Annotated in this window: 61 protein-coding genes; 44 read left to right on the forward strand and 17 right to left on the reverse strand. The window is 27.2% G+C overall.

The window, feature by feature from the left end; translation table 11 throughout:
* The first annotated feature begins 113 nt into the window (after positions 1–113).
* Positions 114–1,007 (forward strand): protein kinase domain-containing protein, encoded by an 894-nt coding sequence (locus B0174_RS05310; protein WP_108558626.1) that lies wholly within the window; start codon positions 114–116, stop codon positions 1,005–1,007.
* On the opposite strand, the gene B0174_RS05315 is transcribed toward B0174_RS05310, so the two are convergent.
* The gene (locus tag B0174_RS05315; protein ID WP_205663495.1) at positions 996–2,111 is read right to left on the reverse strand and encodes a DUF475 domain-containing protein; all 1,116 of its coding nucleotides are present in this window, start codon (positions 2,109–2,111) and stop codon (positions 996–998) included. The two genes, B0174_RS05310 and B0174_RS05315, sit on opposite strands and share 12 nt — an antisense overlap.
* Positions 2,112–2,263: 152 nt before the next feature.
* Here B0174_RS05315 and B0174_RS05320 point away from each other — a divergent pair, with 152 nt between their 5' ends.
* Positions 2,264–2,539, forward strand: coding sequence for a lipoprotein (locus B0174_RS05320; protein ID WP_205663496.1), 276 nt, complete (start codon positions 2,264–2,266; stop codon positions 2,537–2,539).
* Between the two features lie 42 nt (positions 2,540–2,581).
* Here the strand turns inward: B0174_RS05320 and B0174_RS05325 are convergent, their stop codons facing one another.
* From B0174_RS05325 to B0174_RS05335, 3 genes are read right to left on the reverse strand one after another with little or no spacing between them, the layout of a single operon-like run.
* Positions 2,582–3,550 carry a hypothetical protein gene (locus B0174_RS05325; RefSeq protein ID WP_108558627.1) on the reverse strand — a complete coding sequence of 323 codons (969 nt, stop codon included), beginning with the start codon at positions 3,548–3,550 and terminating at the stop codon, positions 2,582–2,584.
* Complete coding sequence (locus tag B0174_RS05330; RefSeq protein WP_108558628.1) at positions 3,543–4,214, reverse strand: ABC transporter ATP-binding protein; 672 nt, start codon at positions 4,212–4,214, stop codon at positions 3,543–3,545. Before B0174_RS05330 ends, B0174_RS05325 begins: the two co-directional genes overlap by 8 nt.
* Positions 4,211–5,389, reverse strand: coding sequence for an ABC transporter permease (locus tag B0174_RS05335; protein ID WP_108558629.1), 1,179 nt, complete (start codon positions 5,387–5,389; stop codon positions 4,211–4,213). The genes B0174_RS05330 and B0174_RS05335 overlap by 4 nt, the downstream gene beginning before the upstream one ends.
* 449 nt (positions 5,390–5,838) lie before the next feature.
* Here B0174_RS05335 and dksA point away from each other — a divergent pair, with 449 nt between their 5' ends.
* Both dksA and B0174_RS05350 read left to right on the forward strand, forming a co-directional pair.
* Positions 5,839–6,210: an RNA polymerase-binding protein DksA gene (gene dksA / locus B0174_RS05345; protein WP_108558631.1), complete on the forward strand. Its 372-nt coding sequence runs from the start codon at positions 5,839–5,841 to the stop codon at positions 6,208–6,210.
* Entirely contained in the window at positions 6,207–7,205 is a 999-nt protein-coding gene (locus tag B0174_RS05350; protein WP_108558632.1) for a tRNA pseudouridine(13) synthase TruD, read from the forward strand. The genes dksA and B0174_RS05350 overlap by 4 nt, the downstream gene beginning before the upstream one ends.
* Before the next feature lie 73 nt (positions 7,206–7,278).
* Here the strand turns inward: B0174_RS05350 and B0174_RS05355 are convergent, their stop codons facing one another.
* Positions 7,279–8,262 (reverse strand): hypothetical protein, encoded by a 984-nt coding sequence (locus B0174_RS05355; protein ID WP_108558633.1) that lies wholly within the window; start codon positions 8,260–8,262, stop codon positions 7,279–7,281.
* A gap of 8 nt (positions 8,263–8,270) precedes the next feature.
* Positions 8,271–8,852 (reverse strand): hypothetical protein, encoded by a 582-nt coding sequence (locus B0174_RS05360; RefSeq protein WP_108558634.1) that lies wholly within the window; start codon positions 8,850–8,852, stop codon positions 8,271–8,273.
* Between the two features lie 114 nt (positions 8,853–8,966).
* On the opposite strand from B0174_RS05360, the gene B0174_RS05365 reads away from it, so the two are divergent.
* The 9 genes from B0174_RS05365 to argS all read left to right on the forward strand — a co-directional run bounded on the left by B0174_RS05365 (position 8,967) and on the right by argS (position 16,243).
* Positions 8,967–10,259, forward strand: coding sequence for a S41 family peptidase (locus B0174_RS05365; protein WP_108558635.1), 1,293 nt, complete (start codon positions 8,967–8,969; stop codon positions 10,257–10,259).
* An 11-nt stretch (positions 10,260–10,270) separates the two neighbouring features.
* On the forward strand, positions 10,271–11,224 hold the full coding sequence (locus tag B0174_RS05370) for a phosphoribosylaminoimidazolesuccinocarboxamide synthase (RefSeq protein WP_108558636.1): 954 nt from the start codon (positions 10,271–10,273) through the stop codon (positions 11,222–11,224).
* A 60-nt stretch (positions 11,225–11,284) separates the two neighbouring features.
* Positions 11,285–11,530, forward strand: coding sequence for a phosphoribosylformylglycinamidine synthase subunit PurS (gene purS, locus B0174_RS05375; RefSeq protein WP_108558637.1), 246 nt, complete (start codon positions 11,285–11,287; stop codon positions 11,528–11,530).
* Position 11,531: 1 nt separating this feature from the next.
* Positions 11,532–12,203, forward strand: coding sequence for a phosphoribosylformylglycinamidine synthase subunit PurQ (purQ, locus tag B0174_RS05380; protein WP_108558638.1), 672 nt, complete (start codon positions 11,532–11,534; stop codon positions 12,201–12,203).
* Between the two features lie 29 nt (positions 12,204–12,232).
* Positions 12,233–13,303, forward strand: a complete 1,071-nt coding sequence (locus B0174_RS05385) for a hypothetical protein (RefSeq protein ID WP_108558639.1) — start codon at positions 12,233–12,235, stop codon at positions 13,301–13,303.
* On the forward strand, positions 13,290–13,976 hold the full coding sequence (locus B0174_RS05390) for a lysophospholipid acyltransferase family protein (RefSeq protein WP_108558640.1): 687 nt from the start codon (positions 13,290–13,292) through the stop codon (positions 13,974–13,976). Before B0174_RS05385 ends, B0174_RS05390 begins: the two co-directional genes overlap by 14 nt.
* Positions 13,966–14,352, forward strand: a complete 387-nt coding sequence (locus B0174_RS05395) for a fluoride efflux transporter FluC (RefSeq protein ID WP_108558641.1) — start codon at positions 13,966–13,968, stop codon at positions 14,350–14,352. The genes B0174_RS05390 and B0174_RS05395 overlap by 11 nt, the downstream gene beginning before the upstream one ends.
* 64 nt (positions 14,353–14,416) lie before the next feature.
* Positions 14,417–14,644 (forward strand): twin-arginine translocase TatA/TatE family subunit, encoded by a 228-nt coding sequence (gene tatA / locus B0174_RS05400; protein WP_108558642.1) that lies wholly within the window; start codon positions 14,417–14,419, stop codon positions 14,642–14,644.
* A gap of 9 nt (positions 14,645–14,653) precedes the next feature.
* Entirely contained in the window at positions 14,654–16,243 is a 1,590-nt protein-coding gene (gene argS, locus B0174_RS05405; protein WP_108558643.1) for an arginine--tRNA ligase, read from the forward strand.
* A 136-nt stretch (positions 16,244–16,379) separates the two neighbouring features.
* Here argS and rsfS read toward each other — a convergent pair whose 3' ends face one another.
* Together rsfS and nadD are read right to left on the reverse strand one after the other, a co-directional pair.
* Positions 16,380–16,706 carry a ribosome silencing factor gene (gene rsfS / locus B0174_RS05410; protein WP_108558644.1) on the reverse strand — a complete coding sequence of 109 codons (327 nt, stop codon included), beginning with the start codon at positions 16,704–16,706 and terminating at the stop codon, positions 16,380–16,382.
* A 6-nt stretch (positions 16,707–16,712) separates the two neighbouring features.
* Positions 16,713–17,255, reverse strand: coding sequence for a nicotinate (nicotinamide) nucleotide adenylyltransferase (nadD, locus tag B0174_RS05415; protein WP_108558645.1), 543 nt, complete (start codon positions 17,253–17,255; stop codon positions 16,713–16,715).
* A gap of 89 nt (positions 17,256–17,344) precedes the next feature.
* On the opposite strand from nadD, the gene gap reads away from it, so the two are divergent.
* The 10 genes from gap to B0174_RS05465 all read left to right on the forward strand — a co-directional run bounded on the left by gap (position 17,345) and on the right by B0174_RS05465 (position 28,135).
* Entirely contained in the window at positions 17,345–18,343 is a 999-nt protein-coding gene (gene gap, locus B0174_RS05420) for a type I glyceraldehyde-3-phosphate dehydrogenase (RefSeq protein ID WP_108558646.1), read from the forward strand.
* Between the two features lie 10 nt (positions 18,344–18,353).
* Positions 18,354–19,556, forward strand: coding sequence for a phosphoglycerate kinase (locus B0174_RS05425; protein ID WP_108558647.1), 1,203 nt, complete (start codon positions 18,354–18,356; stop codon positions 19,554–19,556).
* A complete protein-coding gene (locus B0174_RS05430; RefSeq protein WP_108558648.1) occupies positions 19,556–20,266 on the forward strand; it encodes a triose-phosphate isomerase in 711 nt (236 codons plus the stop codon). Before B0174_RS05425 ends, B0174_RS05430 begins: the two co-directional genes overlap by 1 nt.
* A complete protein-coding gene (gene fabI / locus B0174_RS05435; protein ID WP_108558649.1) occupies positions 20,267–21,094 on the forward strand; it encodes an enoyl-ACP reductase FabI in 828 nt (275 codons plus the stop codon).
* Positions 21,095–21,197: 103 nt separating this feature from the next.
* On the forward strand, positions 21,198–22,406 hold the full coding sequence (gene lysA, locus B0174_RS05440) for a diaminopimelate decarboxylase (RefSeq protein ID WP_108558650.1): 1,209 nt from the start codon (positions 21,198–21,200) through the stop codon (positions 22,404–22,406).
* Positions 22,407–22,428: 22 nt separating this feature from the next.
* On the forward strand, positions 22,429–23,505 hold the full coding sequence (gene pheA, locus B0174_RS05445) for a chorismate mutase (RefSeq protein ID WP_108558651.1): 1,077 nt from the start codon (positions 22,429–22,431) through the stop codon (positions 23,503–23,505).
* 24 nt (positions 23,506–23,529) lie between these two features.
* Entirely contained in the window at positions 23,530–24,636 is a 1,107-nt protein-coding gene (gene hisC, locus B0174_RS05450) for a histidinol-phosphate transaminase (RefSeq protein ID WP_108558652.1), read from the forward strand.
* Between the two features lie 12 nt (positions 24,637–24,648).
* Entirely contained in the window at positions 24,649–26,454 is a 1,806-nt protein-coding gene (gene dxs, locus B0174_RS05455; protein ID WP_108558653.1) for a 1-deoxy-D-xylulose-5-phosphate synthase, read from the forward strand.
* The gene (locus B0174_RS05460) at positions 26,454–26,924 is read left to right on the forward strand and encodes a hypothetical protein (protein WP_108558654.1); all 471 of its coding nucleotides are present in this window, start codon (positions 26,454–26,456) and stop codon (positions 26,922–26,924) included. Before dxs ends, B0174_RS05460 begins: the two co-directional genes overlap by 1 nt.
* Positions 26,925–27,112: 188 nt before the next feature.
* A complete protein-coding gene (locus B0174_RS05465; RefSeq protein ID WP_108558655.1) occupies positions 27,113–28,135 on the forward strand; it encodes a cytochrome-c peroxidase in 1,023 nt (340 codons plus the stop codon).
* Between the two features lie 27 nt (positions 28,136–28,162).
* Here B0174_RS05465 and maf read toward each other — a convergent pair whose 3' ends face one another.
* Positions 28,163–28,708, reverse strand: a complete 546-nt coding sequence (gene maf / locus B0174_RS05470; RefSeq protein WP_108558656.1) for a septum formation inhibitor Maf — start codon at positions 28,706–28,708, stop codon at positions 28,163–28,165.
* Between the two features lie 92 nt (positions 28,709–28,800).
* Between maf and B0174_RS12410 the strand changes: the two genes are divergently transcribed.
* The 3 genes from B0174_RS12410 to B0174_RS05480 all read left to right on the forward strand — a co-directional run bounded on the left by B0174_RS12410 (position 28,801) and on the right by B0174_RS05480 (position 31,305).
* Positions 28,801–28,929: a hypothetical protein gene (locus B0174_RS12410; protein WP_265734936.1), complete on the forward strand. Its 129-nt coding sequence runs from the start codon at positions 28,801–28,803 to the stop codon at positions 28,927–28,929.
* Complete coding sequence (locus B0174_RS05475; protein ID WP_108558657.1) at positions 28,929–30,215, forward strand: tellurium resistance protein TerC; 1,287 nt, start codon at positions 28,929–28,931, stop codon at positions 30,213–30,215. Before B0174_RS12410 ends, B0174_RS05475 begins: the two co-directional genes overlap by 1 nt.
* Positions 30,216–30,378: 163 nt before the next feature.
* Positions 30,379–31,305, forward strand: coding sequence for an AEC family transporter (locus B0174_RS05480; RefSeq protein WP_108558658.1), 927 nt, complete (start codon positions 30,379–30,381; stop codon positions 31,303–31,305).
* Between the two features lie 5 nt (positions 31,306–31,310).
* Here B0174_RS05480 and B0174_RS12295 read toward each other — a convergent pair whose 3' ends face one another.
* Together B0174_RS12295 and B0174_RS05490 are read right to left on the reverse strand one after the other, a co-directional pair.
* Positions 31,311–31,958, reverse strand: coding sequence for an NlpC/P60 family protein (locus B0174_RS12295; protein WP_205663497.1), 648 nt, complete (start codon positions 31,956–31,958; stop codon positions 31,311–31,313).
* Between the two features lie 23 nt (positions 31,959–31,981).
* Positions 31,982–32,587 (reverse strand): NlpC/P60 family protein, encoded by a 606-nt coding sequence (locus B0174_RS05490; protein ID WP_228156419.1) that lies wholly within the window; start codon positions 32,585–32,587, stop codon positions 31,982–31,984.
* A 115-nt stretch (positions 32,588–32,702) separates the two neighbouring features.
* Here B0174_RS05490 and B0174_RS05495 point away from each other — a divergent pair, with 115 nt between their 5' ends.
* Complete coding sequence (locus tag B0174_RS05495; protein WP_108558659.1) at positions 32,703–33,269, forward strand: hypothetical protein; 567 nt, start codon at positions 32,703–32,705, stop codon at positions 33,267–33,269.
* A gap of 25 nt (positions 33,270–33,294) precedes the next feature.
* On the opposite strand, the gene alaS is transcribed toward B0174_RS05495, so the two are convergent.
* On the reverse strand, positions 33,295–35,850 hold the full coding sequence (gene alaS / locus B0174_RS05500; protein ID WP_108558660.1) for an alanine--tRNA ligase: 2,556 nt from the start codon (positions 35,848–35,850) through the stop codon (positions 33,295–33,297).
* Between the two features lie 185 nt (positions 35,851–36,035).
* Here alaS and trxA point away from each other — a divergent pair, with 185 nt between their 5' ends.
* The 5 genes from trxA (at position 36,036) to B0174_RS05525 (ending at position 40,616) form a co-directional block, all read left to right on the forward strand.
* The gene (trxA, locus tag B0174_RS05505; protein ID WP_108558661.1) at positions 36,036–36,353 is read left to right on the forward strand and encodes a thioredoxin; all 318 of its coding nucleotides are present in this window, start codon (positions 36,036–36,038) and stop codon (positions 36,351–36,353) included.
* 219 nt (positions 36,354–36,572) lie between these two features.
* Positions 36,573–37,502, forward strand: coding sequence for a thioredoxin-disulfide reductase (trxB, locus tag B0174_RS05510; protein ID WP_108558662.1), 930 nt, complete (start codon positions 36,573–36,575; stop codon positions 37,500–37,502).
* Positions 37,503–37,516: 14 nt separating this feature from the next.
* A complete protein-coding gene (dapB, locus tag B0174_RS05515) occupies positions 37,517–38,290 on the forward strand; it encodes a 4-hydroxy-tetrahydrodipicolinate reductase (protein WP_108558663.1) in 774 nt (257 codons plus the stop codon).
* A 12-nt stretch (positions 38,291–38,302) separates the two neighbouring features.
* Positions 38,303–39,652, forward strand: coding sequence for an amidophosphoribosyltransferase (gene purF / locus B0174_RS05520; protein ID WP_108558664.1), 1,350 nt, complete (start codon positions 38,303–38,305; stop codon positions 39,650–39,652).
* 1 nt (position 39,653) lies between these two features.
* Positions 39,654–40,616 carry a TIGR01212 family radical SAM protein gene (locus B0174_RS05525; RefSeq protein WP_108558665.1) on the forward strand — a complete coding sequence of 321 codons (963 nt, stop codon included), beginning with the start codon at positions 39,654–39,656 and terminating at the stop codon, positions 40,614–40,616.
* Positions 40,617–40,642: 26 nt separating this feature from the next.
* Here B0174_RS05525 and B0174_RS05530 read toward each other — a convergent pair whose 3' ends face one another.
* Positions 40,643–41,539 (reverse strand): LysR family transcriptional regulator, encoded by an 897-nt coding sequence (locus tag B0174_RS05530; RefSeq protein ID WP_108558666.1) that lies wholly within the window; start codon positions 41,537–41,539, stop codon positions 40,643–40,645.
* A gap of 116 nt (positions 41,540–41,655) precedes the next feature.
* On the opposite strand from B0174_RS05530, the gene B0174_RS05535 reads away from it, so the two are divergent.
* The 12 genes from B0174_RS05535 (at position 41,656) to B0174_RS05590 (ending at position 53,151) form a co-directional block, all read left to right on the forward strand.
* Positions 41,656–43,710, forward strand: a complete 2,055-nt coding sequence (locus B0174_RS05535; protein WP_108558667.1) for an ATP-dependent helicase — start codon at positions 41,656–41,658, stop codon at positions 43,708–43,710.
* A gap of 41 nt (positions 43,711–43,751) precedes the next feature.
* Complete coding sequence (gene truB, locus B0174_RS05540) at positions 43,752–44,573, forward strand: tRNA pseudouridine(55) synthase TruB (protein ID WP_228156423.1); 822 nt, start codon at positions 43,752–43,754, stop codon at positions 44,571–44,573.
* Positions 44,574–44,578: 5 nt separating this feature from the next.
* Positions 44,579–45,343: a 4-(cytidine 5'-diphospho)-2-C-methyl-D-erythritol kinase gene (locus tag B0174_RS05545; RefSeq protein WP_108558750.1), complete on the forward strand. Its 765-nt coding sequence runs from the start codon at positions 44,579–44,581 to the stop codon at positions 45,341–45,343.
* Positions 45,333–45,809, forward strand: a complete 477-nt coding sequence (gene smpB / locus B0174_RS05550) for an SsrA-binding protein SmpB (RefSeq protein ID WP_108558669.1) — start codon at positions 45,333–45,335, stop codon at positions 45,807–45,809. Before B0174_RS05545 ends, smpB begins: the two co-directional genes overlap by 11 nt.
* A 164-nt stretch (positions 45,810–45,973) precedes the next feature.
* Positions 45,974–47,440 carry a cytochrome-c oxidase, cbb3-type subunit I gene (gene ccoN, locus B0174_RS05555; protein WP_108558670.1) on the forward strand — a complete coding sequence of 489 codons (1,467 nt, stop codon included), beginning with the start codon at positions 45,974–45,976 and terminating at the stop codon, positions 47,438–47,440.
* Positions 47,441–47,453: 13 nt separating this feature from the next.
* Positions 47,454–48,137 (forward strand): cytochrome-c oxidase, cbb3-type subunit II, encoded by a 684-nt coding sequence (gene ccoO, locus B0174_RS05560; protein ID WP_108558671.1) that lies wholly within the window; start codon positions 47,454–47,456, stop codon positions 48,135–48,137.
* 8 nt (positions 48,138–48,145) lie between these two features.
* Entirely contained in the window at positions 48,146–48,370 is a 225-nt protein-coding gene (locus tag B0174_RS05565; RefSeq protein ID WP_108558672.1) for a CcoQ/FixQ family Cbb3-type cytochrome c oxidase assembly chaperone, read from the forward strand.
* Position 48,371: 1 nt separating this feature from the next.
* Entirely contained in the window at positions 48,372–49,262 is an 891-nt protein-coding gene (locus B0174_RS05570; RefSeq protein ID WP_108558673.1) for a c-type cytochrome, read from the forward strand.
* A 1-nt stretch (position 49,263) separates the two neighbouring features.
* Positions 49,264–49,506, forward strand: coding sequence for a DUF4006 family protein (locus tag B0174_RS05575; protein WP_108558674.1), 243 nt, complete (start codon positions 49,264–49,266; stop codon positions 49,504–49,506).
* 103 nt (positions 49,507–49,609) lie between these two features.
* A complete protein-coding gene (locus B0174_RS05580; RefSeq protein ID WP_108558675.1) occupies positions 49,610–50,239 on the forward strand; it encodes a hypothetical protein in 630 nt (209 codons plus the stop codon).
* 4 nt (positions 50,240–50,243) lie between these two features.
* A complete protein-coding gene (locus B0174_RS05585) occupies positions 50,244–50,801 on the forward strand; it encodes a hypothetical protein (RefSeq protein WP_108558676.1) in 558 nt (185 codons plus the stop codon).
* Positions 50,802–50,877: 76 nt separating this feature from the next.
* On the forward strand, positions 50,878–53,151 hold the full coding sequence (locus B0174_RS05590; protein WP_228156420.1) for a PD-(D/E)XK nuclease family protein: 2,274 nt from the start codon (positions 50,878–50,880) through the stop codon (positions 53,149–53,151).
* Positions 53,152–53,161: 10 nt separating this feature from the next.
* On the opposite strand, the gene prfB is transcribed toward B0174_RS05590, so the two are convergent.
* From prfB to B0174_RS05610, 4 genes are all read right to left on the reverse strand, one after another.
* Complete coding sequence (gene prfB / locus B0174_RS05595; RefSeq protein ID WP_108558678.1) at positions 53,162–54,256, reverse strand: peptide chain release factor 2; 1,095 nt, start codon at positions 54,254–54,256, stop codon at positions 53,162–53,164.
* 109 nt (positions 54,257–54,365) lie between these two features.
* Positions 54,366–54,998: a c-type cytochrome gene (locus B0174_RS05600; protein ID WP_228156421.1), complete on the reverse strand. Its 633-nt coding sequence runs from the start codon at positions 54,996–54,998 to the stop codon at positions 54,366–54,368.
* A 246-nt stretch (positions 54,999–55,244) separates the two neighbouring features.
* Positions 55,245–55,496, reverse strand: coding sequence for a type II toxin-antitoxin system RelB/DinJ family antitoxin (locus B0174_RS05605; RefSeq protein ID WP_108558679.1), 252 nt, complete (start codon positions 55,494–55,496; stop codon positions 55,245–55,247).
* 327 nt (positions 55,497–55,823) lie between these two features.
* A complete protein-coding gene (locus B0174_RS05610; RefSeq protein ID WP_108558680.1) occupies positions 55,824–57,170 on the reverse strand; it encodes a major outer membrane protein in 1,347 nt (448 codons plus the stop codon).
* Positions 57,171–57,671: the final 501 nt, after the last annotated feature.

The following is a 57,671-nucleotide window of genomic DNA, read 5'->3' on the forward strand; positions in this document are numbered from 1 at the left end:
ATAATCAACTGTACTGTTGAATCCTTAAACTCTTGACTATATTTACTTTGTCTCATTTGCAACCTTTATTCATTTATTTTATCTCAGAATCTTTTAATTCTGAGTATGAATTTATGTTACCTCTCCAAAGTTCTTTACCAGATACTTTTAATAAATGTATTAATCTCGAACTCTTAAGAATAGCTGCAAATAAACTCATCACTTTTCCTTCTTGTCTTTTATCTTTACCAAAACTTTCATGGTTGGCATTTAGTGGTAATCCTTTTTGTAAAAAACATCCAGATTCTAATATAAAATTAAAAACTATTTTATGGGATGACCTTGAGATTAAAGAACTTTTAGGGCAGGGTGCATCTGGGAATATTTACAAAGCTAAATATCAAAACAAAGAAGTTGCCATTAAAATATTTAAAGGTGAAATGACATCGGATGGGCTACCTCAAGAAGAGATGGATATAAATATTTCTATGGGTGTTCATAAAAATCTTATAGATGTATTAGCACATGTATCAAAACATCCTGAGAACAAAGATGTTTTAATGTTAGAATTAATTCCTTCAACTTACACAAATTTAGGTTTGCCACCTAGTTTGGAAAGCTGTACAAGAGATGTTTATCCAAGTGATTTTAAGCTTTCAATACAAAGCAGTCTAAAAATATTAAAAGGAATGGCAACTGCTGCTGTACATATGCATAAAAGAGGAATTATGCATGGGGATTTTTATGCACATAATATTATGATAGATAAAAATGCCAATAGTATTTTAGGTGATTTTGGTGGAGCTTCATATTATGAACCTGAAGATATAGAAATATGTAATACTTTAGAACAGTTTGAAATAAGAGCTTTTGGATGTTTAATTGAAGAGTTATTATTTTTATCAAAAGAAGATAATAGTAATGAAGATATAAGAGATTTACTTTTCGAGTTACAAATATCATGTTTAAATAAAGTGCCTAAAAAACGACCTTTATTTAAACAAATATTAAAACAATTAGATTTTTAGGTTATCTAATTTATTTTCTCTAACAGAATGAATAAATGCAATAGCAATTGGAATAATTGCAAAAGCAATTATTAGAGCATGTGGTAAATGCATAAAGATTTGAACTATCATACTTATTGCTAAAAATCCAACCGACCACATCGCTCCATGTTCTAAATATCTATATTCAGCAACCATACCTCTATCAACCATTAAGATTGTAAGATTTCTAACGGCAAATGCACCAGCTCCTAAACCTAACATGATAATAACGATATTTTGACTTACTGCAAAAGCTCCTAAAACTCCATCAAAAGAGAAAGACATATCAATAAGTTCTAAATATACAAAAGATGCAAATCCACCTTTTGCAAGTTTTGAGTTAGCAACATGTTCTATTTTTTCTCTTTCAGTTTCCATACTATTTGTTTCATGTTTTGTTCCATCATCTTCTAAAATACCTCTTAAAAATTCAATACAAAGATATAATAAAATACCATAAATCATAGGTAAGATTATTTCACTTTTATCAATTTTTTTTACAACATCCACTATCATTATTTCAGAAGGTGCATAAAATCCAATTACTGCAACAATAAATATTGCAATTAGCATTTTTAAGTTTCCGATATTTGACCATCTTGAAGCATATTTTTCAATGATAGCAATCCAATGAACATCTTTGTTTTCATTAAATAAAAATGATAAAAATATCATTAATAAAAACACTCCACCAAAAGCCATAACTATATGATGTGAAGCTGTGATAATTTTTTCATATTCAGCTGGATTATTTATTGCTAGGGTAAATGATTCTACAAAACTTAATTCTGTTGTTGCAAAAACTATCAAAATTGGGAAAACTAATCTCACTCCAAATACTGCAATTAACATACCCCATGTAAGAAATCTTCTTCTCCAAATAGGAGGCATATTTACTAAAATTAATGCATTTATAACAGCATTATCAAAAGATAAACTTAATTCTAATATTGTAAGAGTTGTACCTTGAACTACACCTAATATTCCCATATAAAATAGTTCAATTACAACTGATATAGCAAAAAATAAAAAGAAAGTATTAAAATAACTTAATGTTGATTTTTGTTTAATTTGTTCGACCATAAATTTATCCTAAATTTGTTAAATAAGCCGAAATCTTAGCAGTTGTAAACTAAATATATGGTTTCAACACAATTTATATACAATTATTTCGGTATTATTCCATATTGTTTTTTGGGAAACAAAAATTAATTATATTTAAAAGGACGCAATCCATGAAAAGAATTTTATTAGGAACAGCAGTAGCATTAGTTTTATTAACAGGGTGTAATGAAGATAAAAAAACGGCTCCAGTACAAAAAACTGAAGTAGCTCCAGTAGCTCAAGCAGTAGCTGAAGTGAAAAAAGAAGCAGAGGCTGCAACTCAAGCAGTTGAAGAAGTAAAAAAAGAAGCAGAAGCAACTGCAACTCAAGTTGTTGAAGATGTTAAAAAAGAAGTAGAAGCTGCAACTACTCCAGTAGCTGAAGAGAAAAAAGAAGAAACTAAATAATTCTATTATTCCGTGTTAATCTATAAAATTGACACGGAACTTTTATAATAAAACTCCATTTACCAAATAATATCTAAGCAAATAAAAAGAACATAAAAATACAAAAATCGAATTAAAAATAATTGAATATATAAAAGCATAATTTAAATCTTTATTTATAAACTTAGGTACAACAAAACTTGCAATTGCAAAAAAAGTTCCAAAAAATAGCGTCAACCAAATAAAATATCCTATAAAATAATATTCTTTTTGAAGCATACAAAATGGACATTGATGAGTTGGAAGCTGATAAATATATGTTGAAAAGAAATAAGTAACCGCATAATATGCAATATATAAAAAGAATAAATTTATTATAAAGTTTAGAGTTTTTTGTTTTTGAATATTTGTAAAAATAGTTAATAAATAAATCAAATAAAATAGACCAATAAGCATTGGAATAGATAAATTAAAAGGTATTTTAGTTCCTGTTGAATTAACTCCAAAAATTACAGAGCAACACATTACAGGCTCTTTTGTTGAGATATTTGATAAATACAATATATCAAGAGTTGTTTCTATTAAAATCAAAGCAAAAATAAAAATATAAAAACCAAATTTCTTTTTTGTATAAGGATAAGTTTTTTCTTTTAAGTCCAAACTATTGATTATCAACCAAACTCCAATGCAAAATAAAATTATAAGTTTTAAAGCTAATAATATTTCACCATAATTATTTGCTTTTATAACTCCAGCTGCACACATGGCTCCTGGAATTATATGCGATAAATTATCTAAACTATAAGCAAAATATGGAAATAAAAATATTTTTACAATTAAAGTAAAAAATATTATAAGTATTACTAAATACGAGGTTTTTTCAAGTTTATATTGTTTTGATGTTGTTTTCTCATAATCCCAATTTTTAATAATGAAAGTAGAAAAATAAAAAGCAATAAAAAGAAGAATAAATAAAATAGTTTGAGTAAATAAATAGATAATTATTTCATTTGATAAAAGTATTTCACTCACAAATTATTCCATTTTTGATATTTATTATATTATCCACAAAATCAAGATTGTCAAATATTGGGTCGTGTGTTGCCACAATTATGGTTTTATTTAGACTCTTTAACATTTTTAAAGTTTCAATAAAAATAATAGAGTTATCATAATCCAAATTTGCAGTTGGTTCATCACAAAGAATGATTTTTGGATTATTAACAATGGCTCTTGCAATGGCACATCTTTGTTTTTCTCCACCTGAAAGATTATAAACTAATTCCTCTTTTTTATGGGAAATATTTGCAAGTTCTAAAGCTTTTAAAACCATTTCATCTATTTGTTTTTGATTAAATCCAAGTGGAATTAAAGCAATTGATACATTGTCTTTTACGCTTAAAGTATCAAATAAATTATAAGATTGGAAAATAAAACCTAACTCTTTTGCTCTAAATTTAGAGCTGTGTAAATCTGGAAGTTTTGCAATATTTTCATTTTCTACTTCTATACTTCCACTTGTTGGTTTTAATAAAGTTCCAATTATAGATAAAAGTGTAGATTTTCCGCTTCCACTTATTCCTTTTAATATAACACAAGATGAGTTTTTGATTTCTAAATTGATATTTTTTAAAGCGTGAAATTCTCTTTTTGTATTTTCATTAAATATTTTATTTAGGTTTGTAATTTTTATCATTTCATACTCTCATTTGCATCAATTACTGAGATTTTCCAAACGGGAATTAAAACAGCACTTAAAAAAGGAATTATAAAAAACAGAAAAAGTGTCACTATTATTGATAAATCGACATTAGGATTTAAAATAAAATCATTTTGAACATTTGAAAAACCAATAAAAATATTTTTTAATATTGGAGCATTAAAAATAAATACAAAAATATATGAAATTACAATTCCAATAATAAAAGCCATAAATCCCACAATAAAATTTTCAATAATTTTTAGTTTTATAATATCTTTTATACTCCAACCAACAGCTTTTAAAATCCCAATTTCTTTTTTATCATTTGAGCTAATCATTGAATATCTTTGATATAAAATCAAAATAAAAGTAAAAATCACAACTATAAATAAAATTAAAAAAATCCCACCTTTATAATTGAACATATTTTCATACTCTTTTTTTAGATTTTCTTTTTGTAAGATCCTAATATTTGAGTGTTTTAAAATAAGTTGTTCTTTTATATTTTGTCTCTCTAAATTATTTGGAACATTTAAAACAATATCTGTTGATTCATTTTCTTTAATATTTAAAATCTTTTTTGCAAGATTTATATCCATAATTATCAAATCATTTGCAACTAAATTTGCTTCTTTTGGTAAATCTTTGAATATTTTTACATTTGATAAGTCATTATTAAAAAGCTTAAAATCATAAGAATCAAAATAGTGATATTTGTCAAATATTTTTTTAATTCCATTTCCCATAATCATTGAATCATTTTGCAAAAAATCAGAGATATTTAGAATTTTTAAAAGCTCTTTTAGATTTTCATTACTATTTTCTTCAAATAAATCAACACCAACAATTGTAAAATAAACATTTTCTGGCATAAAATAATATAAACCATAAACTCTTTGTTGAGTATTTTTTACTCCATTTATAGAAGAAAAATCATCAATCCAAGAAGTTGGTGTATCTAAGATTTTTCCACTATTGATTTTTTGAATTACAAAATCACTTTGATTATCTAAAGTAAGAAAAACTTCTTTTTTTAAACTATTTGAAATAAATAAAACACTTGAAATTAAAAAAACAATTAAAATAGAGATAATAAAAATAGCAATATGTTTTGATTTGTGTTTTGAAAGTAGAAGAAATAAAAAGTTAAAAAAAACGCTATTTTTCATAAATAAAATCCAAGTAGTTTATTTGTAAGTTCATAAAAAGAATTTTTTTTGAGAAATCGTTTTGTTCTTTTATTCTTGATTCATAAATATTATTTGAATAACTAAAATTTGAAAGTTTTGAAATAGTAGTTATTTTTGTAGCATAGTCAATTTTATTACTTAATTTAGAGTGAAAAAAAACCAAAAAAATAAAAGATAAAATAAAAAAAGTTATAAAAAAGATAAATTTTTTTGTTAAAGTAGTGATCGTAAACTCCTCTTAGAACTAAGGTATTTTATCTTTATTTAGTTAATTTATAGTTAAACAATTTATATAAAAAAGTAATTTAATGAGATTATTAATAATAATTTTTATTAATGAAAATACCGTAAAATAGGCATTTAAGTCTTATCTAAGTAATAATATATATAAAAAAGTATATAATTGCGCGAATATTTAAGGAGAAGCTATGCCAAATAAACAGCAAATTGATGAATTAAAAGTAATTTTACTTGAAAGAAAAGAAAATATTTTATCAAATATTAATAATAGTAGAGCGAATATTGATCAATTAAAAGAACAAGAAATTAATGATGAATTAGATTATGCTGAGTTAATTAGTGATTCTTTTACAGAAGGAATGATTGCTAATCATCAAATTGATGAGTTAAGACAAATTGAAGAGTCTCTTAGAAAAATTGAGCTAGGAACTTATGGAATTTGTGATATGTGTGGAGTAGTTATTCCTTTGGGCAGATTAAAAGCAAAACCTTTTGCAAAATTTTGTACAGAATGCCGAACAGTTTATGAAAATGAGTTCACAAAGAGAGCTAAAAATTGATAGAAAGATTTTATCCTAAGAATGATAAAACTTTAAATTTTAAATTTGTTCAAAATGATGAGGATTTTATAGTTGAAGAACAACCTCTAAAATTCTCTGGTGCAGGAAGTTTTTTAGTTTTAAAAATAGTAAAAAACAACTGCGATACATGGGAACTAATAGATAGATTAGCAAAATTCCTAAATGTATTCTCAAATGAGATTGGATATGCTGGATTAAAAGATAAACGAGCGACAACAACTCAATATATTACAATTCCAAAAAAATACTCAAAAGAGATTAAGCTTTTTAGAAATAAAAAGATAGAAATTATTGATACTTTTTTACATAAAGAAAAACTAAATATTGGTGATTTAGAAGGAAATAGATTTAAAATAAACCTTCATAATGTTGAAATTACTGACATAAACCATATTCAAAAAATTATAAAACTTATTGTTAAAGAAGGAATGCCGAACTATTTTGGTTATCAAAGATTTGGAAAAGAAGTTGTTGACAATCTTGCCAAAGCAAAAGATGTAGTTTATGGTGAAGAAATTGTTAAAGATAAAAAGTTATCTAAAATGCTCATTGCTGCTTATCAAAGTAGTTTTTTTAATGCATGGTTAGTTGAACGGTTAAAATTATCAAATGAAGAATTTAAACTTTTAGATGGAGATATTTTTCTAGATTTAGAAAAAGATAAATTATTTACTCCAAAAGTTATAACAGCAAATATAATAAATGATTTTAATAACTTTAAAATTACACCAACTGGATTACTTCCAGGAAGAAAAGTTTTTAAAGCTGTTGGTGAGGCATCATTGATTGAACAGAAGCACGATGATTTATATATTCAAGAAAAAGGTTATAGAAGAGAAGCAATCGTTTTTCCAAGAGATATAACATGCAAATATGATGCTAGTAAAAAAATATGTAGTTTAGACTTTGTTCTTCCAAAAGGTTCTTATGCTACAGTTTTTGTTGAATATTTAGCGAATAGAAATTTTTCTTAAATTTTAAATTTTCAAACATAAAAAAAGGGATATTTGGAAAACCAAATATCCCTTTTTTATTTTTATTTTTTGTTTATGGAAGAGTTATATATTTTGAATCGAAATATATTTTATTCCCAATTGCTATCATTCTTTCTTTATTATCAAAGCTAAATTTGTAAATTCTATCATCAGTAAAATCATGATTTAAATTTATTAAATAACCTTGTGATTCAACTGCATATAATGAATCAGAAAATCCTAAAGCATGGATTTTTGCATATTTATATTTTTTCTTTGTAACTTCTACTAAACTAGGAGTTAATTTAATAATTTGACCATCAATTGTAGCTATATAAACATCTTCTTTGTTTACAATAATATCTCTTACTTCATAGTTTTTAGTAATAATTTCTTTTGAAGAAATAGATACAACTTTATTTGGACTAGCAACTATTAATGTTTGTGAACCATCTATTACATTTAATGAAATAATATTATTAAATTCACTGTCTGGATCAACTGAAATATTTCTAATAGATTCATTTGTTAAAGCTGAAACAATAATAACTTTTCCATTTAATGTTGGGAAAAGTATTAAATTCCCCATAAAATAAGGATTTGTTATTCTTGTATCATTTGCTAAAGATATTGGTAAATACTCTTTATATAATGTTTTATTTGTTTTAATATCAATTAATTCAATTGTATTATTTGAATAAACTAATGCTAATTTGTTATCTTTTAAAGATGCTGCAACAACAACATCTTTTACAATTCTCTCTTCGTTACCAATTAATATTTTATTAATATAATTTGTTGCAATGATTTTTCCATCAGCACTTACATTTAAAAAATCAAACTTTTCTGGGAGTTCAAAAGATGAAATTCCTTGTGCTGTAATAACTTTTTTATTGTCTAATGTTGCACCAATTTTATTCATCGATGTGATAGATGAAGACATAGATTCTTTATTTAATTCTATGTTACTGCTTACATCTTCAGGTTCGAAATACTTTTTCCCTGAACAAGCTGTAAATAAAAATATTGCTGATAATGAAATTAAAAAATATCTCATGTGTTTCCTTATTTTGTAAGTAGATAGTGGTTTAATAATTTAGCTAATTCAAAAGCTTTTGAAGTTTGCGGAATCAATGCTAGAGTTGTTTTTGCTTCATTAAATTTTCCTTCATTTGTTAAAAAAAGCGCTTTGTTAAAAATAGCAAATTCTTTTAATAAAAAATCATTTTGCATAGATAAATTATCTAATTCACTAATATTTTTACCAGATAATGCTGTTTGATATTTTGATAACTCTTTTAAGAAAGGTACACTTATTTGTATAGCTTTATCTTCCTTTTTTGCTTGTAAATAAAGAGCAATATCATAAAGCTGAGGATTTTTATCTTTTAAAATAGCTAATGCTTCTGTATCATTGCTATTTTGAAGAACCTGATTGAAAGCAATATTTGCTTTAAGTTTATTTGATTGTGCTATATTTTCTTTAATAAAAAAACTAATAATTCCTACTATTATAATAATCACAAATGCAAAGATTAATGTTTTATATTTTTTAAAAAACCTTTCACTTTTTACGAAACTTTCTAAGAATCTCTCTTCGCTACTTAGCTCTGTTTTAACATAATCAACATTTTCTTTTATACTCATTTTTATAACCTTTTTGAAAAGTAGTTGATATGGTACAAAATTTTTAATAAAATCTTACTTTTATCTTACTTTTTGTATAATATTTCTCTATAAATTTACAAGGTTATGAAAAATATGAAGAGATTATTATTAGCTTCTGCGCTTACATTGGTTATATCGCAAAGTCTTTTTGCAAATGAGGAAGTTGTTCCTGAACAATCAAGATTTGAGTCATTGTCAAAATTAACAAAAGTTATTGGTACAGTTGAAAAGTATTATGTTGATGACATAAAATTACAAGAAATTGTTGATAAAGCATTAAAAGGTTTAATGCAAGAATTAGATGCCCATTCATCTTACTTAGATAAAAAAGCATCAAAAGAGATGTCGATTCAAACTCAAGGTGAATTTGGTGGATTAGGAATAACTGTTGGAATGAGAGATGGAGCTTTAACTGTAATCTCACCTATTGATGATACTCCTGCATTTAAAGCAGGGATTAAACCATTAGATATTATTTTAAAAATTGATAACACATCATCAATAAATATGACTTTAGATGAAGCAGTTACATTAATGAGAGGAAATCCTCAAACAGATATAACATTAACTGTTGTAAGAAAAGGTGAACTTAAACCTTTAGAAATAAAAATGAAAAGAGACATAATAAAAATACAATCTGTTTTTGCTAAGACAATTGAAAATACAGATTTATTATATTTTAGAGTTTCAAGTTTTGATGCAAAAGTTACAGAAGACTTAGAAAAAATTATAACAACTAATAAAACTGCTAAAGGTTTCATTTTAGATTTAAGAAATAATCCAGGTGGATTGTTGTCTCAAGCTATTGGTGTAGTTAATTTATTTGTTGATAAGGGAATAATTGTTTCTCAAAAAGGAAGAAATGCGGATGATGAAGAAAAATTTGAAGCATCAGCATCTAAAACAAAAACAAGATTACCTTTAGTTGTTCTTGTAAATGAAGGTTCTGCATCAGCTTCAGAAATTGTAAGTGGATCACTACAAGATCATAAAAGAGCAGTTATTGTTGGTGAAAAAACATTTGGAAAAGGTTCTGTTCAAGCAGTTTTACCTATTGAAAATGACAGAAGTGAAAATATAAAATTAACTATTGCAAAATACTATTTACCAAGTGGAAGAACTATTCAAGCAACAGGAGTAACACCTGATGTTATTGTAAATTCTGGAAAAGTAACGCAAGATGATGAAGATAAATTTAAGATTAAAGAAGCTGATTTGAAAAAACATCTTGAGGGAGAACTTGAAAAAGTAGGAAATAAGAAAAAAGATGAAAAAGCAATAGCAGATGAAAATAAAAAAGTGATTACTGGTGAAGATGTATTAGGAGATAATCAATTGAATACTTCTATTGCTATTTTAAAAAGCTTAATTATAATGAATAAATAATAGGAGACTAAATGAAAATAAGTGATATCGTAGCGCTTAATCTTTGGCCTGATTCAAAGAAAACAACAACTCAAAAAGGTATTTCTGAGTTAGAAGAGTTAGGTTATAATCTATTTTATATTGGCAAAAATGCAGACCTTTACACTTGTCCAGGAGTTGAACCAAAAGTTTTATTAGTAAGAAGTGATAGATGTTCTGTATTTGATATTCCATTAAATCTTTTAATTGACGGAAAAGGTGTTTCTCAAACTGCTATTTCAAATAATGGTGCAGAATTTGCAAAAGAAGCTGGAATAAGAACAGCAATTTTATCAGAAAAAGTTGATCAAACTTTAAGTATAGCTCCAAGATGTCAACTTATGGAATTATGCAAACCTTTAGAAGCTAAGGTTGATGGAGATGTAGTTCAATTTGAATTAATTTTTAGAAATTATTTAACTGGTTCACTTTTTGATGCTTGTCAAAATGGTTTAGACCCATATGGTTTAAATTTACCTTCAGATTTAGCGCAATGGCATAAATTTGAAACTCCAATTTTTACGCCAACTACTAAAGGTATTAAAGATGAGCCTTTAAATTCACAAAAAATTAGAGAATTATTTCCTGAAATCGTTTCAAGTCTTGAAAAATTATTTAAAGATTTTACTAAGTTTGCACAAGATAGAGGTATTATTGTAGTTGATACAAAGTTTGAAATATTTGTTAATTCTAAGAATGAATGGGTTTTAGGTGATGAAGTTTTAACACCTGAAAGTTCAAGATTTATTTCAAAAGAAGATTTTGATGCTGCTAATTATATCTCTATGGATAAACAACTTCTTAGAGATTTTGGTAAACAAGATAACTGGAAAGAAAAAGCAAAAGAGCTTAAATCTGGTGAAAAATTAGATGTAGTTGTTCCTCAAACAATTAAAGATAAAATTTTAAGTGGGTATACGACAATCTTAAATAGATTAAGTAAATAGCCTAAATTATTGTAAGGCAGATTTAGATATAATCGCAAAAAAATAAATTGAAGGTAATAAATGAAAGCAATCGTAAATGTAGCATTGAAACAAGGTGTATTAGATGATCAAGGTAAAGCAACTCATCACGCATTAGATACTCTAGGATTTAAAGAATTAGTTAAAAATGTAAGAATTGGAAAACAAATTATTATAGAATTAAACTCTACTGATAAAGAAGCAGCTAAAGAAGAAGTTACAAAAATGTGTCAAAAACTTTTAGCTAATACTGTTATTGAAGATTATGATATAGAAATAGTAGGTTAATATGAAAATTTCAGTATTACAATTTCCTGGTACAAATTGTGAGTATGATGCAAAATATGCATTTGAGCAATTAGGTTGTGTTGTAGAAATTATTTGGCATAAAGAAAAAAACATACCAGCTGATACTGATTTATTAGTAATTCCTGGCGGATTTTCTTATGGAGATTATTTAAGAAGTGGTGCAATTGCTAGATTCGCAAATGTTATGGATTCTGTTCAAGCATATGCAGCAAATGGTGGAAAAGTTTTAGGAATTTGTAATGGATTCCAAATTTTATTAGAAGCAGGATTATTACCAGGTGCTATGAAAAGAAATGATTCTTTACATTTTATTTCTAAATATCATACTTTAAAAGTAATAAATACTGATAATAAATTTTTATCTTTAATGAAAAAAGATCAAGTTGTAAATATTCCAGTTGCACATCATGATGGAAATTATTACATTGATGACGCGGGATTAAAAGAGTTAGAAGAAAATAATCAAATTCTTTTAAAATACTGTGATAAAGACGGGAACTTGGTAAATATGAATGGTTCTTTATTAAATATTGCTGGTATTTGTAATAAAGAAAGAAATGTTTTTGGTTTAATGCCACATCCTGAAAGAGCTATTGAAGAACTTTTAGGTTCAGTTGATGGTGTAAATATGTTAAAGGGTTTTTTACAATAAGGGGTTAATCTCCTATTGTAAAAAGTAAAATGCTAAAAATATTAAAACTACTTATCTTATTAAATATTTTTTTATGTGTAAATCTTTTTGCATCAAAAAGTTTATATCTTTCATACAATAAAATACCAACTAATATTTATAAAAATCAGAAATTTGAAGTTGTAGTAAAAGCTTTAATTACAACAAATGATTTTGATTCTTTGTCAACAACTTTTTCTAATTCATCAAATATTACAATCTTAAATCCAAAAAATCCTTGGAAAAAAGTTACAAATGATACCTATGAAAATAGTTATTATTTTAAAGTTAAACAAGGAAATTTCAAATTTCCAGAGATTAGTATTGTTTTAATGAATGGCAGTGCGATGATTGATTCTAGCGAATTAAGTCCACCTTCAATTAGATATTCAGATATTGGAAAAGGAGATGAAAGATATTCAGGTGTAATAGCAGATGATATCTTTTTAAAAGCATATAAGACTAAACAATATAATAATAAAGAAGCATTGACGATAATAGATATTGATGCAATAAATTCAAATCTTGAAGATTTTAAACTAAAAGATGTTGAAGAACAGGGTGTTTCTGCAATAAAAGAAAATAATGAAAATCAAAACTTAGTTTATTATTTTGTTACACCAATATATAAAAAGAAAATGGTTATTACTTATTATAATACCAAAACAAAAAGCTTAAAGGATTTTACTATTCCTTTATTATTACAAAATGAATTAGTAAGTACGCAAACAGATTTAAATCCAAATGATTCAAGTTTTGAGAAATATAAAAAAATAGCATCAACAACCTTTTTTATTCTATTTCTAATATTATTTATATTAAAAAGAAAGAAAATATTTTTATATATTTCATTGATACTTTTGATAATTTCGATTATTTATTTTTTACCAAATAGTACGGGAATAGTAAAAAAAGATTCTTTTGTCTATATTTTACCAACAAAAAATTCAACCATATTCTTTAAATTAGAGAATGATCAAAAAGTTGAGATATTAGAGAGAAAACATGGTTTTATAAAAATTCTAGGAACACAGAGTGATTTTATAGGCTGGATAAAGGAAGAAAGTTTTGGCACGAATTAGAGGACTTATACTATTTATACAATTTTCAATTACTGTTGCAATAACAGTAGTTTTAATGTATATATTTAAAAATCATACTCATAAAGTAATAAAAGCATGGATGATTTTTCAAATATATGTTTTAGGAATAAAATTAGAGACAGAAGGAAAATTAGACGAATCATGTGACATGATTTTATTGAATCATCAATCTTTACTAGATATTATCGTAATGGAATATATACATTCAAGGGATTTAGCTTGGGTTGCAAAAAAAGAGATAACAGATTTATTCTTTTTTGGTCATATAATAAAAGCTCCTCGAATGATTAGTATTGATAGGGAAAATAAAGCAGGAATAATGCATCTTTTTAAAGAAGCTCGAGATAGACTAGATAAAGGTCGACCAATTGCAATGTTCCCTGAGGGAACAAGAAGTAATGGCAAATCAATGTTAAGTTTTAGACCTGGAGCCAAAATGTTAGCAAATAAGTTTAAATTGAGAGTTCAGCCTATTGTTTTATTTAATACTAGAAATATTGTAGATTCTAAAAAAATGCTAGCAACACCTGGTATTGTGAAAGTTATTTATTTAGAACCTGTTCAAGCAGATAAAAGTACAGATTGGTTTGAACAAGTTGAAAAAAAAATGAATGAAGCATTTAACAAAGAGTGTAATAATTATGTCTCTTAATTGGAATATGATTTTTGCTATTGGACTTGGTGGTTTTCTAGGTGCGATTGTAAGAGCATATGTAGTTCAATTTACAAATAAATATATTCCAATTGAATTTCCAGTTGGAATATTATTGGTAAATTTAGTTGGTTCGTTTTTAGCAGGTGCTTTATTTGCGTATTTTTCTACTTATTCTCTTTCAGTAAATCTCAAAGCATTTCTTATAACTGGCTTTTTAGGAGCTTTAACTACTTATTCAACTTTTGCTATTGAATCTTATTTATTATGGGGAACATCTATATATATTGCTATTACAAATATTACATTAAATTTAGTCGGAAGTATATTAGTAGCAGGTGGTGGATTTAAACTTATTCATTTCTTTTTAAAGTAAAAATCACAAATTTTTTTAAGCATTATGTAGTTATAATGACACAAAATCAATAGAAGGAAATCTCATGAGTATGCCAAGTGGTATGGAATTATTAATGATTGTATTAGTAATATTATTAATGTTTGGAGGTAAAAAAATACCAGAATTAGCAAAGGGTCTAGGTACCGGTATTAGAAACTTCAAAAAAGCTATAAAAGATGATGAAGATGAAGTAGTGCAAAATAAATCAGATGAGATTGAAAAAAAATCTGAAACAACTACAACAGAAAAAAATGAAACAAAACAAGTATAAGAGAAAATATTGCAAAATTTAGTAAAAGAATTTATCGAAAATAAATTAAATACAAGTATAGTCTTAGAAAAACCAAAAGATTTATCTTTTGGTCACTATGCAACACCCGTTGCATTTTCACTAGCAAAAGAACTCAAAAAATCTCCAATGGCCATTGCCGATGAATTAGTTTCAAGTTTAAGTAATTCTGATATGTTTGAAAAGGTTGAAGCTGTAAAAGGTTTTATTAATTTCAAATTATCATCATCATTTTTAGAATCATTAGTTAACGATGCGTTAAATAATAAAGAATCATTTGCAAAACAAACAATAAAAGATGAAAAAATTTTATTAGAATTTGTTTCTGCAAATCCAACTGGTCCTTTACATATTGGTCATGCAAGAGGTGCAGTTGCTGGGGATTCATTAGCTCGTGTTGGAAAGTATTTAGGTTATGATATAACAACTGAGTATTATATAAATGATGCTGGTGCTCAAATGGATTTATTGGGTTTATCCGTATCTTTAGCTGCTAGAGATTTTCTTTTTAAAGAAGATGTAGCTTACCCAGAAACTTATTATAGAGGTGAATATTTAATAGATATTGCAAATATAGTAATAGAAAAATTTGGAAAAGATATAATTTATGATGAATCTAAATATAAAGATATAGCATTTTTCTCAAAAGATTTGGTTATGGAAATAATAATTAAAGATTTAAAAGATTTAGGAATTACTTTCGATAATTTTGTATCTGAAAAAACATTATATTCTTCTTGGGATTCTACAAAAGAAGTATTAGAAAAAAATGGTTCACTTTATTCAAAAGATGACAAAGTTTATTTAAAATCAACTCAATATGGAGATGATTCTGATAGAGTTGTTGTAAGAGATAATGGAATTCCAACATATTTAGCTGGAGATATTATTTATCATAAAAATAAATATGATAGAAAGTTTGATAGATATATAAATATTTGGGGTGCCGATCACCATGGTTATATTCCAAGAGTAAAAGCAGCTGTTGAATTTTTAGGAAATGATTCTTCAAAACTTGAAGTAATTTTATCTCAAATGGTTCAACTTTTAAAAGGTGGTGAGCCTTATAAAATGAGTAAACGAGCTGGTAATGTTATTTTGATGTCTGATATAACAGAAGAAATTGGGGCAGATGCATTAAGATTTATTTTCTTAACAAGAAAAAGTGATACTCATTTAGAGTTTGATATTGATATGCTAAAAAATCAAGATTCTTCAAATCCTATTTTTTATATAAATTATGCTCATGCTAGAATAAATCAAGTATTTAAAAAAGCTGAAATTACACAAGAAGAGATAAAAAATATTGATATAAAAAATTTAAATCAAGATGGATTAAATTTAATTTATGAGTCACTTTTATTGGAATCAATTTTAACTGAAGCTTTTTTAAAAAGAGATATGCAAAAAATAACAGAATATTTATATTCCTTGGCTTCAAGTGTGCATAAATTTTATAATGAGCACAAAGTTATAGGAAGTGATGAACAAAATATGTATTTAAAAGTTTTAGCAATGGCAGCATTAAGTATAAATGTTGGTTTGAGTCTTTTAGGAATTAAAGCTAAGGAACAAATGTAGTGAGATGGATTATTACTGTATCAGTTATAATTATTGCATATGCAATTTATACAAATAATATGGGTGGGGCAAGAGATGCCGCATCGAATTATAATAAATTGTTAAGAACAGGAGAGAAGTAATTCTCTGCTGTTCTTTAGTTTTCTATTGTTGGTAATTCAGATAAAAATTCTTCTAATGAGTATTTATTTCTGTATTTCTCACTCATTAAATGAATAAACATATCACCTAAATCAATAATTGTCCATTCGTCATCTTCATCTACTCTTACAAACTCTTCACCTGTTGGTTTTAACTCTGTTTTTAAGTAGTTTAATAATGCGAATCCATGTTTTGAATTTAATGTTGTAGCAATTACAACATAATCAACTATATAGTTTTTTGATGTTAAATCAATAATCTCTATATTTTCCGCTTTTTTGTCATCTAATATTTTTTTTATGTTTTCTAATCTAGTATTCAAAAACTTTTACCTTTTTTCTTGAAGATTTAATATATCATCTTTAATTTCTTTTGGAATATAGTCCAAATCAATTTTATCTCTTAATAAGCTAGAGCTAATATCAATATTTACATCCAAATTTTTAAACTCTTTTGCTTTTTTACTCTCAAACCCTTTTCTTGAAACAATTACAAATTCAACAAGTTCTTTTAGTTTATCAATTTCATGCCATTTATCTAGATTTTTTAGATTATCCTCACCAATTATTAAATAAATTTTTGATGGATTATATAACTCTTTTAGATAATTTACCGTGTCAATTGAATAGCTAGTTTTTTGTTGATTTATTTCGTAATCACAAATTTGAACTTTTTCAAACTCTTTAAAAACTTTTTTAAGCAGTTTAAATCTAGTTTCTGGATTTAAGTAAAAGCTACTCTTGAAAGGATTTAGATATGTTGGAACAACAATTACTGTATTGATGTCTAGCTTTTTTAATGCTTCCTTTACGACTGTAACATGAGCTACATGTATTGGGTCAAAACTTCCACCAAATATTGCAATTCGCACCTATTTAAAACCTTTGTAATATACTTAAATATTATTATAGCAATATTTCGATAAAATATCTACAATTAGATTTATTTAAAGGGAAAAATATGGCTATTAAAGTTGCAATAAATGGTTTTGGAAGAATTGGAAGATGTGTTGCAAGAATCATCGCAACAAGAGATGATGTAGAATTAGTGGCAATAAATGATACAGCTGCTCCTGAAATGTTAGAATATATTACAAAATATGATACTGTTCATGGAACTTTTGCTGGTGATGTAAAAGTTGAAAATGGTTATCTAAAAATGGGAAAAGTAAATGCAAAACTTTATTCAACAAGAGATGCCTCTTTATTAACTTTTACTAAAGACTGTGGGGCTGAAATTATTTTAGAATGTACAGGCGCATATTTAACACAAGAAAAATGTCAAATACATATTGATAATGGAGCAAAAAAAGTTGTAATGTCAGCACCTGCAAAAGACAATACTCCGACTTTTGTTATGGGTGTAAATGAATCGACTTATTCTGGACAAACTATTATTTCAAATGCTTCTTGTACAACAAACTGCTTAGGACCAATTGCAAAAATTATTGATGATGCTTTTGGAATTGAAAAAGGTTTAATGACAACTATTCACTCTTATACAAATGATCAAAATATTTTAGATGTAAAACATAATTCAGATAAAAGAAGAGCAAGAGCTGGTGCTGCTAATATGATTCCAACATCAACTGGTGCTGCAAAAGCTATGAAATTAATTATGCCTCAGCTTGATGGTAAATTACATGGGCAAAGTGTAAGAGTTCCAACACCTAATGTTTCAATGGTTGATGTAAATTTTATGATTAAAAAAGATACAACAAAAGAAGAAATAAATGCTTTATTTGAAGCAAAAGCAAAACAATTATCTGGAATCGTAGCAGTTGATAATGACATGATGGTTTCAAGTGATTTAGTTGGAAATACAAACTCTACGATAGTTGCATCTGATTTAACACAAGTTATTGGTGGAAATATGATAAAAGTTATGAGTTGGTACGATAATGAATGGGGTTACTCATCAAGACTGATTGATATGGCTATTTTTGTAGCTAAAAAATAAGGGTTTTTAGATGAAATTACAAGAGATTAAAAATATAGATATTACAGGTAAAAGAGTTTTTATTAGATGTGATTTTAATGTTCCTATGGATGAATATAATAATATTACAGATGATAGAAGAATTAGAAGTGCATTAAGTACTATTAGATATTGCATTGACAATGATTGTTCAGTTATTTTAGCTTCGCATTTTGGAAGACCAAAAGGTGGATTTGAAGAAGAATTTTCTTTGCAACCAATCGCAAAAAGATTGCATACTCTTCTAAAACAAGAAATCAAAATGGCTCCAAGTATCATTTGTGATGAAACTATGAAAATGGCAAAAGAGCTTAAAGCTGGTGAAATCTTATTATTAGAAAATATGAGATTTGAATCGGGTGAAACAAAAAATGATGAAGCATTAAGTGCAAAATTAGCTTCAATGGCTGAAGTTTATATTAACGATGCTTTTGGAGTTTCTCATAGAGCTCATTCATCTGTTGAGGGAATTGCAAAATACTTTGATATGCAACATAAAGCAGCTGGATTTTTAATGGCAAAAGAGATTAAATTTTTTCATCATATTGTTCATAATCCAAAAAGACCATTTATTTCAATTGTTGGAGGTTCAAAAGTTTCTGGTAAACTTGAAGCTTTACATAATTTAGTTCCAAAAGTTGATAAAATCATTATTGGTGGAGGAATGGCATTTACATTCTTAAAAGCATTAGGACATGAAATTGGAAACTCTTTAGTTGAAGAAGATTTAATTCCAGAAGCTGTAAAAATTATGGAACAAGCAAAAAAACTAGGGGTAAAGCTTTATTTACCTGTTGATGTTGTTGCAGCTGAAGCATTTAGTGCAGAAGCAATTGCTAAAATTGTAACAATTCAAGAAATTCCAAAAGGTTGGATGGGACTTGATATTGGACCTGCATCAGCTTTATTATTTAGTGAAGCTTTGGAAGATGCAAATACTATTTTATGGAATGGACCAATGGGTGTTTATGAAATGGATAAATTTGCAAAAGGAAGTACAAAAATTTCACATGCAGTTGCTAATTCATTTGCAACAACTGTTGTTGGTGGTGGAGATACTGCTGATCTTGTTAGAATCACAGGTGATGAAGATGAAATGACATTTATTAGTACAGGTGGTGGAGCATCTCTTGAACTAATTGAGGGAAAAATTCTTCCAGGTGTTAAAGCACTAGTACTTGAGGAAGATAATTAATGGCAATAATTGCAAGTAATTTCAAAACAAATCACACAAGAAAATCAACTGCATTATTTGTAAATGAAGTTAATAATTATTTAAAATCGAATAATATAAAAAATGAAGTTTATGTTTTCCCAACAGCTACTTCATTGGATTTATTTGATACGGTTCCTACTTTTTCAATTGGAGTTCAAAATGCTTATGCAACAGCAAATGGCTCATTTACAGGAGAAATAGGAACAACTCAACTTGATGAATTTGAAATTAAAACAATTTTAATAGGTCATAGTGAAAGAAGACATATTTTAGGTGAATCTCAAAATAAAATTGCAAAAAAATATGAATTCTACAAAGAATTAGGATATAAAATTATTTATTGTATAGGTGAACCTTTGGAAGTAAAAAATCAAGGTTTAATAAAAACATTAGAGTATATTTATGAACAATTTGATGGAATTGATACAAATTATGAAAATTTAATTTTAGCTTATGAACCTGTTTGGGCCATTGGAACGGGAGTTACGGCTACAAATGAAGATATTGAGAATATTCATAATTCAATAAAAGAAAAAATTAAAAAACCACTTTTATATGGTGGAAGTGTAAAAGTTGAAAATGTTAGAGAAATTTGTCAAATACCAAATGTAGATGGTGCTTTGATTGGAACAGCTTCTTGGAAAACAGAAGATTTTATACAAATATTAGAAAATACAAAGGATTTATAGATGTTTATGAAAGGTAAAAAAGGGGTAATTTTAGGAGTTGCAAATAATAAGTCTATTGCTTATGGAATTGCAAAAGCTTGTGCTGATCAAGGTGCTCAAATTGCATTTACTTATTTAAATGATTCTTTGAAAAAAAGAGTTGAACCAATTGCAGCTGAATTTGGAAGTGCGGATTTTGTATATCCATGTGATGTATCAAATCCAGCTGAAATCAAAGCTTTAAAAGAATCAATTGAAAAAGATATGGGTCAAATTGATTTTATTGTTCATTCGATTGCCTTTGCTCCAAAAGAGGGATTAAGTGGAAGATTTTATGATATTTCTAAAGAAGCTTTTGATATTGCTATGGATGTTTCTGTTTATTCATTAATTGAAGTTGTAAGAGAATTAAAACCTTTATTATCAGATAACTCATCTATTTTAACATTAACTTATTATGGTGGAGCAAAATATATTCCAAATTATAATTTAATGGGTGTTGCAAAAGCAGCTCTTGAAATGACAACTAAATATTTAGCAGAAGATTTAGGGAAAGATGGAATTAGGGTAAATGCAATTAGTGCAGGACCTATTAAAACTCTTGCAGCTGCTGGGATAAGTGATTTTAGATTTATGTTAAAATGGAATGAAGCTCATTCTCCATTAAAGAAAAATGTAACAATCGATGAAGTTGGAAATTCAGGTATGTATTTACTTTCTGATTTATCTAGTGCCGTTACTGGTGAAATTCATTATGTTGATTGCGGATACAATATTATGGGTATGCCAGCAGTTGAATTTAATGATGAGGGAAAACCTACAATTGCTTGGAATGGAACTGATAAGTAGTCATAAAGCGTAAGCTTTTTGACTATTTTGAACAATATAAAATTTTACTTTTAAATTTAATGAAATTTTAAATTAAGATTTTAAATATAGGATAAATATAATAATGAATATAAATTTTAAAGAATTAGCAAATAAATATCAAACACCTTATTATGTGTACGATTTTGACCATATTACAAAACAATATGAAGAATTAAAAGGTGCATTCAAAGCTAGAAAATCTCTTATAGCATATGCTGTTAAAGCAAATTCAAACTTGAGTGTTATCAAACATTTAGCAGATTTGGGAGCTGGTGCTGATTGTGTTAGTATTGGTGAAGTAAAAAGAGCTTTAAAAGTTGGAATTGCTCCTTATAAAATCATTTTTTCAGGTGTTGGAAAAATCGACTCAGAAATTAAAGAGGCATTAGAATCTGATATTTTAATGATAAATGTTGAAAGTGATGCTGAGTTAAATAGAGTTGAACTTATTGCAAAAGAGCTTGGAAAAGTTGCAAGAATTTCAATTAGAGTTAATCCAAATATTGACCCTCAAACACATCCGTATATTTCAACTGGTTTACATGAAAATAAATTTGGTGTTGATATTGATACAGCAAAAAGAATGTATATTCAATGTAAAAACTCGTCTAGTTTAGATCCTGTTGGAATGCATTGTCATATTGGTTCTCAGTTAACTCAACTTGAACCAATAAAAGAGTCTATAAAAATCGTTACAGATTTAGTTAGAAATTTAAAAGCTATTAAAATCGAACTATCATTTGTAGATATTGGTGGTGGTTTAGGAATTGTTTACGATGATGAAACTTTAATTGATACAAAAGAGTATGCCCAAGCAGTTTTAGAAAATATGTTTGGTTTAGATATTACAATTATTTGTGAACCAGGTAGATTTATGGTTGGAAATGCTGGAACTTTTGTAACAAAAGTTCTATATGAAAAAGTAAACGGAAACAAAAGATTTGTTATAGTTGATGGTGCGATGAATGATTTAATTAGACCATCTTTATATAATGCTTACCATAAAATCGAGGTTTTAAATGACAATGAAGAATTTTCCGATTGTAATTTAGTAGGTCCAATTTGTGAAAGTGGTGACTTTTTTGCTAAAAATGTTCAATTACAAAAAACGCAACATAATGATTTAGTTGCTATTTATAGTGCTGGTGCTTATGGATTTACGATGGCTAGTAATTATAATACTAGAGGAAAAGTAGCTGAAATTGCTGTTGAAAAAGGGATTGATAGATTAATCAGAAAAAGAGAAACTTTTGAAGATATAATAGCTTTAGAAGAAGAGTTTATAAAATAATTAAGTAAAAAAAGGTCTTTTTATGAGTGAAGAGGGATTATTAGAACTTAGAAACAAACTTGATAAGATTGATAATGATTTATTAGAATTAATTAATCAAAGAATGAAAATAGTTCATGAAGTAGGCGCTTTAAAAGCAAAAAGTGGTGGAGCAATTTATAGACCTGAAAGAGAAAAATCAATTATTGATAGACTTGAAAAAATCAATACTGAAAATAGTGGACTTTTAAATAGAAGTGCAATAGAAGCTTTGTTTTTAGAGATTTTTGCTATATCTCGAAATATTGAATTACCTGAAAATATAGCATATCTTGGACCTGAGGGAAGTTTTACTCATCAAGCAGCCGAAGGAAGATTTGGTGCTATGAGTTCTTATATTTCAATTGGTTCAATTAATGGAATATTTAGAGAAGTTGATACAAAAAAAGTAAGATTTGGTGTAGTTCCAATAGAAAATTCATCAAATGGAATAGTTACAGATACAATAAATTGTTTAAGTAATTATAATTTAAAAATTATTGCAGAAGTTGTTTTGGATATTCATCACACTCTTGCTACTACTTGCGATAAAATAAGTGATATTAAAAGAATTTATTCAAAAGATATTGCATTTGAACAATGTAGAAAATTTTTAGCTAATTTTGGTTTAGATGAAGTTGAATTAATTCCAATAGAATCAACAACAAAAGCAGCAAGAATAGCAGCAAATGAGCCAGGAAGTGCAGCAATTTGTCCACATGTTGGAGCAAAATTGCATAATCTTCCAATATTATTTGAAAATATAGAAGATAAAGATAACAATAAAACTAGATTTTTTATAATTAGTGATTTTGAAAATGCGTCATCTGGAAATGACAAAACATCAATATTAGTAAAATTCCCTGATAAACAAGGAGTTTTGGTTCAATTTTTAACAGATTTTAATGAAGCTGGAATTAATTTAACTAAAATAAAATCTCATATTGTTGAGGGAAATTCAATTTTCTTTATTGATTTTGATGGACATAAAGATGATGAAAATGTTAAAAAAGTACTAGAAAAACATAAAAGTAGTGTTAAAGTTTTAGGGTCTTATGTAAAAGAGATAAACGATATTTAATTTTAAATTTAATAGGAAAAGTAAATGCAATTTAATCAAGTATTAGAAAATGTTACAACTTATGAAGCTGGAAAACCAATAGAATTAGTTGTTAGAGAATATGGTATCGATCCAAAAGATGTTATAAAATTAGCTTCAAATGAAAATCCTTATGGAACAAGTCCAAAAGTTATAGCAAAAATTCAAGAAATAGTTCAAAATATGTCTGTTTATCCTGATGATTCAATGTATGAATTAAAAGAAGCATTAGCAAATAAATTTGATTTAACGAATAAACATATAATTATAGGTTCTGGAAGTGATCAGATTTTAGAATATTGTGTTCATGCAAAATGTGAAAAAGATTCAAAAATTTTGATGGCAAAAACAACATTTGCTATGTATGAAATTTATGGAAAACAAACAGGTGCAAAGATTATTAAAACTGAAGATGACCAACATAATCTTGAACAATTTTCAAAACTATATAAAGAACATGGTGCTGATGTAATATTTTTATGTTTACCAAATAATCCACTTGGTGAATGTTTAGATAAAGATGCAGTTTATGCTTTTTTAGAAACAATTGATAAAGAAACTTTAATAGTTGTTGATGGAGCTTATCAAGAATTTGCAGCATTTAAAGATGAGAAAAAAAGAATTGTACCAAAAGATTTAATTGCTAATTTCCCAAATGCTATTTATTTAGGAACATTTTCAAAAGCATATGGCCTTGGTGGAATGAGAGTTGGATATGGTATAGCTCAACCTGATATTATAAATACTTTTTATAAATTAAGAGCTCCTTTTAATATTACAACTTTAACACTTGCAGCTGCTATTGAAGCATTAAAAGATGAAGAATTTGTAACTTCTTGTATTGCTAAAAACTTTGAAGAGATGAAAAGATATGAAGAGTATGTTACAAAAAAAGGTTTTGAATTTATTCCTTCATATACAAATTTTATTACAATTAAATTTGGTGATAAATTTGTATCAAAAATAGTTGCTCAAAAATTACTTGAAAAAGGTGTGATTGTTCGAGATTTAACAAGTTATGGACAAAATGCAATTAGAATTACAATAGGAAGAGCTGAGCAAAATACAAAAGTATTTGAACAATTAGACGAAGTATTAGAAAAATTAAAATAAAGTATTAAATAAATGGAAATAAAAGATAAGTCAGTAAAAGAGTTAGACGCGTTATCACAAGACATAAGAGATAGAATTATTGATGTGGTATCAAGAAAGGGTGGGCATTTTTCATCTACCCTTGGGGCGGTTGAGTTAACTCTTGGTATGCATTATGTATTTGATGCATACAGTGATCCTTTTATTTTTGATGTTTCACACCAATGTTATCCTCACAAACTTTTAACAGGACGATGGGAAGAATTTGAAACTGTAAGACAATTTGGAGGACTTAGTGGTTTTACAAAACCAAAGGAGAGTCCTGCTGATTATTTTGTAGCTGGTCATAGTTCAACTTCTATTTCATTAGCTGTGGGAGCTGCTAAGGCTATCAAACTAAAAAAAGAGAATAGAGTACCAGTTGTTATGATTGGTGATGGTTCTATGACTGCTGGAATGGTTTATGAAGCTTTAAATGAGTTGGGAGATATAAAACTTCAAGTTGTAATTATTTTAAATGATAATGAAATGTCAATTGCAAAACCAATTGGGGCAATTTCAAAATATCTTTCAAAACTTTTAGCAGGTAAATATTATCAAGGGTTTAAAACTAAAGTTGATAAGTTTATCAAAAAAAACATGCCAGAAGGCACTATTTATATTGCCAAAAGAATGGAAGAAGCTTTAAAACTTATTACTCCTGGAATCTTATTTGAAGAAATGGGTATAGATTATATTGGTCCTATTGATGGGCATGATATTGCTGAGATTATTGATACTTTACAAATTGCAAAAGCTATGGGAAAACCTGTAATTGTTCATGCAAGAACAGTAAAAGGAAAAGGTTATCCAATTGCTGAGGGACAACATGAGCATTGGCACGGAGTTGGACCTTTTAATGTTGAAGATGGAGTTTTTATAAAAAAAGAAGCACCAAAAGCTGCAACTGCTGTTTTTTCAGATGCTTTAATAACTTTAGCGTCTAAATATGAAAATATTGTTGGAGTTACCGCTGCCATGCCAAGTGGTACAGGAATAAATAAACTTATGGAAAAATTCCCTGATAGATTTTGGGATGTTGCAATTGCTGAACAACATGCAGTTACTTCAATGGCTGCTATGGCAAAAGAGGGCTTTAAACCATACATTACGATTTATTCAACATTTTTACAAAGAGGATTTGATCAAATAATCCATGATGTTTGTTTAATGAATTTACCTGTTGTATTTGCAATGGATAGAGCTGGAACTGTGGGAAATGATGGGGAAACTCATCAAGGAGTTTTTGATATTTCATTTTTGAGATTTATACCAAATATGATTTTATTTGCTCCAAGAGATAATGAAACTCTAATTCAAGGTTTAGAATTTGCTTATACTTTAACAAGTCCTAGTGCAATTAGATACCCAAGAGGCGCGTTTAAAGAGTTAGTTTACAAACCAACACCATTTAGTTTAGGAAAAGCAGAACTTCTAAAAGAGGGAAGTTCTAACAAACTTTTTATTGGATATGGAGCTGGAGTTAGTCGTGCTATTGATACAGAAATTTTACATAAAGAAGATATTGCTATTTTAGATTTAAGATTTGTTAAACCAATAGATAAAGATATGTTAATTGAATTATCAAAAAAATATAATGATTGGTATGTTTTCTCAGATTCACAAAAACAAGGTGGAGTATCAAGTGCTATTTTAGAAGTTTTAAATGATGAAAAAATCCATAATGTTCAAGTAACAACTTTTGAATATGAAGATAATTTTATAGAACATGGTGATACAAAACAAGTGGAAGAAAGTTTAGGTTTGTTAGCTGAACAACTTGTATTAAAGGTTAAATGATGAATGATAATTTAAGTAATTTATTACAAAACTCTTCTTTAGAAGAGATATTACAAAATATAGATGATAAACTAAAAAAAAGCGATGAAGCTGATTTTTGGAAAGAAAAAATATTACCTTTTTGTGAAGCAATTTTATCAGTATTACTTCCTTTAAAAAAGCAAAATTTATTATTTACTCCTGAGGGAGAAATAGTAACTTTAATAGATAGTCAACTCTTTTATAGATGGAGTGATTTGGTTTGTCTGAAAACACTAGCATTTATAATACAACAAAGTAATGAGCAAAATAAATTAATTAGAACTGACTATAAAAATGTAAAGTATCAAATAATAGATTTAGAAAAATTAGGAGTTTATTTATCTTCTAATAAAATCAATTTAGTTGATGAAGACAGTCTTGATTTCCCTCTTTCAATTTATAATATTCATCAAGGGATGATTACTGTAATTAAAAATCTTTTTAAATAATCTTTATAAAATCTTATATTAAAACAAGACAAAAAATATCTTATTAAAACCATATAAACACTATAAACAGGATATTTTTTATCTTGTATTATAATAAAAACTTATGTAAAATATCTAAATTATTTATAAAATTAATTTTCAATTAATAATAATTATCCTAGAATTAAAATTATATTAAAGGAGAAGTTATGAAAAAAATAACATTAGCTGTATGTATATTAGGTGCAAGTACTTTATTTGCAAATAGTTCATTATTAACAAAAGCAAAACAAAGTGGTCTTGAGGCAATTCCTGCTTCAAAAGTTGAATTAATGAAATTAATTGACGATAAGAAAGATCCAATTACAAATGAAAAAGTTGAACTTGGTAAAAAATTATATTTTGATCCAAGACTTTCAAAAAGTGGACTTATTTCATGTAATACTTGTCATAATATAGGTTTAGGTGGAGCAGATGGAATTCCTGCTGCAATTGGACATGGATGGACACCAAATCCTCATCATTTAAACTCTCCAACAGTTTATAACTCTGTATTTTTCAAAGCACAATTTTGGGATGGAAGAAGTCCTCATTTAGCAGATCAAGCTCAAGGTCCTGTTCAAGCTGGTCCTGAAATGGCAGCACCTGCATCTCTTGTTGAACAAAGAATAAATTCTATTCCTGAATATGTAAATGAATTTAAAAAAGCTTATGGAAAAGATGTAAAAGTAGATTTTGCAACAATAACAGCAACTATTGCAACTTTTGAAAAAACACTAGTTACTCCATCAAAATTTGATGATTTCTTAAATGGTAAAGAAAAAGCATTAAATGATGAAGAGAAAAAAGGATTAACTTTATTTATAGATAAAGGTTGTACTTCTTGTCATTCAGGAATTGCTCTTGGTGGAACAATGCAAGCATTTGAAGTAGCTTCTAAATATAAATTTACAACAGTAGGTGATTTCAAAGGTGATGATAAAGGAATGGTTAAAACTCCAACTCTAAGAAATATTACAGAAACAGCACCATATTTCCATAATGGGCAAATTTGGTCATTAAATGAAGCTGTAAAAGAGATGGGTTCTGTTCAATTAGGAATTGAAATTTCTGATTCAGATGCAGCTCAAATTGTAACATTCTTAAAAACATTAAAAGGTGTAAAACCAGCTATTTCTTATCCTCAACTTCCAGAATCTACAATAGATACTGCAAAGCCTGAGTTTAACTAAAATATTTAGGTCTTTAGAGGTTTTCCTCTAAAGATAAGGTTTTAGTTTTTCAACACACAATCCCATCGCACAACTTTCATATCCAATAACTTTTTTTATATATGGTTTACAAAATCCCTCAACCATAATAGCTCCAGCTTTTCCAAAACATTCACCTGATTTTAGATATTCTTCTATATGTTTTTTATCAAATTGTTCAAATTCATAAGTTGTAATTGAAATATCAATTAGTTCTTTTTCTTTGGATTTATAAATCATACAAGTTATAACAGATGTTAAATTTCCACTTTGAAGTTCAAGCATAGCTTTTGCATCAGCTAAATCTTTTGCTTTTCTTAATAGTTTTCCTTCACATGTAACAACAGAATCAGCAACTAATAAAGGCATTTTTTCAACACCATATATTTTATATAAGTCTTTAAATTTCCCCATAGTTGCTTCATAACAAAAAGATTTTGGATTAGTAGTTATTATAGAATCTTCATCAAAAGTTCCACCATTTTGAATAAAATCAATACCAAAAGTTTTTAAGATTAATGCTCTTGTTGTAGAATTTGAACCAAGTCTTATCAAATTAGGCCTTTTTTATTTGGATTATACACAATTTGAATATAATTGCTTTTTAAAAAATGACCAATAAAATTTAATAGGAAAAAAAGTAATTTATGAAATATTATGTATTTTTAGCTTATATTCTTTTATATGAGTTTTTAGAGTTTTATCATTTTATTGGAATTTTATTAATTTCATCAGGAATATATTTATCAATCTTTTTTAAAAGAGAAGTGAATTAATGTTGTTTTTATCAAAAATCGCAGGTTTATTAATCTTTATTTCTTTTTTAACTACTTTATATTCTTATTTCTTTAATGAAAAATTGTTGATTTTTGCAGGAATTTTTGCATGGATTTCATTTTTAATACTTTTTTCTTCACTCAAAAATAAAAAAATAATTATAATTTTGTTAATAATGAGTTTTTTAGCTTTTTTTGTTTCATATTTTAATAGCTTTAAAATTGATTTTATAAAAGTATTTACTGTAAATCAATATTTATTAACTCTATTAATTGCTGTTGGATTTTTAAGACTTATTGCAACACCAAAAAAAGAGAAAGTTTCTGCTCTTCCAAAAGGTAAAAAATCTTTTATAAAAACATATTTAAGTGTACATCTTTTTGGCTCAGTTATAAATATATCTTCACTTATTTTGATTGCAGATAAAATGTATAAAAAAGCACCTTTAACAAATATCCAAGTTGTTTTATTAACAAGAGCCTTTGCAAGTGATGCGTATTGGTCGCCTTTTTTTGTGGCATTTGCAGCTGCTATTACTTATGCTCCTAATTTAGACACTTCTATAATTTTATTAAATGGAATAGTTTTAGCAATATTAGCTTTTTTGATTACTTATTATGAAGTAAATAATAAAGAGTTTAATATTGATGAATTTAGAGGTTACCCTTTATCTTTAGAGAGTTTATATTTGCCTTTTATGTTGGCATTATTAGTTTTAGCTACAAACTATTTTTTTCCAAATATTAAAGTAATTGTTCTTATTTCAACTTATTCAATATTGATGTGTTTGTTTATTTTACCTATAACAAAAGGTTTAAGAAAATCTTTTTCTAATTTAGCTTTTTATATAAGTGAAGAATTGCCAAAAATGAAAACAGAAATGTCACTTTTTTTAGTTGCTGGAATGTTTGGTATTTCTATTAGTTCTATATTAATTGGTATGAATTTAGACTTGCCTTTTGAGATTTTTGATTGGCAAATTGCTTCAATATTACTTTTTATTTTTATTCTCTTAGCTTTTGTTGGAATTCATCCAATTATAACTATTGCAATAATTGGAGATTTTTTAAATGGAGTAAATCATACTTTATTAGCTTTGACTTTCTTGATGGCTTGGTCAACTACTGTTTCCACCTCACCTTTTTCAGGATTAAATTTAACAGTTGTTGCAAGATATGATTTTGATGCCAAAGAGATTTTTAGATTAAATATTTTTTATGCTTTTAAAATGTATTTAATTTGTATAGTTTGTCTATTTATTTTATCAAAATATTTAGATTTATAAAAAAATCATAAATATATCATTTCATTTGAATAAAATTATTCAAATAATAGTAAATACATAAAATTTTGTATTCTTTCTGCTTCCTAGACTTATAAGACTATGTATTTGCTTTATTTTTATCATTATTAGTTACAATTATCCTAAATTATTTTAAGAGATTTATATGAATTTATTTATTATTTTATTAGGAAAAATTTCCCCTTTATATCTAAATATTGCAATTGGATATATTTTAACAAGATATTTTAGGGTTAAACGAAATTTTATAGCCACACTACTTATATATATTTTAGGACCAATTGTAATTCTTTTTGCTACTTTATCTATTCAATTAAATTTACAACTACTTTTTTTGCCTCTATTTGTTTTCTTTTTTGGAACGACAATAGCCTTTTATGTATTAAGAAAATATAAAAATAATTGGAATGATGCGAGTATAAATACTTTATCATTTACTTGTGGAACAGGAAATACTGGATATTTTGGTATTCCTTTATCGATGATTTTATTAAGTCCTGAATCAGCAAATATTTTTATTTTTGCAACTCTTGGTTCTTTATTATATGAAAATACAACAGGTTTTTATGTAACTGCAAAAGGTAGTTTTACGGCAAGACAATCGATTGTTAAAGTAATTAAACTTCCACTTTTATATGCCTTTATTCTAGGTCTTTGTTTAAATCTTTTAGGATTTAGAACTCCTGAATCTATTATTCCTTATTTTGAGGGTTTTAAATGGTCTTACGGAATATTAGGAATGATGATGCTTGGTATGGGAATGAAAGGGTTTAATTTAAAAGCTGATGTAGATATAAAATATCTAAAAATCGCATATTTTTATAAATTTATTTTTTGGCCAACAGTTATATTATTTATTATTTTTATAGACAAAAATTTCATAGGCTTTTTAAATGAAGAAGTTTATAAAGTTTTATTTCTATTTTCAGTTGTTCCACTTGCCGGAAATACTGTAACACTTGCAGTTTTATTAAAGGCAAGACCTGAAAAGGCTTCCTTTACAGTTCTTTTAAGCACTTTAATATCAGTTATTTATATACCGATAGTTTTGATTCTTTATAGTGGGTTTTAGAAGAATTAATTCATAATTCTTCTAGCAGTCCAATAAGTATCTTTATAAAAAGGTTTATCTAATTTTGAAAATTGGATACCATTAATTGATGAGTGTAAAAAAGCACCATCTCCCATGTAAATTCCTACATGCTTATCTCTTTTACTTGTCTTGAAGAAAACTAAATCACCCATTTTAAGGTCATCTTTTTTAACTTCTACTCCTACATTCACTTGTGTTACTGTAGTTCTTGGTAATTCAATACCAAACTTTTCTTTAAAAGCTTTTTGAGTAAAGGCAGAACAATCTATACCAGTTCTTGTGCTTCCACCCATCTTATATTTAACATTTTTCCAGTCGTTATAAAAATCAACGAAAGCTTGTTTTTTTGTTAAAACTCTTGAATTTAAAGATTCAACTTTTTCTGTATTATCTAAAACCAATTTATCATAATCTTTTTTACTTATTGTAGGCTCATATTTTGAATGAGGTCTATTTTTAAGCTTATTATTCTCTTCTGATTCATACGATGATTTATAATCATTATAAGATATGCTAGAAGCATTCAAATTACTATTCTTTATCTTATTGTTCTCTTCTATTTGAATATTCTTGTTACTACAAGCTGAAAGTAATAACATAACTGGTAGAAGTATAAAAGTCTTCTTTATCACTAATTCTCCTTTTATAATAAAATTTAATCGATAATTCTTTGTGCCTTCCAATAGCTTTTGCTAAAATAAGAATTACTTAATTCGGAAATTGTTACACCAATTTTTGTAGAGGCATGAACAAATAATCCATCTTCAAGATATATGCCAACATGGTTTATATCATCACCTGTTTTGAAGAATACTAAATCTCCACTTAGTAATTGACTTTTATCTATTTCTTTCCCAACTTGCGATTGTAAAAGAGCTGTTCTTGGCATAGATAAATTAAATTTCTCTTTAAAGGCTTTTTGTATAAAACCAGAGCAATCAATTCCGCTTTTTGAATCACCACCTAATTTATATTCTACGCCCTCCCATTCACTATAAAAATCGAATAGGTCTAAGTCTAAATCTATTCGTTCATTTTGATAGCTTAAAGAGTCAAGGCTTTTATTTGATTTCATAATTTCTTTATACTTTTTAAATTTCATATCTCTTTGTTTTATAGTATTTTCCAAAGAAGCACTTTGAAATATATATTCACCGTTTTGTGAAGATAAACTACTATTATCACTATTTTTAAGTGAACAACCAGTCATTATAAGTGACAAAATAAGAAATAGTAAAAAGTTTTTAAAATATATAATCAAATTAAATACCTTTTAAATTATAGGTTTCTGAATTTAATAGTATTAAAAAATAAAACATATGTCAAGTTTTAACATCTGTTTTGTATAATATAATTATAAAAATAAAGGAGTTGTTTTGAAAAAAATTATATATTTGTCATTACTTTTACTGCTAGGTGGTTGTTCTTCGATAGAAAATAATTCGTTAGATAATATTCAAATTTCTAAAAATAATAAAAAGAATTTTACCTATGATTCTTGTACAAAATTCTCTTATATTTCACAAAACGAAGAAGAAAAATACGGAAAGCTATTTTATGAGTACATAAACTTAGATTCAAATTGCTCTTGGAATGGAATGTCTAGAGGTTTTTTTGATGATTTATTTAAATCAACTTTAAAAATTAAAAGTATAAAAACGATAGAAAGAGTTGAGTATAAGAATTATGAATTTAGTACTTATCTTATAGATGAAAAATATTATATGAATTTAATATATAGTTATTCAGTATTTGAAGATTTTTTTATTATTGATTATAAAGGAAAACTTTTTGATGAAATGATTAAAGAATATAATATAAATTATGTAAATAAATATATAAATGAGCCTAGATTTAATTCTAATTATTCAAATAGTTTGGTAAGGATGAATATTTTAAATGGGTATTTCTCAAAACAAAGTGAATCTGACTTTGGTAATTAGAGGATTTTTTTTAATCCTCTAATCGTTATAAATTTTCTTTAGCATAAGTTAAAGCAGCAATTTTTGCATCTTCAACTTTTGTAACATCTTTTCCACCAGCTTGGGCAAAATCTGGTCTTCCACCACCACCACCACCAACGATTGGAGCAATATTTTTAATCCATTCACCAGCTTTGATATTTGTGTTTTTACTTCCTGCAACTATTAATACTTTATCATCTTTTGCTTGAAGTAATAAAACTGCAAGTTTTTCATTTGCATTTTTTAAATCATCAACAATTTTCTTTAAATCACCATTTTCTACAACGGCTACCACAATTTTTGTATCACCAATAGTTTCTTCGCTAATTGGTGCTGATGTTTGGCTTTGAACAGTTTCTACTTCTTTTTTAAGTTCTTTGATTTGCTCTTTTAATTTTTTAATTCCAGAAATCACATCATTGTTTTTAATTTCAGCTTTTATTTCATTCATAGCAGCGATAATTTCTTTAGTATAAGCAATAGCAGCAGCTCCACAAACAGCTTCAATTCTTCGCACACCTGCACTTACACCTGATTCTTTAACCACATAAAAACTTCCAATATCTGCTGTGTTTTTTACATGTGTTCCACCACAAAACTCAACAGAAACATCAGAAAAACTAACAACTCTTACCATATCACCATATTTTTCACCAAACATAGCAATCGCACCTTTGTGTTTGGCTTCTTCTATTGGTAACTCTTCAATATTCCCAGATATTCCTCTTGAAATCATTGTATTTACTAAATCTTCAACTTCATCAATTTGAGCAGTTGTCATAGCTTTTGGATATGTGAAGTCAAATCTTAATCTTGAGCTATCATTTAATGAACCAGCTTGAGAAACGCTATCTCCTAAAACCATTTTTAGTGCACTTTGCAAAAGGTGTGTAGCACTATGATGTTTTGCTATTTCATATCTATTAACAACTACTGCATCTACGGTTTGATTTTGATTTAAATTTGAATTTGCAACTTTAATTTTTGAAAGATTTAATCCATGAAATTTTTGTGTATCTTCAATAATTCCAATATGTTTATTATCTTCTAAAGCTCCAATATCTCCACTTTGTCCACCACTTGTTGCATAAAATGGAGTCTTGTCAAGCATAACCCAACCAGTAGAATTTTTTTCTAAAGTCGAAACCTCTTTAAAATTTTCATTTAAAAGAGCAAGAATTTTTGATTTATAAGTTACATTATCGTATCCAACAAATTTATTTATTCCATATTTCTCAATTAATTGTTTAAAATCACCATCATTTGAAGCGTCACCACTTCCTTTCCATGCTGCTTTTGCCATAGCTTTTTGTGCATTCATTAATTCATCAAATTTTGCTATTTCTACTTTTAAATCTTTATCTCTTAACATATCTTCCGTTAAATCTAAAGGAAAACCATAAGTATCATAAAGTTTAAATGCAATTTGACCTGAGAAAATATCTTTTGTATTTGCTAACTCTTCATTAAATAAAGACATACCTAAATCAATAGTTTTAAAGAATCTATCTTCTTCTAGGGTTAATTGCTCTTTTATAAAGTTTTTATTTTCAACAAGTTCAGAATAGTGTCCACCCATAATATTAATAAGTGTATTAAGAAGTTGTGCCATAAATGGTTTTCTAAATCCAATTAGATAACCATGTCTAACAGCTCGTCTTAATATTCTTCTTAAAACATAAGGTCTTCCTTCATTTCCAAATAAAATACCTTGAGATAACATAAATGATGTTGCTCTTAAATGATCAGCTATTACTCTGTATGAACCAATATTTTCTTTTGTAGCTTTTTTAGAAGCTAATGTTTCAATTTTCTCAATTATTGGTTTAAAATTTGATGAATCAAAGTTATTTAAAACACCTTCTTTAATAGCAATAACTCTTTCAAGTCCCATTCCTGTATCAATAGATGGTTTAGGTAATGGATTTAGTTTTCCATCAGCAGATCTTTCATATTGCATGAAAACTAAGTTCCAGATTTCAAGGAATCTATCTCCATCTCCACCCATATAATCTTCAGGTCCATTAAAATGTTCATCACCTTGATCATAAAAGATTTCACTGCATGGTCCACAAGCACCTGTGTCACCCATTGCCCAGAAATTATCTTTATCTCCAAATCTTATAATTCTCGTTGAATCTATATATTTTGTCCAGATATTAAATGCTTCGTCATCATTTTCATGAACTGTTACCCATAATTTTTCAATTGGAAGTGCTAAATTTACTGTAATAAATTCCCATGCATAAGCAATTGCATCTTCTTTAAAATAATCTCCAAAAGAGAAATTACCTAACATTTCAAATAGTGTATGATGTCTTGCTGTATATCCAACATTTTCTAAGTCATTGTGTTTACCACCAGCTCTTACACATAATTGACAAGATGTTGCACGAGGATTTTCAGGTCTTGGAACTGAACCTGTGAAAATATCTTTAAATTGAACCATTCCTGCATTTGTAAACATTAATGTAGGATCATCTGGAACTAATGGCATAGAAGAAACTATGTCATGCCCTTTACTTTTAAAAAATTCTAAATATTCTTTTCTGATATCCATAAAATTATCCATTTTAAATTAAATTATCTTATTTTAACTAAAAAATTATTTAGCCTTGATTAGTGATAACTTGATATAATGTAAAACAAAATTTAAGTTTTCACAAGTTATAATGATTTAGGTTAGTTTATAAGAATAAATAATTAGCTAAAAATGAAATTAAAATTTAATAATAAGGAAATGAAATGGGAAAATATATTGAATTAACTCCTGCAAATTTTGAAGAAGTTACAAAAGAGGGTGTTTCGATGGTAGACTTTTGGGCTCCTTGGTGTGGACCTTGTAGAATGATTGCTCCAGTTATCGAAGAATTGGCTTCTGATTTTGAAGGAAAAGCAAACATTTGTAAAGTAAATACAGATGAAGAACAAGATTTAGCAGTAAAATATGGGATTAGATCAATTCCTACAATTTTATTCATGAAAAATGGTGAAGTTGTTGATCAAATGGTAGGTGCTTCTTCTAAACAAGCATTTACTGATAAAATCAATTCATTATTATAATATATACAATTAAATAAATATTTTAAAAAAGGGAGAAGTTTTTACTTCTCCCTTTTTTTATTTTTAAATTTTATCATAGACTTAAGATGGATATAAATTATTATTAGATAAAATTTATCCTTAACTAGTATTGTATTTAACCTATAACTTACAAATATTTTTGTATTATTATGCTTTAAAAAATACTATAAAATATTTAATCAAAAATAAGGAATTAATATGTTGGATTTAGCGATTATTGGTGGAGGTCCAGCTGGATTAACAGCTGGATTATACGCAACAAGAGGTGGATTAAAAAATGTAGTTATGTTTGAAATGGGAATGCCAGGAGGACAAATTACAAGTTCATCGGAAATTGAGAACTATCCAGGACAAGTTGAAGTAGTTTCAGGTATGGATTTAATGGCTAATTGGCCTGAACAATGTCAAAGATTTGGACTAAAACATGAAATGGCTCAAATAGACAGAGTTACAAAATCTGGAGATATTTTTACATTAACTACAAATGATAAAAAAGAATTTCAAGCAAAAACAGTTTTAATAGCAACCGGTTCAGTTCCTAAGCGAGCTGGGTTTAAAGGTGAAAATGAATTCTTTGGAAAAGGTGTTTCAACTTGTGCTACTTGTGACGGATTTTTTTATAGAGGAAAAGAAGTTACAGTAATTGGTGGGGGAGATTCTGCTATTGAAGAGGCTGTTTATTTATCAAAAATGTGTTCAAAAGTGTATTTAGTTCACAGACGAGATACTTACAGAGCAGCTCCATCAACAATCGAACATATGAAACACGCTTCTAATATTGAAGAAGTTACAAATGTAATGGTTGAAGAAGTATATGGTGATGCAAGTGGAGTTCAAGGATTAAAAGTTAAACATAAAGAAACAGGTGAAATAAGAGATTTACCAACTCCTGGTATTTTTGTATTTGTTGGAAGAGATGTATTAAATGCTCCATTAAAACAAGAAGATGGAACTTTTCTTTGTAATTTAAATGAAGCAGGTGAAGTTATTGTTGATTTAAGAATGAGAACTTCAGTTGCTGGACTTTATGCAGCAGGTGATATTAGAATTGATGCCCCAAAACAAGTGGTTTGTGCAGCAGGTGATGGTGCAACAGCAGCTGTTAATATAATTGAATATTTAGGATAAGGAAAATTTTATAAATGATAAAAGTAGGTATTTTAGGTGGTACAGGAAGAGTAGGTTCGCTTTTAATTGATGATTTAGCGAATGATAAAGAAGCTAGAGTATCAGCTGTTCATGTTTTTGGTAAATTAGAAAAAAATTTACCAAGTGATACAATTGTAACAAATGATATGAAAGTATTATTTGATTCATCAGATGTAATCATTGATTTTAGTGCGCCAGCTGCTACTGAAGCACTTTTAACACAAGTTATAGAAAATGGTGGAAATAAACCACTTGTTATTGCAACAACTGGATTTACTAAACACCAACAAAATTTGTTGTTAGAAGCTAGTAAAATAGTACCTATCTTATATGCTACAAATATGAGTTTAGGAGTTGCAGTTTTAAATAAACTTGTTGCTCTTGCTTCTAAAACATTAAGAGATTTTGATATCGAAATAGTTGAACAACATCATAGACATAAAGTTGATTCTCCATCTGGAACGGCTTTAACACTTGCTGAACATGCAGCAAGTGCTAGAGATTTAAATTTAGATGATGTAAGAATTTCAGGAAGAGATGGTCAAATTGGTGCAAGAACTAAAGATGAAATTGCAGTAATGGCTTTAAGAGGTGGTGATATTGTTGGTCGCCATACAGTTGGATTATACAATGATGGTGAATTTTTAGAATTAAATCACACAGCAACAGCTAGAAATACTTTTTCAAAAGGTGCAATTAAAGTTGCAAAATGGATTATTGGAAAAGATGCAAAATTATACTCAATCAATGACGCTTTAGGTCTATAAGGAAAATTAAATATGTGCGCAATAGTTGGAATTTATGGTAATGATAATGCTGCAAGACTAGCCTCAGTCGCTTTGTTTGCAATGCAACACAGAGGACAAGAAGCTACTGGTATCTCATCATCTTGTAATGGAAAAATCTATACAAAAAAAGATAGAGGTTTAGTTTCAGAAGTATTTACAGATGAGGCATTAAAGTATTTAAAAGGTAATATGGCAATAGGTCATAATAGATATTCAACAGCTGGTGGAGATTCAATTTTAGATGCTCAACCTGTTTATGCGAAATATAAACTTGGAGAAATTTCAATTGTTCACAATGGTAATCTTATTAATAAAGATGAAGTAAGACAAGATTTAATTGACAAAGGTGCTATTTTCCAGACAGGAATGGATACTGAAAATTTAATTCATCTAATTGCAAAAAATACAAAAGATAGATTAAGAGATAGAATTAAAGAAGCATTAACAAGAACTATTGGTGCATATTGTTTTATTGTTCAAAGTAGAGCTAAACAATTTGTTATAAGAGATAGATATGGGATTAGACCTTTGTCTTTAGGTAAATTAAGAAGTGGTGGTTATATAGTTGCTAGTGAAACTTGTGCTTTTGATTTAGTGGATGCTGAGTTTATTAGAGATGTAAATCCAGGTGAAATGTTAATCTTTAGTGAAGATTATGATGAACCTGAATCAATTAAATTATTTGAACCTGAATATAGACCATGTGCTTTTGAATATGTATATTTTGCAAGACCTGATTCTGTAATTGATGGGAAAAATGTATATAGAACAAGAGAAGATATGGGTAAAGCTTTAGCTTTAAATGATAAAAATAATGGTATAAAATATGATATGGTTGTACCAGTTCCAGATTCAGGAGTTCCTGCCGCTTTAGGATATGCAGCCCAAAGTGGAATACCATTTAAATATGGAATTATTAGAAATCACTATATTGGAAGAACATTTATTGAACCAACTCAAGAAATGAGAGACTTAAAAGTAAAAATGAAATTAAGTCCAATGAGATCAATGATAGAGGGTAAATCTTTACTTGTAATTGATGATTCAATTGTAAGAGGAACTACATCAAAAAGAATTGTAAAAATATTAAAAGATGCAGGAGCTAAAGAAGTACATTTTAGAGTTGCTAGTCCTGAAATCAAATATCCATGTTATTATGGAATAGATACACCTCATAAAGAAGAATTAATTTCAAATAATATGAGTAAAGAGGAAGTTTGTAAATATATTGAAGCTGATAGTTTAGAATATTTATCAGTTGAAGATTTAGTAAATGCAATAGGAAATGATAGAAATTATGCCCTTGAAAGTTTTAATGGGGACTATTTCGTAAAAGAGTAGAATGAATGAATTAAAAAATGTATTAACTATCGGAAGATATTTAAAAAATAAGTTTGGTGAAAAAGTTTATAAAGTTCCTATTTCAATATCTGGGTTTACTTGCCCAAATATTGATGGTACGGTTGCTCGTGGAGGATGTTCATTTTGTGAAAATGACTCCTTTTCTCCAAATTTACAAGAAAAAAAATCTAAGTTTAAATTAAATCCAAGAATCAATGAAAATCCTTATTTAGATAACCAATTAAAACAATTAGAAATGCAATTTAATGCAACAAAACAAAGATTACAAAATAAATTTGGAACTAAAAAGTTTATAGTATATTTTCAATCTTTTACAAATACTTATGCACCATTTGATACATTAAAAGCTTTATATGAAAAAGCTCTTAGTTTTGAGAATGTAATTGGGCTTAGTATTGGTACAAGAACAGATTGTGTAACTGATGAAATATTAGATTATTTAGTAGATTTATCAAAAGATAAAGAGATATGGATTGAGTTTGGAATTCAATCTTTTTATGATGAAACATTAGTAAATATAAATCGTGGTGATACAGTTTCAAATATGAAATATTGGATACAAAGAAGTAAAGAAAAAGGCTTAAATGTTTGTGGGCATCTAATCTATGGTTTACCAAATGAAACCCAAGAAATGATGCTTGAAACATTTAGACAAACGGTTGAGCTTAAAGTTGATTCTATAAAGTTTCATCCTTTATATGTTGTAAAAAATACTCTTTTAACAAATGAGTTTAAAAAAGGTAGATTTACACCAATTAGCGAAGAATTGTATATTGATACGGTTGTAAAATCAATAAAAAACTTACCTGAAAATATCTCTATTCAAAGAATAACAGCAGGAATTGATGATAGTTCATTATTATCTCCTGATTGGTGTAGAGATAAACATAAACAAATGAAAAATATTAGATTGGCTTTGGAAAAAGAGGGATTTAATTATTAGAAATAATACTAGGAAAAATCCTAGTATTATTTCATTTTAAGTAGATAATCAACTACATTCTCAATAAATGCATCATGTTTTCTATCTTTTCTATATGCAATATATAGTTTTCTTATCATTCTTTGATTGTTAATTCTTGATTCAAATAAAGCACCTGATTTTAAAAGTGATTCAATCGCATTTCTTGAAACAATAGAAACAGTTGGAGTTAAATTTTTATCTGAGTGTAAAACAGTTTGAACAATTGTTGTAGCTGAGGTAACTTCGCTTGTAACATTAAATGTGTCACAATCAGGAAAATTTGCTTTTTCAAGATTTTCTTTAAATATTAATCTAGTATGAGATTCTGGATTTCTGCATACCCATTTATATGATAATAAATCTTCAGCTTTTGCCTTTGCTGGTAATTTTTGATTAGAAAAAATTACAATTTCATCTTCCATCCATTCTCTATAAACAATATCATCATTTGAAACATAATTTTCAACTAATGCAATATCAATTTTTTTATCTAATAAATCTTTAATTGCTTCATGTGAAACTGATACATTAATTGAAACATCATTGTGAATATTTTCTTTTAGATTATTTAAAAATCTAGGTAAAATATAATTTCCTATTATAAAAGATGCTCCAAAAACAAAAGTAACATTTTTATTCATTATTTTTAATAACTCTTTTTCACCATTTGCCACACATTTTTCTATTTTTAAAGCAATAGCATGGAGCATTTGACCTTCTTTGGTAAGTCTAATACCATTTTTTTTTCGATCAACTACTTGTACATCTAAATAATCTTCAATAAATTTCATCTGTTGTGTAACAGCTGGTTGCGAAATACCAAGTTTTGCTGAAGCTTTTGAAAAAGATTTTTCTCTAACAACTGTCAAAAAAGTTTCTAATTTTGCAAAATCAGTAAGCATCATAACCTCCATAAAATAAATTATAATTATAATAACATTTATTTATATATAAATTAATTAAGAGGAATAATGAATTTATCTTATCTATGATATAATAATCTATTATTGGAGAAAAAATGTCTGAAAATTTATTATCATCGTTGAACGAATCACAACAAACTGCTGCGCAACATATAGATGGACCGATGCTTATACTTGCAGGTGCAGGTTCTGGTAAGACAAAAACCATAACTACACGACTTGCATTTTTAATATCAATTGGTATAGATCCAAGGTCAATTTTAACTCTTACTTTTACAAATAAAGCAGCAAGTGAAATGAGAGAAAGAGCTTTTAGAATGATTGATCCATCAATGATAAATACTCCTCCTTTATTATGCACATTTCATAAATTTGGACTCTTGTTTTTAAAATTTCATATGAGTGAATTAAATAGAAAAAACAATTTCATAATAATAGATACAGATGATAAAAAAAGAATAATTAAGTCAATTGATAAAGAAATAACGACATCTTTATTGGTTGCTGAAATTTCAAGATATAAAAATTCACTATTAACTCCAAGTGAAGCAAAAAGTACAGCTCAATTAAAACTTTATCAACAAATTGCAGAAATTTATGAAAAATATGAAGCATATTTGGAAAAAAATAATCTTGTAGATTTTGATGATTTATTACTCCTTCCATATAGAATATTAAGTAAAAATGAAAAATTAGCAAATGAAATTAGTCAAAAATATCAATATATTATGGTTGATGAGTACCAAGATACAAATGAATTACAATATAGACTTTTAAGACTTTTATGCTCAAGTCATAGTAATCTTTGTGTTGTTGGAGATGATGATCAATCTATTTATGGATGGCGTGGAGCAACTATTAAAAATATTTTGAATTTTTCAGAACATTTTGAAAATACTTTAGTTGTTAAACTAGAAGAAAATTATAGATCAACAGACACAATATTAAATCATGCAAATCAGTTAATTGAACACAATCGAGATAGACTTGGTAAAAAATTAATAGGTACAAGACAAAAAGGCGATTCAATTAGAATTTATGAATCACAAGATGAAAATGAAGAAACAAGAAAAATAATTGAAGATATAAAACAACTAATTGATAATGGAACAAGCCCTAAAAATATTGCGATTTTATTTAGAGTAAATGCCTTATCAAGATCACTTGAAGAGGGATTTAATAAAGCTGGATTAAACTATAAATTAGTTGGTGGAATGAAATTCTACGAAAGAACTGAAATTAAAGATTTAATTGCATATTTTAGAATTCTTACAAATGCAAATGATAATTTTTCGATTAAAAGAATAATAAATAAACCAAAAAGAGGAATTGGAAAAACAACTATTGATAAACTTGAGGCAAAATCAATAGAAAGTGGAAAATCAATTTTTGATTTAATTCAACATTTAGATTCTGATGAGATAACTTCAATAGTTGGAAAAAAGAATGCAAGAACACTAAAAGTATTTGAGGCTTCTATTTTAGACTTAAAAGAGTTGTTAGAAGAATCTAAAATGAAGTTTTTTGACAGTTTTGAAGAAACTTTTGATTATAGAGCTTCATATGATAATCTTCCAGATGGATTTGAAAGACAAGCAAATATTGATGAGTTTTACGGATATATTAGAGATTATTTTATTCAAAATCCTCACTTAGATTTAAAAGATTTTTTAAATGAAATTGCCCTTGAGAGTGAAAAAGATGAATATAATGGAGAAGCTGTTTCTATGATGAGTATTCATGCTTCAAAAGGTTTAGAATTTAAAAAACTTTTTATTATTGGTTTTGAAGAGGGATTTTTCCCAATTGTTGGTGATGGAAGTGATTTAGAAGAAGAAAGAAGATTAGGTTATGTGGCAATTACAAGAGCTATGGATAATTTAACTTTATCATTTGTTCATTCGAGATTTTATAAAGGTAAAAGAGCAACGCTTGTTAAAAGTAGATTTTTAAGTGAAAGCGGACTTATAAAAGGAAGTTTAACAATTGAAAAACAATCAGGCTTTAAAAAAGGTGATTTAGTACAACATAAAATATTTGGAATGGGAAGAGTTATCAAAGCTACAAATGCTGGGAAAGATTATAAATTAACAATAAATTTTGGCGGAACACATAGAGATATTTTGTCATCATTTGTTCAAAAAGCATAATTGGAATTAACTTGCAAAAAAGATTTTATGATAAAGAATTAATGAATAAATTAATAGTAGTAAATAAACCTTTGTTTATGAGTTCTAATTTTTATTTAACAAGAATTAAAAAAAAATATAAAAATAAAAAAGCTGGTTTCAGTGGAACTCTTGACCCATTTGCCAAAGGATGTTTGATAGTTGCTTTTGGACAATATTCTAAACTTTTTAAATATTTAAGTAAAACTCCAAAAACATATAAAGCAGTTATTTGGTTGGGAACTCAATCTGAATCTTTTGATATTGAAAATATAATAAGTATAGATTTAGTTAAAAAAATAAATATAGAAAATATCAAATCTGAGTTAAATTCTTTGATTGGTGAAATAGAATATGTTCCACCAAAGTTTTCAGCAAAAAAAATAGATGGTAAAAGAGCTTATGATTTAGCAAGACAAGGTTGCGAAGTAGAACTTAATAAATGTAAAATGAATATTTATGATGCAAAATTTATTTCATATAATCACCCTTTTATTACTTTTGAAACAACAGTTAGTGAGGGTTCATATATTCGTTCTTTTGCTCAAATTTTATTGCAAAAATTAGGAACAATTGGAACTTTGTCATATTTAGAAAGAATAAATGAAGGAGCTTTTTTTTATGAAAATGAAAAAGAGTTAAATCCTTTGGATTATATTGATTTACCTATAAATAAATATTTTGGAACAATAGAATGGTTAGATACAGGTAAAAAGATTTCAATTGATTATTTAGAAAATATAGAAGATGGAAAATATTTAATTATTACAGATAAATTTTTTAGTATTATTGAAATAGAAGAGGGAAATGTTAAATATTTATTAAATAAGGTTTTAAGAGTATGAATGAAATGAATAAAAAATCATATGCAAAAGTAAATGTTTTTCTAAAAATTTCAGATAAAAGAGATTCATATCATGAACTTGTATCTAGGTTTGTTAGGGTACATAGTTTATACGATACTATCTCTTTTGTTAAATCTAGCAGGAAAGCATTTGATATTATAGGTGATTTTTCTTGTAATATGGAATCAAATACTGTATATAAAGCATACAATTTATTAAAAGAATTTGCAGGTGTTGAAGAATTTTTTAAAAGCCATAGTGTAGAAATCGAAAAAAATATTCCAGAATTTGCAGGGCTTGGTGGTGGAAGCTCAAATGCAGCAACATTTTTAATTATGACAAATAAATATTGTAATTTGAATTTATCAAAAGATGAGTTATGTAAAATTGCAGTAAAAATTGGTGCGGATGTTCCTTTTTTTGTTTATGAATATGATAGTGCAAATGTTACAGGTATTGGTGAAATAGTAGAAAGATTTGATGAAGAGATATTAAATATTGATACAATAACTCCAAATATAAAATGTAATACGGGTGAAATTTTTAAAGTCTTTAGAGAAAATTTTTATAAACAAATTTCAAAAAATGAAGCTGAAAAATTGTTAAAAATGAAATCAGTAGAAATTTTGTATAATCTAAATATAAAAGAAGCAAATGATTTATATGAACCTGCTATTAGCGTATATCCAGAATTAAAAGAATATACAAAAAAAGATTGGTTTTTTAGTGGAAGTGGAAGTTCATTTTTTAAGGTAAACAATGTCAAATAAAAAAGATACAAAAAAAAACTTAGTTTTTAAAAATAGAAAAGCATTTCATGATTTTACTATTATGGAAACATTGGAAGCTGGAATTATGCTTGAGGGAAGTGAAGTAAAAGCAATAAGAGAAGGAAGAATTAATTTAAAAGATTCATTTGTTCGAATTATAAAAGGTGAAGTATTTATTTTAAATATGCATATTTCACATTTAAGTACAACTCATACAACTTATAGACCAGATGAAAAAAAAGATAGAAAACTTCTTTTACATTCAAAACAAATTGCGAAGTTATATTCAAAAGTGACAAAAGATGGAATAACATTAGTTGCAACTAAGTTATATTTTAATGATAAAAATATGATAAAGGTTGAAGTAGCAACTGCTCAAGGTAAAAAGCTACATGATAAAAGAGAAGATATGAAAGAAAAAACAATGCAAAGAGAGACTCAGCAGATATTAAAAGGTATAAAATAAGATAAATAGTATCTTATTTTATAAGTTTAAATTATAATAAAAATAATGTTTTATTTGTTAATTATTCGTTAATTCTTTTGTTTAGTTTAAGTTTTTCTTGGATATGATTATCGCAATGAGTGACATTTTTGTGACTTGTATATAAAATTAGTAGGAGGAGATTGATGCAAAACGGTGCACAAATTGAGTACGATTACTCAGTTGCAAAGGCCTTTACATTTGCAACAATTCTGTTTGGTATCATAGGTATGACTATTGGTGTTATACTTGCGTTTCAATTGGCGTTTCCACAGTTAAATAATTTAGCTGGAGAGTATGGTACATTTAGTAGATTAAGACCTTTACACACTAATGGTGTTGCTTTTGGTTTTGCTCTAAGTGGTATTTTTGCTGGATGGTATTATATCGGACAAAGGGTATTAAAAGTTTCATTAAAAGAGTCACCTTTTTTAATGGCTATCGCAAAATTACATTTTGTTCTTTATTTCATTACAATTCTTTTAGCTGTTGTTACACTTTTTATGGGTTATACAACTTCAAAAGAATATGCTGAATTAGAGTGGCCATTAGACATTTTAGTTGTTTTATGGTGGGTTTTATGGGGTGTTTCTATTTTTGGATTAATTGGAATTAGAAGAGAAAGAACTTTATATATTTCTTTATGGTATTTTATTGCTACATTTATCGCAGTTGCAATGTTATATTTATTTAATAATATGGAAGTTCCTACAGCTATGGTTTCTGGTTATGGTTCATGGCTTCACTCTGTTTCTATGTATGCAGGTACAAATGATGCACTAGTACAATGGTGGTATGGACACAATGCTGTTGCATTCGTTTTCACAACTCCAATTATTGCGTTAATTTATTATTTTTTACCAAAAGAATCAGGACAAAATGTTTATTCTTATAAACTTTCTATCTTAGCATTCTGGGGATTATTATTTGTTTATTTATGGGCTGGTGGACACCACTTATTATATTCAACTGTTCCTGACTGGATGCAAACTATGGGTTCTGTAATGTCAGTTGTTTTAATTTTACCATCATGGGGATCAGCTATTAATATGCTTTTAACAATGAAGGGTGAGTGGCAACAATTACAAACAAATACACTAATTAAATTTATGGTATTAGCTTCAACTTTCTATATGTTATCAACTATTGAAGGACCAATTCAAGCTATAAAATCTGTAAATGCTATTGCACACTTTACTGACTGGATTCCAGGACATGTACATGATGGTGTTTTAGGATGGGTTGTATTTATGATTATGGCAGCACTTTTCCATATGGTTCCAAGAATGTATAAAAGAGAAATTTACTCTAAATCATTAATGGATACACAATTCTGGTTACAAACTACAGGTATCGTTTTATACTTTACTTCTATGTGGATTGCTGGAATTACACAAGGTATGATGTGGAGAGCTTATGACGAATATGGTTCATTAGTTTACTCATTTATTGATACAGTTACTGTATTACATCCATACTATACAATCAGAGCTGTTGGTGGGTTATTATACCTAATTGGATTCTTTATGTTCTCATATAATATTTATAAAACTATTAGATGTGGAAGAGTACTTGATAAAGAACCAGTAAATGCTACACCAGTAGCTGCGTAAGAAAGGAGAAATTATGTTTCATTGGTTTGAACAAAGACCGTTTTTCTTTGCGGTACTAGTATTTATATTTGTTGCATTTGCAGGTATTATTGAGGTTATTCCAGATTTTGCAAAACAAAGTAGACCAACTGTTGGTACAAAACCATACAGTGTTTTAGAATTAGCTGGTAGACAAGTGTATATTAAAGACTCTTGTAATGCTTGTCACTCTCAATTAGTTAGACCATTTAAAGCAGAAACTGATAGATATGGAATGTATTCTTTATCTGGAGAGTATGCTTATGATAGACCATTTTTATGGGGATCAAAAAGAACAGGTCCAGATTTAATGAGAGTTGGAAATTATAGAACTACTGATTGGCATGAAAACCATATGTGGGAACCTTCTGCGGTTGTTCCTGGAAGTATTATGCCAGAATACAAACACCAATTTAAAAACAAAGCTGATTTAGATACTGCTTATGCTGAAGCTTACACTGTTAAAACAGTATTCGCAACACCATATGATCAAGATTTAGATGGTGATGGAAAAGTTGATGTTGTACTTGGTGATTATGAGACAGCTATTGCAAAAGCAAAAGAAGATGCAAAAGCAATTGCTGATGGAATGAAAAATGAAGCTATAAAAGCTGCTGTTGCAAATGGACAAATTCCTGAAATAGTTGCATTAATTGCATATTTAAATTCTTTAAAATAGAGGTTATTATGGATTACGAAACACTTTTAACATTTCAAGGATATAGTAGATTCTTTATGATTCTAGTAATATTTATTATATTTTACTCTTATGCTTATTCTATATATAAAAGGGATAAATCAGGTGAGCGAGATTATGAAAAGTATTCAAACCTTGTTCATGATGATTCAAGTGTTTCTGTTCCTCTTGAAGAAAGAAAAAAAGATAAAGATATAGATAATAAGGAGAAATAAGATGAAGTCTATGATTATAGGTGGAATAATTCTTGTACTCGCTTTATTAGCAGGAACTTACTTTGCAGCAGGTGATGCTTTTATAGGCGATGATTATATTAACAGCTTAACAATGTTAGGTGCAGTAGCTATTATTACAATTACTGTATTCGTTGCATTAAAATATGTTAATCAAATGAGAAATGATACTGCGAGTGGTGATTTAGCTGAAGAAAAATGGGATGGTATTGGTGAATTTAGAAATGCTGTTCCAACTGGTTGGGCTTTAGCATTTATTGGTACGATTATATGGATGTTTTGGTATTTTACAGTTGGTTATCCTATTAATGGATTTTCACAAATCGGTCAATGGAATGAAGAAACTTTAGAATACAACGCAAAATTTGAGAAGAAATGGGAAAATCCATCAGAAGAAACTTTAAAAGCAATGGGTCAATCTACATTCTTAGTTCAATGTGCACCTTGTCATGGTGTTGATGCTGAGGGAATTGATGGAAAAGCTCAAAACTTAACAAAAAGAATTTCTAAAGAACAAGTTGTTCATGTTATTAAAAATGGTTCAAACAACTTTAAATCGGTATATCCAGATGGAATGCCTCCAATGATGTTAACAGAAGATGCTGATATTAATGCAGTTGCTGATTATGTTGCTGGTGGATTTAAAGGTGAACAACCTTCTTCATTTGCCGCTTGTTCTTCTTGTCATGGTGAAGATGGTAAAGGTATGGAGTTTGTTGCTCCAAATATCAGAGCTTATGATGATGCAGTTGTAGCTGCTGTTCTTAAAAATGGTAAAAAAAGTGCTATTGGTACAATGCCAAGTTTTGACGGTAGACTAAATGAAACTCAAGAAAAAGCATTAGCTGCATACTTAAGAAGTATAGGAGAGTAAGATGGCTGGAAATACACAAATGAATGATAACGAAAGAGGTATTTTTAAACTAAGTGGTATAACTGGAATGTTAATTGCAACTGTGTTGTTGTTAACTATTCTTGGTGTACTAACATTTAGTGGAATAAAAGTACAACAAAGTGAAGCTAGTAATTTTTATAAAATCAATCAAGATTTAAATGGATTAAAAATGAATAGTTCAGAAAATCATAAACAGTATCAACTTGTTGGTACTGGAAAATAAGGGGTAAGATATGGAAAGAATTATTGGTATTTTACTTGTTGTAGCAGCTGTTATGACAGCATATTATGCTTTCTTTGACTCAACAAAAGTGTTTGTTGGATAAATGAAAAACATAAATTTCATGAAAATAGGAGTGATTTTTTCACTTCTATTTTTTTTATGCCAGAACTTAAGTGCTCAAGAGTTTATTTTAAATGATGATAAATTAATAGATATAAGAGCAAAAGAAAAAATTGATCAAATCGGTGCTGAAACTAAATCTAAATTAGGTGTTAATATATATATTTATGCAAAATCTACTTTAGGATTAGACGAAAATATAAAAACAAAAGAAAAAATTAATTTTATCAGAAATCATGAAAATCAAATAATTGCTTCGCTTGAAAAACCATATGTACTTTTAAGTATATCGGTTGAAGAAACTCATGTAAATTTATTATTCAGTGATGAATTAAAAGAAGTATTAGATAAAAATGATATTTTAAATGGGTATGTTGTTCCTTTATTAGCTTCAAATGATAAAAATACTTTATTCGCAAAAGTAAGTGCTGCTGCTTTAAATGGTTATGCTGCAATTGCAGACACTATTGCTGAGTCTAAAAATATTAAATTAGAAAGTAGTATTGGAAATGCTGGAAAAGTTTCTAGTACTATCTGGAGAGTTTTAATGTATACAATAGTTCTTTTAGGATTATTAGCTTATACTTACGCCGTATTAAAAAATAGAAAGTAGATTTATGAAAAGAAATTATTGGCCAATATTTTTTATTGGAATTTTTACTTTTGTCTTTTCAATGATTGTTTGGACAGTAAAAAGTGCAGTGAGTTTACCTGTGATTGAAGATCATAGTTTTATGAAAAAATATCAAGATGTTGATAAAGATTATAATGATATGATGACTTCTAATAGTGTTTTTTTATCAAAATATAATTTGGAATTAGATGTAAATGAGAATAAATTTGATTTAACAACATCAGATATAAAATATTCGCAAAGAGTTTTAGAAAAATATTCACAACATAAAGATGTTCTAAAAGTTGGAAAAAATAATTTAAAAGTTGTTGTAACTGATAAAAATACAAATGAAAAAAAAGATATTAATATTGAGTTGGTTGTAACTAAAACTATAACTTCAGATTCAGATTTAATAATTAATAATGATAAATTCCAAAATAATGACAAAATTTACAGTTCAGAATTTGAGCTAAAAGAATCTAATAATTGGATTATTACTGGTAGTTTTACTGTTGATGGAACTGTAGGTTATATCTATATTAAAACAAATGCTATTTAAAAAAAAACTTCTAATTTTTCCTACTTCAAGGGCAATTAGAGATTTTATTACTTCACAAAAGAGTAGCAATACTCTTTTGCCTTTTATACTAACAATCGATGAGTTTTTTAAAAAATCTATAGTTTTTGACAATATGAAATATTGTGAAGAAGAACAAAGAGTTCTTTTTTTAAATGAAGCTATTAAAGATACGAATATCCAAAAACTTGGAATTTCAAATAATTTTACAAAATTTTTAAAACAAAGTGATTATATATATAGATTTTTTTTAGAACTTGCGAGTGAAAAAATAGAAATCTCTAATATTCAAAATGTAGATACTTATGATTTTTATTTTGAACATTTGCAAATTTTACAAACAATAAAAAATAACTATATAGAAATATTAGAGAAAAATTCTTTTGTTGATAGAATCAATATGTCAAATCACTATAAAATTAATGAGAATTTCTTGAAAAAGTTTGAAAATGTAGAGTTATATTTTGAAGGTTATTTTACAAAAGTTGAGTTTGATATTATTGAAAAAATATCAAAAGTTATAAATCTAAATATAAGTTTTTATTCAAATATTTATAATCAAAAATCTCTTGAAGTTTTCAAAAATCTTAATTTAGATATTAAAATTGATTATAAATATAAAATTAATTTATCAAAACAAATAATTGAAGATGAAGAAAAAATCTTAAATAATCTATCTTTTATTGAATTAAAAGGTTTTTCATCAAGACTTAATCAAATTGCTTATATTAAAAGCATAATAGCAAAATCTGTAGAAAACGGCGTAAATCCATCTAATATTGCTTTGGTATTACCTGATGAGAGTTTTGCTGTTAGTATGCAATTATTTGATGATGAGGGCTATTTTAACTACGCAATGGGTAAAAGTATTAAAAATACAAATTTATATCAAGTTGCATATTCAATATATTCATATTTAAATGAAGATGAACCTAAACATCTTGAGTTTTTGAAGTTTTTTAAAATAGATAAAATATTCATCGATAAAAATATAAAAACTATTTGGAATAAGAAAGCTACAAAAGAGAGTTTTTTAATCATAACAGATTTTCTTAAATCTTTTGAAAAAAATAGTGAGTTACTTGAGAAATATGATGAATTACTTTATAAACTAAATATTATTTTATTTTCATCTAATCATAATATTTTATTAAAAGATGTATATAAAATATTTTTACAAAGGTTAAATGCTTTAACTTTGGATGATATAAACTCAGGAAAAGTTACAGTTCTAGGACTTCTTGAAACTAGAGCTGTTTCTTTTGAGACTATAATTATTTGTGATTTTAATGAGTCCTTTATTCCTAAAATTTCTATAAAAGATAAGTTCTTATCAACTAAATTAAAACAGCTTTCTCATCTTCCAACGCAATTTGATAGGGAAAGTTTACAAAAATATTATTACAAAAGATTGATTGGCTCATCAAAAAATGTATTTATATCTTATGTAAATTCAGATACAAATCAAATCTCAAGATTTGCAAATGAACTATTTAATACATATATAAAAACAGATACAAATGATAATATTTACAAGCATATACTTTACGATAATCATAAGATAAATCATTTTGATGATGAAATCATAGATAAAATTGATTTAGCTTCTATTACTTGGTCTGCTACATCTTTACGAGCATATTTACAATGTAAAAGAAAGTTTTATTTACAAAATGTTTTAAAAATTAAAGAACATACAATTTCTCTAAAACCAAAAGCTTATGAATTAGGACAAATTATTCATTCGATTTTGGAAGATTATTATAAAGACTTTACAGAACATAATTTTGAAAAAATTGAAGAGTTATTTAATAAATACAAAAGTACAAATCCTTTTTTAATTTTAGATTTAGAAATTTGGAAAAAGAAGTTATATGACTTTTATTTATATGAAAAACAAAGATTAGAAAATAGAAAAATATTATCATTAGAAAAACCCTTTGAATGTGAATTTGAAGGAATAAAAATTAAAGGCGTTATTGATAGAGTTGATTTATACAATGATATTTTTGAAGTTATAGATTATAAAACATCTAGTTCATTAAGTGTGGATACATTAAAGAAGTATGAAAAAACCGATGATTTTCAATTGGAATTTTATTATCTTGCAATGAATGAACTTTATGAAACAGATAAAATTGAAACTTATTATTATGATTTAAATAATTGTGTGCTTATTAATGAAATAGCACTTGATAAAAAACTTGAGTTATTGAGTGAAAAATTTAAAGAGTTAAAAGAGATTTCAAAAAATGAAATCTCTTTTTCTAAATGTGAAGATAAATCAAACTGTACTTATTGTGCATATACAATAATTTGCGATAGGGAATAAAACTACTAAATTATTTAGCAGTTGCAATTAAAACATCTTCGATAATTTTTGTTATATCTCCATCTAAAATAGCATCAACATTTGAATATCCAATATTACTTCTACTATCTTTTACTTGTTGATATGGTTGTAAAACATAAGAACGAATTTGATGTCCCCAACCATTATCACTTTTTTCTACTCCATCTTTTGTTGCTTGTTGTTTCTCAAGTTCAAACTCATAAAGTCTTGATTTCAACATTTTCATTGCACTTGCTTTGTTTTTATGTTGAGATCTATCATTTTGGCATTGAACTACGATATTTGTAGCAATATGCGTAATTCTAATAGCTGATTCTGTTTTATTAACATGTTGCCCACCAGCACCACTTGCTCTATATGTATCAATTCTAATATCTTTATCTTCAATTACAATAGCAATATTATCATCAACTTCAGGACTCACCATTACAGATGAAAAAGATGTGTGTCTTTTTGCATTTGAATCAAAAGGTGAAATTCTTACGAGTCTATGAATTCCATTTTCAGCTTTCATATAACCATAAGCATTTTCACCTTTGATGATAAATGAAACATCTTTGATTCCAGCTTCATCACCATTTTGATAATCAAGAAGTTCTATTTTAAAATCATTTCTTTCAGCCCATCTTAAATACATTCTATAAAGCATTGAAGCCCAATCTTGTGATTCAGTTCCACCAGCTCCTGGATGAATAGATACTATTGCATTTGATACATCATCGGGATGGCTTAGCATTACAGAAATTTCAGTTGATTTGATAAGTTTATCAAGTTCTGGTGCTTCATCATAAAGCATTTCCAAAGTCTCATCATCTTTTTCATCATTTGCCATTTCATAAAGTTCATTTGTACCTTTTAATGAGTCATTGGCTTTATTAAATTTATTTAGTTTTCCTAAAATTCTATTTTTTTCAATACCACTTTTTGTAGCATTTTCTATATTATTCCAAAAATCTTGTGCTGATTCTTCTTCTTTGATTTCATCTAATCTTTGATTTAAATCATCAGGTTTTAAAATACCTTTTATGTTATTAAGTTTGGTGTTTAGAAGTTTTAGTAGTTCTGAATATTCGTATGCATCCATTTAGTGTAATCCTTTAAAAAAAGTGATTATACTTAAAGTTTGTATAAAGAGTGATTAGGTTTTTATATGGTAAGAAAATATAAAAGAGGAGTGAAAACTCTTCTTTTATTTATTTCTTATTAATACTTTGTAAATAAGCATGAATACCTTTGATTTCTTTATAATCTATAAAGTTTGCATAAGATGCCATAATATTTGCATTCATAGAATCAGCTTTTCCAACTTTATAGTTTTTGATTGATTCTTGCATATCTTCAACTGATAAATCTTTTAAAGGTCGTGAAGAATTATAAGCACTTTTTTCGCCATTTACACCATGACATGTTTGACATTTTGCTGTATAAAGTTCTTTTGCAATAGTTGCACTCTCTTTTATCTCTTGTTCAACTTTTGCTTTTTCTTCTACTTCTTTTTTCTTTTCAAGTTTAGCCATGATATTAGCTTCCATTTGAGCTTGATTTCCTATAAAATTTGATGATGAAGAAGTTGCAGTTGAGGCAGTTTTTAACACATAAATAAAACTCATACCAGTTGCTGTTTGCGAGATTTTTATATCATCCACGCTCCAACCTTTTGCTTTCATGTCATTTACTGTAAATTTTCCATTACAAAGTCCACCATCAAGAGCTGTATTTTCTATTGTAGCCATAGATTTATGGTTTTCTTTAAAACACATAGTTGTATCTGCAAGAATTGCAGTTGAGCTTAATAATAATATAGTTGAAAGAATCGCTTTTTTCAAGATAAAATCCTTTTTTTAATTTTGTTGATTTTATCATAATAAGGTTAAATTTAGGTAATAGTTACTTTTAGGAATCTGAAACTTATTTCAGATGGTTTAGATTTGTATGCAATAAATATTTAAATTTTACAAGATTTTATTAAAATAATTCTGAGTGTTTACCGACTCTAATTAATAAACCTTTATTTTTTTGTGATAATTTTTTATAATCTTTTTTAAAAGAAGAGGTTCTAAAGATTTGATACATTAATTATCCAAATCGTCAAATAATTCATCAATATTTTTGAAAGTTTTACCATCTTTATTTTCTAACTCTTTTAAAGCTTTTTTTGTTTTATTATTTTGAATTTTAACTTCAAAAGGTAAGCCATTATTTAAAATAATCATTTTATTAAAAACACTGATAGCTTGAGAATAATTTAATCCTAAATCATTTAGAATTTCTTTTGCTTTATTATAAGATGATTCATCAACTCTAATTGTTGTTTGAGTTTTCATAGAAATTCTCCATTTTAAATATTATAAAAGTATATCCCATTTAAAGTATAAATAGTATAAAAGATAAAACAAAAAATAATTTGCTTAACCTTTTATTAACGCTCCCACCCAACACTACCCATAAAAAAAGGGGATAAGGAAAAATCCTTAGCCCCTTTTTTCAGCGTCCATTTGGGTAATCACTCCCAAAAATCTTTAAATCGATAAAATTGTACTTTAAAAATATTCTGATGTCAAGAAATTCTTTTTAATTAATTTTAGAAATAAAAAAAGGCTAGAGAAAAAATCTCTAGCCTTTAAGAAAAAAGTTTTTATACTCTAAAAATATTAGAATGTATATTCAACTTGTAATCTTCCTCTTACATCATCATTGATATCAACTGAACTAGTATTATCAGAAGCTTCTTTAGTATATGTTCCATATCTAACATAAGTGTTTAAATTTTTACTCATTTTATACATTAATTGAGCATAAATTTCTTCTTCTTCAACATCTACAGTTGAATTAGCAGCTGCAATATATTGAATATTTCCATAGTTAGCTGATAAGTTTAAGTTAGATAAAATATCTACACCAGCAACTACTTGCCAGTAATCAGCATCCGCTTTACCATTAGATGTAATAGACCAACCTAATAATGTTGTAGTAGCATCATTATCTAATGCAGTTAACCCACCTTCTTTACCAGTCATTGCATACGCAACTTTAGCATCAAAAATTCCTGCTTTTGCAGTTAAAGCAAGTTTTGCAATAGAGTTATCTTCTTCTGCAACACCATTTGCACTAATTACATCTTTAAGAGCAACAGCAACAGATTTATCTAAAGAAAGAGAAGCATATCTTGCATCAATACCTAATTTAACTCCTGATAAATCCAGAGATGATTTCGCACCAACAGTGTAAGAATCAAATTTATCTTGAGCATCTAAATACCATGCATCAATTGTAACTGGACCAGCAACAACTATAGCACCAATTGTTGCGATATCTTCTGAACCATCTAATACATTACCTTTAACAACAGCAGCATCAATAATATCTTCATCAGGACTTGTGTCATTTGCAAATCCACCTAGTTTAGCATCTAAAGAATTATTTAAATTTGTTTGATTGAAATATGCAGCAGCTAAAGTAACTGGTCCTACTGTTGAAAGAGCTAGGATACCAGTTCCTGTTTGTTCATTTCCATCAGAATCTACCGCAACAGTCCATGGAGTTGTTAAACCTTGTTTACCAACATTTACAGTTGTATTTTTGATTCCTGTATAACCAAAGTAAGCATTAGTTAACTCAGTACCAACATTTTGGTCTCCATTTTCACTTGAATTTAGAGAAGCAAAACCTGCATCACCAGTTCCAGTACTTGTTGGCGCACCAACAACAAATCTTGAGTTAAATTTAACATCATCATTTACTTTTGAAGATAGACCAAGTGCAACTTTATAATTATTAGTTGCAGAAGATTCTTTAGATAAATCTTTTTTATCAGCACCAAGTTTACCATTGTATAATGATCCTGCTGTTGTATCATTAGAGTTATCATTATATCTATAAACTACAGATCCTGTTACTTCTACATTTTTGATTGCTTCTTCTAATGGTTGAGCATTAGCAGTAGTTAATCCCATAACTGCAACAGCAGCTACTAAACTTAATTTTGCGATTTTTTTCATTTGTTCTCCTAAAATTTCGAAATTCTATTTTCAGTCTATCGGAGCGCGCGAACTCATCTAAAACTTATAGTCTTAAACCTTTTCCGACATACCGTTGCGACCATTCTACATTACTAAATTTTAAAGTTTTCTTAAAATGTGATTTTTGGTGTTAATTAACTGTTAATTTAAGTTAACTTTCAATTAACCTTTTGTTATTGCTGTGTTATTGCTATTTAAGAGTTTTTTGGTCTTGTTTATATAGTAGAAATAAAGTTATGAAGTAGTAACAGGGGAGTGACTAATTCCCCCTTTTATTAATACATTTTGATAGCAAAGACCAAAAGTATTAAAATTAATACTACTAATTTGAACTGCATTTAATTTCCTTTCAATAAACGCTCCCACCCAGCACTACCCACATAAAAAAAGGGTAGGAATAAATTCCTACCCTCTACATTTATCTAGTAAGTAGTCACTCTTACAAGAAAAATTAAATGTTTAGTTCAAATTAGAAAAATT

It is taken from the genome of Arcobacter caeni (assembly GCF_003063245.1).
Taxonomy (GTDB): Bacteria; Campylobacterota; Campylobacteria; order Campylobacterales; family Arcobacteraceae; genus Aliarcobacter; species Aliarcobacter caeni.

What these genes read in the sequence shown, in the direction of transcription:
- B0174_RS05310 (WP_108558626.1), top strand. Translation starts at nt 114, where the DNA reads ATGTTACCTCTCCAAAGTTCTTTACCAGATACTTTTAATAAATGTATT.
- B0174_RS05315 (WP_205663495.1), bottom strand. Translation starts at nt 2,111, where the DNA reads ATGGTCGAACAAATTAAACAAAAATCAACATTAAGTTATTTTAATACT.
- B0174_RS05320 (WP_205663496.1), top strand. Translation starts at nt 2,264, where the DNA reads ATGAAAAGAATTTTATTAGGAACAGCAGTAGCATTAGTTTTATTAACA.
- B0174_RS05330 (WP_108558628.1), bottom strand. Translation starts at nt 4,214, where the DNA reads ATGATAAAAATTACAAACCTAAATAAAATATTTAATGAAAATACAAAA.
- B0174_RS05335 (WP_108558629.1), bottom strand. Translation starts at nt 5,389, where the DNA reads ATGAAAAATAGCGTTTTTTTTAACTTTTTATTTCTTCTACTTTCAAAA.
- dksA (WP_108558631.1), top strand. Translation starts at nt 5,839, where the DNA reads ATGCCAAATAAACAGCAAATTGATGAATTAAAAGTAATTTTACTTGAA.
- B0174_RS05355 (WP_108558633.1), bottom strand. Translation starts at nt 8,262, where the DNA reads ATGAGATATTTTTTAATTTCATTATCAGCAATATTTTTATTTACAGCT.
- B0174_RS05360 (WP_108558634.1), bottom strand. Translation starts at nt 8,852, where the DNA reads ATGAGTATAAAAGAAAATGTTGATTATGTTAAAACAGAGCTAAGTAGC.
- B0174_RS05365 (WP_108558635.1), top strand. Translation starts at nt 8,967, where the DNA reads ATGAAGAGATTATTATTAGCTTCTGCGCTTACATTGGTTATATCGCAA.
- B0174_RS05370 (WP_108558636.1), top strand. Translation starts at nt 10,271, where the DNA reads ATGAAAATAAGTGATATCGTAGCGCTTAATCTTTGGCCTGATTCAAAG.
- purS (WP_108558637.1), top strand. Translation starts at nt 11,285, where the DNA reads ATGAAAGCAATCGTAAATGTAGCATTGAAACAAGGTGTATTAGATGAT.
- purQ (WP_108558638.1), top strand. Translation starts at nt 11,532, where the DNA reads ATGAAAATTTCAGTATTACAATTTCCTGGTACAAATTGTGAGTATGAT.
- B0174_RS05385 (WP_108558639.1), top strand. Translation starts at nt 12,233, where the DNA reads ATGCTAAAAATATTAAAACTACTTATCTTATTAAATATTTTTTTATGT.
- B0174_RS05395 (WP_108558641.1), top strand. Translation starts at nt 13,966, where the DNA reads ATGTCTCTTAATTGGAATATGATTTTTGCTATTGGACTTGGTGGTTTT.
- tatA (WP_108558642.1), top strand. Translation starts at nt 14,417, where the DNA reads ATGAGTATGCCAAGTGGTATGGAATTATTAATGATTGTATTAGTAATA.
- gap (WP_108558646.1), top strand. Translation starts at nt 17,345, where the DNA reads ATGGCTATTAAAGTTGCAATAAATGGTTTTGGAAGAATTGGAAGATGT.
- B0174_RS05425 (WP_108558647.1), top strand. Translation starts at nt 18,354, where the DNA reads ATGAAATTACAAGAGATTAAAAATATAGATATTACAGGTAAAAGAGTT.
- B0174_RS05430 (WP_108558648.1), top strand. Translation starts at nt 19,556, where the DNA reads ATGGCAATAATTGCAAGTAATTTCAAAACAAATCACACAAGAAAATCA.
- fabI (WP_108558649.1), top strand. Translation starts at nt 20,267, where the DNA reads ATGTTTATGAAAGGTAAAAAAGGGGTAATTTTAGGAGTTGCAAATAAT.
- lysA (WP_108558650.1), top strand. Translation starts at nt 21,198, where the DNA reads ATGAATATAAATTTTAAAGAATTAGCAAATAAATATCAAACACCTTAT.
- pheA (WP_108558651.1), top strand. Translation starts at nt 22,429, where the DNA reads ATGAGTGAAGAGGGATTATTAGAACTTAGAAACAAACTTGATAAGATT.
- hisC (WP_108558652.1), top strand. Translation starts at nt 23,530, where the DNA reads ATGCAATTTAATCAAGTATTAGAAAATGTTACAACTTATGAAGCTGGA.
- dxs (WP_108558653.1), top strand. Translation starts at nt 24,649, where the DNA reads ATGGAAATAAAAGATAAGTCAGTAAAAGAGTTAGACGCGTTATCACAA.
- B0174_RS05460 (WP_108558654.1), top strand. Translation starts at nt 26,454, where the DNA reads ATGAATGATAATTTAAGTAATTTATTACAAAACTCTTCTTTAGAAGAG.
- B0174_RS05465 (WP_108558655.1), top strand. Translation starts at nt 27,113, where the DNA reads ATGAAAAAAATAACATTAGCTGTATGTATATTAGGTGCAAGTACTTTA.
- B0174_RS12410 (WP_265734936.1), top strand. Translation starts at nt 28,801, where the DNA reads ATGAAATATTATGTATTTTTAGCTTATATTCTTTTATATGAGTTTTTA.
- B0174_RS05475 (WP_108558657.1), top strand. Translation starts at nt 28,929, where the DNA reads ATGTTGTTTTTATCAAAAATCGCAGGTTTATTAATCTTTATTTCTTTT.
- B0174_RS05480 (WP_108558658.1), top strand. Translation starts at nt 30,379, where the DNA reads ATGAATTTATTTATTATTTTATTAGGAAAAATTTCCCCTTTATATCTA.
- alaS (WP_108558660.1), bottom strand. Translation starts at nt 35,850, where the DNA reads ATGGATATCAGAAAAGAATATTTAGAATTTTTTAAAAGTAAAGGGCAT.
- trxA (WP_108558661.1), top strand. Translation starts at nt 36,036, where the DNA reads ATGGGAAAATATATTGAATTAACTCCTGCAAATTTTGAAGAAGTTACA.
- trxB (WP_108558662.1), top strand. Translation starts at nt 36,573, where the DNA reads ATGTTGGATTTAGCGATTATTGGTGGAGGTCCAGCTGGATTAACAGCT.
- dapB (WP_108558663.1), top strand. Translation starts at nt 37,517, where the DNA reads ATGATAAAAGTAGGTATTTTAGGTGGTACAGGAAGAGTAGGTTCGCTT.
- purF (WP_108558664.1), top strand. Translation starts at nt 38,303, where the DNA reads ATGTGCGCAATAGTTGGAATTTATGGTAATGATAATGCTGCAAGACTA.
- B0174_RS05525 (WP_108558665.1), top strand. Translation starts at nt 39,654, where the DNA reads ATGAATGAATTAAAAAATGTATTAACTATCGGAAGATATTTAAAAAAT.
- B0174_RS05530 (WP_108558666.1), bottom strand. Translation starts at nt 41,539, where the DNA reads ATGCTTACTGATTTTGCAAAATTAGAAACTTTTTTGACAGTTGTTAGA.
- B0174_RS05535 (WP_108558667.1), top strand. Translation starts at nt 41,656, where the DNA reads ATGTCTGAAAATTTATTATCATCGTTGAACGAATCACAACAAACTGCT.
- truB (WP_228156423.1), top strand. Translation starts at nt 43,752, where the DNA reads ATGAATAAATTAATAGTAGTAAATAAACCTTTGTTTATGAGTTCTAAT.
- B0174_RS05545 (WP_108558750.1), top strand. Translation starts at nt 44,579, where the DNA reads ATGAATAAAAAATCATATGCAAAAGTAAATGTTTTTCTAAAAATTTCA.
- smpB (WP_108558669.1), top strand. Translation starts at nt 45,333, where the DNA reads ATGTCAAATAAAAAAGATACAAAAAAAAACTTAGTTTTTAAAAATAGA.
- ccoN (WP_108558670.1), top strand. Translation starts at nt 45,974, where the DNA reads ATGCAAAACGGTGCACAAATTGAGTACGATTACTCAGTTGCAAAGGCC.
- ccoO (WP_108558671.1), top strand. Translation starts at nt 47,454, where the DNA reads ATGTTTCATTGGTTTGAACAAAGACCGTTTTTCTTTGCGGTACTAGTA.
- B0174_RS05565 (WP_108558672.1), top strand. Translation starts at nt 48,146, where the DNA reads ATGGATTACGAAACACTTTTAACATTTCAAGGATATAGTAGATTCTTT.
- B0174_RS05570 (WP_108558673.1), top strand. Translation starts at nt 48,372, where the DNA reads ATGAAGTCTATGATTATAGGTGGAATAATTCTTGTACTCGCTTTATTA.
- B0174_RS05575 (WP_108558674.1), top strand. Translation starts at nt 49,264, where the DNA reads ATGGCTGGAAATACACAAATGAATGATAACGAAAGAGGTATTTTTAAA.
- B0174_RS05580 (WP_108558675.1), top strand. Translation starts at nt 49,610, where the DNA reads ATGAAAAACATAAATTTCATGAAAATAGGAGTGATTTTTTCACTTCTA.
- B0174_RS05585 (WP_108558676.1), top strand. Translation starts at nt 50,244, where the DNA reads ATGAAAAGAAATTATTGGCCAATATTTTTTATTGGAATTTTTACTTTT.
- prfB (WP_108558678.1), bottom strand. Translation starts at nt 54,256, where the DNA reads ATGGATGCATACGAATATTCAGAACTACTAAAACTTCTAAACACCAAA.
- B0174_RS05605 (WP_108558679.1), bottom strand. Translation starts at nt 55,496, where the DNA reads ATGAAAACTCAAACAACAATTAGAGTTGATGAATCATCTTATAATAAA.
- B0174_RS05610 (WP_108558680.1), bottom strand. Translation starts at nt 57,170, where the DNA reads ATGAAAAAAATCGCAAAATTAAGTTTAGTAGCTGCTGTTGCAGTTATG.